At 56.5% G+C, this 56,682-nt stretch carries 57 protein-coding genes (2 of these 57 only partly in view); 30 read left to right on the forward strand and 27 right to left on the reverse strand.

Translation table 11 applies throughout. The features are described from left to right. The 5 genes from dacA to lipA all read left to right on the forward strand — a co-directional run. A protein-coding gene (dacA, locus tag F8561_RS14230) for a D-alanyl-D-alanine carboxypeptidase DacA (protein WP_014169116.1) crosses the window boundary here: on the forward strand, window positions 1–610 show its 3' portion. Its footprint begins 602 nt before the window's first position; only the last 610 of its 1,212 coding nucleotides appear in the window; the start codon falls outside the window, past its left edge; its stop codon occupies window positions 608–610. A 105-nt stretch (window positions 611–715) separates the two neighbouring features. Further along, window positions 716–979 carry a DUF493 family protein YbeD gene (ybeD, locus tag F8561_RS14235; protein ID WP_003858718.1) on the forward strand — a complete coding sequence of 88 codons (264 nt, stop codon included), beginning with the start codon at window positions 716–718 and terminating at the stop codon, window positions 977–979. Window positions 980–1,074: 95 nt separating this feature from the next. Then, window positions 1,075–1,716, forward strand: coding sequence for a lipoyl(octanoyl) transferase LipB (gene lipB, locus F8561_RS14240; RefSeq protein WP_151887608.1), 642 nt, complete (start codon window positions 1,075–1,077; stop codon window positions 1,714–1,716). 291 nt (window positions 1,717–2,007) lie between these two features. Further along, window positions 2,008–2,961 carry a YbeF family transcriptional regulator gene (locus F8561_RS14245; protein ID WP_151887609.1) on the forward strand — a complete coding sequence of 318 codons (954 nt, stop codon included), beginning with the start codon at window positions 2,008–2,010 and terminating at the stop codon, window positions 2,959–2,961. Window positions 2,962–3,168: 207 nt separating this feature from the next. Beyond that, window positions 3,169–4,134 carry a lipoyl synthase gene (lipA, locus tag F8561_RS14255; protein WP_014169113.1) on the forward strand — a complete coding sequence of 322 codons (966 nt, stop codon included), beginning with the start codon at window positions 3,169–3,171 and terminating at the stop codon, window positions 4,132–4,134. 82 nt (window positions 4,135–4,216) lie between these two features. Here lipA and tatE read toward each other — a convergent pair whose 3' ends face one another. Then, entirely contained in the window at window positions 4,217–4,420 is a 204-nt protein-coding gene (tatE, locus tag F8561_RS14260; protein ID WP_014169112.1) for a twin-arginine translocase subunit TatE, read from the reverse strand. A 126-nt stretch (window positions 4,421–4,546) separates the two neighbouring features. Then, window positions 4,547–5,335 carry a deaminated glutathione amidase gene (locus tag F8561_RS14265; protein ID WP_151887610.1) on the reverse strand — a complete coding sequence of 263 codons (789 nt, stop codon included), beginning with the start codon at window positions 5,333–5,335 and terminating at the stop codon, window positions 4,547–4,549. Window positions 5,336–5,402: 67 nt separating this feature from the next. On the opposite strand from F8561_RS14265, the gene crcB reads away from it, so the two are divergent. Continuing rightward, on the forward strand, window positions 5,403–5,786 hold the full coding sequence (gene crcB, locus F8561_RS14270; protein ID WP_014169110.1) for a fluoride efflux transporter CrcB: 384 nt from the start codon (window positions 5,403–5,405) through the stop codon (window positions 5,784–5,786). A gap of 219 nt (window positions 5,787–6,005) precedes the next feature. Here crcB and cspE read toward each other — a convergent pair whose 3' ends face one another. Together cspE and pagP are read right to left on the reverse strand one after the other, a co-directional pair. Further along, entirely contained in the window at window positions 6,006–6,215 is a 210-nt protein-coding gene (gene cspE / locus F8561_RS14275) for a transcription antiterminator/RNA stability regulator CspE (RefSeq protein ID WP_002439184.1), read from the reverse strand. A gap of 190 nt (window positions 6,216–6,405) precedes the next feature. Further along, window positions 6,406–7,023, reverse strand: a complete 618-nt coding sequence (pagP, locus tag F8561_RS14280) for a lipid IV(A) palmitoyltransferase PagP (RefSeq protein ID WP_014169108.1) — start codon at window positions 7,021–7,023, stop codon at window positions 6,406–6,408. 495 nt (window positions 7,024–7,518) lie between these two features. On the opposite strand from pagP, the gene dcuC reads away from it, so the two are divergent. Together dcuC and rna are read left to right on the forward strand one after the other, a co-directional pair. After that, window positions 7,519–8,886, forward strand: coding sequence for an anaerobic C4-dicarboxylate transporter DcuC (dcuC, locus tag F8561_RS14285; RefSeq protein ID WP_020885003.1), 1,368 nt, complete (start codon window positions 7,519–7,521; stop codon window positions 8,884–8,886). 94 nt (window positions 8,887–8,980) lie between these two features. Continuing rightward, window positions 8,981–9,790, forward strand: coding sequence for a ribonuclease I (rna, locus tag F8561_RS14290; RefSeq protein ID WP_020885004.1), 810 nt, complete (start codon window positions 8,981–8,983; stop codon window positions 9,788–9,790). Here the strand turns inward: rna and F8561_RS14295 are convergent. Together F8561_RS14295 and F8561_RS14300 are read right to left on the reverse strand one after the other, a co-directional pair. Then, window positions 9,784–10,401 carry a flavin reductase family protein gene (locus F8561_RS14295; RefSeq protein WP_151887611.1) on the reverse strand — a complete coding sequence of 206 codons (618 nt, stop codon included), beginning with the start codon at window positions 10,399–10,401 and terminating at the stop codon, window positions 9,784–9,786. The two genes, rna and F8561_RS14295, sit on opposite strands and share 7 nt — an antisense overlap. A gap of 89 nt (window positions 10,402–10,490) precedes the next feature. Next, window positions 10,491–11,321, reverse strand: coding sequence for an alpha/beta fold hydrolase (locus F8561_RS14300; protein ID WP_020885006.1), 831 nt, complete (start codon window positions 11,319–11,321; stop codon window positions 10,491–10,493). Window positions 11,322–11,575: 254 nt separating this feature from the next. Between F8561_RS14300 and rnk the strand changes: the two genes are divergently transcribed. Together rnk and yldA are read left to right on the forward strand one after the other, a co-directional pair. Continuing rightward, window positions 11,576–11,986 carry a nucleoside diphosphate kinase regulator gene (rnk, locus tag F8561_RS14305; RefSeq protein ID WP_014169101.1) on the forward strand — a complete coding sequence of 137 codons (411 nt, stop codon included), beginning with the start codon at window positions 11,576–11,578 and terminating at the stop codon, window positions 11,984–11,986. 137 nt (window positions 11,987–12,123) lie between these two features. Then, window positions 12,124–12,213 (forward strand): small membrane protein YldA, encoded by a 90-nt coding sequence (yldA, locus tag F8561_RS24565; protein WP_271661446.1) that lies wholly within the window; start codon window positions 12,124–12,126, stop codon window positions 12,211–12,213. 9 nt (window positions 12,214–12,222) lie between these two features. Here yldA and F8561_RS14310 read toward each other — a convergent pair whose 3' ends face one another. After that, window positions 12,223–13,461, reverse strand: a complete 1,239-nt coding sequence (locus F8561_RS14310) for a zinc-dependent alcohol dehydrogenase (protein ID WP_032681428.1) — start codon at window positions 13,459–13,461, stop codon at window positions 12,223–12,225. A gap of 180 nt (window positions 13,462–13,641) precedes the next feature. Between F8561_RS14310 and uspG the strand changes: the two genes are divergently transcribed. Beyond that, the gene (gene uspG / locus F8561_RS14315; RefSeq protein ID WP_020885008.1) at window positions 13,642–14,070 is read left to right on the forward strand and encodes a universal stress protein UspG; all 429 of its coding nucleotides are present in this window, start codon (window positions 13,642–13,644) and stop codon (window positions 14,068–14,070) included. Window positions 14,071–14,129: 59 nt separating this feature from the next. Here uspG and ahpF read toward each other — a convergent pair whose 3' ends face one another. Then, window positions 14,130–15,695: an alkyl hydroperoxide reductase subunit F gene (gene ahpF / locus F8561_RS14320; protein ID WP_032681429.1), complete on the reverse strand. Its 1,566-nt coding sequence runs from the start codon at window positions 15,693–15,695 to the stop codon at window positions 14,130–14,132. 175 nt (window positions 15,696–15,870) lie between these two features. Continuing rightward, window positions 15,871–16,434 carry an alkyl hydroperoxide reductase subunit C gene (gene ahpC / locus F8561_RS14325; RefSeq protein ID WP_008501015.1) on the reverse strand — a complete coding sequence of 188 codons (564 nt, stop codon included), beginning with the start codon at window positions 16,432–16,434 and terminating at the stop codon, window positions 15,871–15,873. 639 nt (window positions 16,435–17,073) lie between these two features. Between ahpC and citR the strand changes: the two genes are divergently transcribed. Next, on the forward strand, window positions 17,074–17,973 hold the full coding sequence (gene citR / locus F8561_RS14330; RefSeq protein WP_032677673.1) for a DNA-binding transcriptional repressor CitR: 900 nt from the start codon (window positions 17,074–17,076) through the stop codon (window positions 17,971–17,973). A gap of 154 nt (window positions 17,974–18,127) precedes the next feature. Here the strand turns inward: citR and F8561_RS14335 are convergent, their stop codons facing one another. Further along, window positions 18,128–19,288: a pyridoxal phosphate-dependent aminotransferase gene (locus F8561_RS14335; protein ID WP_025204683.1), complete on the reverse strand. Its 1,161-nt coding sequence runs from the start codon at window positions 19,286–19,288 to the stop codon at window positions 18,128–18,130. A 123-nt stretch (window positions 19,289–19,411) separates the two neighbouring features. Here F8561_RS14335 and F8561_RS14340 point away from each other — a divergent pair, with 123 nt between their 5' ends. The 3 genes from F8561_RS14340 to F8561_RS14350 are packed head-to-tail and all read left to right on the forward strand — an operon-like array spanning window position 19,412 to window position 21,251. Continuing rightward, entirely contained in the window at window positions 19,412–20,026 is a 615-nt protein-coding gene (locus tag F8561_RS14340) for a methylthioribulose 1-phosphate dehydratase (protein WP_151887612.1), read from the forward strand. Next, entirely contained in the window at window positions 20,023–20,712 is a 690-nt protein-coding gene (gene mtnC, locus F8561_RS14345) for an acireductone synthase (RefSeq protein ID WP_032681431.1), read from the forward strand. Before F8561_RS14340 ends, mtnC begins: the two co-directional genes overlap by 4 nt. Then, window positions 20,709–21,251 (forward strand): 1,2-dihydroxy-3-keto-5-methylthiopentene dioxygenase, encoded by a 543-nt coding sequence (locus tag F8561_RS14350; protein ID WP_151887613.1) that lies wholly within the window; start codon window positions 20,709–20,711, stop codon window positions 21,249–21,251. The genes mtnC and F8561_RS14350 overlap by 4 nt, the downstream gene beginning before the upstream one ends. Window positions 21,252–21,291: 40 nt before the next feature. Here F8561_RS14350 and F8561_RS14355 read toward each other — a convergent pair whose 3' ends face one another. Further along, window positions 21,292–21,762, reverse strand: a complete 471-nt coding sequence (locus F8561_RS14355; protein WP_014169088.1) for an SRPBCC family protein — start codon at window positions 21,760–21,762, stop codon at window positions 21,292–21,294. Between the two features lie 43 nt (window positions 21,763–21,805). Further along, the gene (mtnA, locus tag F8561_RS14360; protein WP_025204686.1) at window positions 21,806–22,822 is read right to left on the reverse strand and encodes an S-methyl-5-thioribose-1-phosphate isomerase; all 1,017 of its coding nucleotides are present in this window, start codon (window positions 22,820–22,822) and stop codon (window positions 21,806–21,808) included. Between the two features lie 105 nt (window positions 22,823–22,927). On the opposite strand from mtnA, the gene mtnK reads away from it, so the two are divergent. Beyond that, window positions 22,928–24,127 (forward strand): S-methyl-5-thioribose kinase, encoded by a 1,200-nt coding sequence (gene mtnK, locus F8561_RS14365; protein ID WP_151887614.1) that lies wholly within the window; start codon window positions 22,928–22,930, stop codon window positions 24,125–24,127. A 54-nt stretch (window positions 24,128–24,181) separates the two neighbouring features. Here mtnK and F8561_RS14370 read toward each other — a convergent pair whose 3' ends face one another. From F8561_RS14370 to F8561_RS14385, 4 genes are read right to left on the reverse strand one after another with little or no spacing between them, the layout of a single operon-like run. After that, complete coding sequence (locus tag F8561_RS14370) at window positions 24,182–25,423, reverse strand: LVIVD repeat-containing protein (protein WP_025204688.1); 1,242 nt, start codon at window positions 25,421–25,423, stop codon at window positions 24,182–24,184. After that, entirely contained in the window at window positions 25,420–26,484 is a 1,065-nt protein-coding gene (locus F8561_RS14375; RefSeq protein WP_151887615.1) for a sugar ABC transporter substrate-binding protein, read from the reverse strand. Before F8561_RS14375 ends, F8561_RS14370 begins: the two co-directional genes overlap by 4 nt. A gap of 30 nt (window positions 26,485–26,514) precedes the next feature. Next, a complete protein-coding gene (locus F8561_RS14380) occupies window positions 26,515–27,510 on the reverse strand; it encodes an ABC transporter permease (RefSeq protein WP_025204689.1) in 996 nt (331 codons plus the stop codon). After that, window positions 27,507–29,009 carry a sugar ABC transporter ATP-binding protein gene (locus tag F8561_RS14385; protein ID WP_020885019.1) on the reverse strand — a complete coding sequence of 501 codons (1,503 nt, stop codon included), beginning with the start codon at window positions 29,007–29,009 and terminating at the stop codon, window positions 27,507–27,509. Before F8561_RS14385 ends, F8561_RS14380 begins: the two co-directional genes overlap by 4 nt. A gap of 160 nt (window positions 29,010–29,169) precedes the next feature. On the opposite strand from F8561_RS14385, the gene F8561_RS14390 reads away from it, so the two are divergent. Further along, window positions 29,170–30,258: an oxidoreductase gene (locus tag F8561_RS14390; protein ID WP_151887616.1), complete on the forward strand. Its 1,089-nt coding sequence runs from the start codon at window positions 29,170–29,172 to the stop codon at window positions 30,256–30,258. A gap of 57 nt (window positions 30,259–30,315) precedes the next feature. After that, window positions 30,316–31,059 carry an SDR family NAD(P)-dependent oxidoreductase gene (locus tag F8561_RS14395; protein ID WP_014169080.1) on the forward strand — a complete coding sequence of 248 codons (744 nt, stop codon included), beginning with the start codon at window positions 30,316–30,318 and terminating at the stop codon, window positions 31,057–31,059. Between the two features lie 53 nt (window positions 31,060–31,112). Here F8561_RS14395 and F8561_RS14400 read toward each other — a convergent pair whose 3' ends face one another. Together F8561_RS14400 and cstA are read right to left on the reverse strand one after the other, a co-directional pair. Next, window positions 31,113–31,310: a YbdD/YjiX family protein gene (locus tag F8561_RS14400; RefSeq protein WP_014169079.1), complete on the reverse strand. Its 198-nt coding sequence runs from the start codon at window positions 31,308–31,310 to the stop codon at window positions 31,113–31,115. A 58-nt stretch (window positions 31,311–31,368) separates the two neighbouring features. Then, window positions 31,369–33,474, reverse strand: coding sequence for a pyruvate/proton symporter CstA (gene cstA, locus F8561_RS14405; RefSeq protein WP_014169078.1), 2,106 nt, complete (start codon window positions 33,472–33,474; stop codon window positions 31,369–31,371). 281 nt (window positions 33,475–33,755) lie between these two features. On the opposite strand from cstA, the gene F8561_RS14410 reads away from it, so the two are divergent. The 3 genes from F8561_RS14410 to F8561_RS14420 are packed head-to-tail and all read left to right on the forward strand — an operon-like array spanning window position 33,756 to window position 36,065. Beyond that, complete coding sequence (locus tag F8561_RS14410) at window positions 33,756–34,478, forward strand: nucleoside recognition domain-containing protein (RefSeq protein WP_020885022.1); 723 nt, start codon at window positions 33,756–33,758, stop codon at window positions 34,476–34,478. Continuing rightward, a complete protein-coding gene (locus tag F8561_RS14415) occupies window positions 34,475–34,939 on the forward strand; it encodes a YjiG family protein (RefSeq protein WP_014169076.1) in 465 nt (154 codons plus the stop codon). Before F8561_RS14410 ends, F8561_RS14415 begins: the two co-directional genes overlap by 4 nt. Before the next feature lie 13 nt (window positions 34,940–34,952). Then, complete coding sequence (locus F8561_RS14420) at window positions 34,953–36,065, forward strand: M20 family metallopeptidase (protein ID WP_079231288.1); 1,113 nt, start codon at window positions 34,953–34,955, stop codon at window positions 36,063–36,065. Window positions 36,066–36,112: 47 nt separating this feature from the next. Here the strand turns inward: F8561_RS14420 and entH are convergent, their stop codons facing one another. The 5 genes from entH to entC are packed head-to-tail and all read right to left on the reverse strand — an operon-like array spanning window position 36,113 to window position 40,942. Next, a complete protein-coding gene (entH, locus tag F8561_RS14425; protein ID WP_014169074.1) occupies window positions 36,113–36,526 on the reverse strand; it encodes a proofreading thioesterase EntH in 414 nt (137 codons plus the stop codon). Continuing rightward, the gene (gene entA / locus F8561_RS14430) at window positions 36,527–37,282 is read right to left on the reverse strand and encodes a 2,3-dihydro-2,3-dihydroxybenzoate dehydrogenase EntA (protein ID WP_020885024.1); all 756 of its coding nucleotides are present in this window, start codon (window positions 37,280–37,282) and stop codon (window positions 36,527–36,529) included. It abuts the gene before it with no gap. Then, window positions 37,282–38,136 carry an isochorismatase gene (locus tag F8561_RS14435; protein ID WP_014169072.1) on the reverse strand — a complete coding sequence of 285 codons (855 nt, stop codon included), beginning with the start codon at window positions 38,134–38,136 and terminating at the stop codon, window positions 37,282–37,284. Before F8561_RS14435 ends, entA begins: the two co-directional genes overlap by 1 nt. Window positions 38,137–38,146: 10 nt before the next feature. Continuing rightward, complete coding sequence (gene entE, locus F8561_RS14440) at window positions 38,147–39,757, reverse strand: (2,3-dihydroxybenzoyl)adenylate synthase EntE (protein WP_014169071.1); 1,611 nt, start codon at window positions 39,755–39,757, stop codon at window positions 38,147–38,149. A gap of 9 nt (window positions 39,758–39,766) precedes the next feature. Further along, on the reverse strand, window positions 39,767–40,942 hold the full coding sequence (gene entC, locus F8561_RS14445; RefSeq protein WP_025204697.1) for an isochorismate synthase EntC: 1,176 nt from the start codon (window positions 40,940–40,942) through the stop codon (window positions 39,767–39,769). 187 nt (window positions 40,943–41,129) lie between these two features. Between entC and fepB the strand changes: the two genes are divergently transcribed. Beyond that, on the forward strand, window positions 41,130–42,089 hold the full coding sequence (fepB, locus tag F8561_RS14450) for a Fe2+-enterobactin ABC transporter substrate-binding protein (protein WP_151887617.1): 960 nt from the start codon (window positions 41,130–41,132) through the stop codon (window positions 42,087–42,089). A gap of 44 nt (window positions 42,090–42,133) precedes the next feature. Here the strand turns inward: fepB and entS are convergent, their stop codons facing one another. Beyond that, entirely contained in the window at window positions 42,134–43,381 is a 1,248-nt protein-coding gene (gene entS, locus F8561_RS14455) for an enterobactin transporter EntS (RefSeq protein ID WP_151887618.1), read from the reverse strand. A gap of 108 nt (window positions 43,382–43,489) precedes the next feature. On the opposite strand from entS, the gene fepD reads away from it, so the two are divergent. The 3 genes from fepD to fepC are packed head-to-tail and all read left to right on the forward strand — an operon-like array spanning window position 43,490 to window position 46,280. After that, a complete protein-coding gene (gene fepD / locus F8561_RS14460) occupies window positions 43,490–44,494 on the forward strand; it encodes a Fe(3+)-siderophore ABC transporter permease (RefSeq protein ID WP_032677660.1) in 1,005 nt (334 codons plus the stop codon). Then, on the forward strand, window positions 44,494–45,483 hold the full coding sequence (fepG, locus tag F8561_RS14465) for an iron-enterobactin ABC transporter permease (RefSeq protein ID WP_106504357.1): 990 nt from the start codon (window positions 44,494–44,496) through the stop codon (window positions 45,481–45,483). Before fepD ends, fepG begins: the two co-directional genes overlap by 1 nt. Beyond that, a complete protein-coding gene (gene fepC, locus F8561_RS14470; protein ID WP_020885031.1) occupies window positions 45,480–46,280 on the forward strand; it encodes an iron-enterobactin ABC transporter ATP-binding protein in 801 nt (266 codons plus the stop codon). Before fepG ends, fepC begins: the two co-directional genes overlap by 4 nt. 47 nt (window positions 46,281–46,327) lie before the next feature. Here the strand turns inward: fepC and entF are convergent, their stop codons facing one another. The 3 genes from entF to fes are packed head-to-tail and all read right to left on the reverse strand — an operon-like array spanning window position 46,328 to window position 51,604. Next, window positions 46,328–50,185: an enterobactin non-ribosomal peptide synthetase EntF gene (gene entF, locus F8561_RS14475; RefSeq protein ID WP_151887619.1), complete on the reverse strand. Its 3,858-nt coding sequence runs from the start codon at window positions 50,183–50,185 to the stop codon at window positions 46,328–46,330. After that, window positions 50,182–50,394: an MbtH family protein gene (locus F8561_RS14480; protein WP_014169063.1), complete on the reverse strand. Its 213-nt coding sequence runs from the start codon at window positions 50,392–50,394 to the stop codon at window positions 50,182–50,184. Before F8561_RS14480 ends, entF begins: the two co-directional genes overlap by 4 nt. A gap of 10 nt (window positions 50,395–50,404) precedes the next feature. Beyond that, window positions 50,405–51,604, reverse strand: coding sequence for an enterochelin esterase (gene fes / locus F8561_RS14485; protein ID WP_151887620.1), 1,200 nt, complete (start codon window positions 51,602–51,604; stop codon window positions 50,405–50,407). Window positions 51,605–51,855: 251 nt separating this feature from the next. Here fes and F8561_RS14490 point away from each other — a divergent pair, with 251 nt between their 5' ends. The 5 genes from F8561_RS14490 to F8561_RS14510 all read left to right on the forward strand — a co-directional run. Then, window positions 51,856–54,105 carry a TonB-dependent siderophore receptor gene (locus F8561_RS14490; RefSeq protein WP_151887621.1) on the forward strand — a complete coding sequence of 750 codons (2,250 nt, stop codon included), beginning with the start codon at window positions 51,856–51,858 and terminating at the stop codon, window positions 54,103–54,105. Window positions 54,106–54,225: 120 nt separating this feature from the next. Next, window positions 54,226–54,888 (forward strand): enterobactin synthase subunit EntD, encoded by a 663-nt coding sequence (gene entD / locus F8561_RS14495; RefSeq protein WP_151887622.1) that lies wholly within the window; start codon window positions 54,226–54,228, stop codon window positions 54,886–54,888. 505 nt (window positions 54,889–55,393) lie between these two features. After that, complete coding sequence (locus F8561_RS14500) at window positions 55,394–55,564, forward strand: hypothetical protein (RefSeq protein WP_154815901.1); 171 nt, start codon at window positions 55,394–55,396, stop codon at window positions 55,562–55,564. Between the two features lie 102 nt (window positions 55,565–55,666). Further along, window positions 55,667–55,927 (forward strand): hypothetical protein, encoded by a 261-nt coding sequence (locus F8561_RS14505; protein ID WP_160890479.1) that lies wholly within the window; start codon window positions 55,667–55,669, stop codon window positions 55,925–55,927. A 148-nt stretch (window positions 55,928–56,075) separates the two neighbouring features. Then, window positions 56,076–56,682: the 5' end (the start) of an HlyD family secretion protein gene (locus F8561_RS14510; RefSeq protein WP_151887624.1), read on the forward strand. Its footprint extends 668 nt past the window's final position; only the first 607 of its 1,275 coding nucleotides appear in the window; it begins with the start codon at window positions 56,076–56,078; its stop codon lies beyond the right edge, outside the window.

Genomic DNA, 56,682 nt, shown 5'->3' on the forward strand with positions numbered 1-56,682 from the left:
GATCCGTGACGTGCCGAACGAATACTCCATCTATAAAGAGAAAGAGTTCACCTTCAACGGTATCCGTCAGACCAACCGTAACGGCCTGCTGTGGGATAACAGCCTGAACGTTGACGGCATCAAAACTGGCCATACCGATAAAGCTGGCTACAACCTGGTTGCTTCTGCCACCGAAGGCCAGATGCGTCTGATCTCTGCCGTGATGGGCGGTCGTACCTTCAAAGGTCGTGAGACGGAAAGCAAGAAATTGCTGACCTGGGGCTTCCGTTTCTTCGAAACCGTGAACCCGCTGAAAGCCGGTAAAGAGTTTGCTTCTGAGCCAGTCTGGTTCGGTGATAACGACCGTGCTTCCCTTGGTGTGGATAAAGATCTGTACCTGACCATTCCTCGTGGTCGCATGAAAGATCTGAAAGCCAGCTACGTGCTGAACACCACTGAGCTGCACGCGCCACTGCAGAAAAACCAGGTGGTGGGCACCATCAACTTCCAGCTGGATGGTAAAACCATCGATCAGCGTCCGCTGGTTGTTCTGCAAGAAATCCCGGAAGGCAATTTCTTCGGCAAAATCATTGATTACATTAAATTGATGTTCCATCACTGGTTTGGCTAAAAATTGAACACTTGAAAGTGTGATTTTGATCCCCATATACTAGATATCCTGATAACTCCCACCTGTCGTGGGAGTTATTCTTTTTGACGTTACGCCGGAGCTGACATGAAAACCAAACTTAACGAACTGCTTGAATTCCCTACCCCGTTTACCTACAAAGTAATGGGTCTGGCGAAACCTGAGCTGGTTGATCAGGTGGTTGAAGTGGTACAGCGCCATGCGCCGGGTGACTACTCTCCGTCAGTAAAACCAAGCAGCAAGGGCAACTACCACTCGGTATCCATTACCATTACCGCAACCCACATTGAGCAGGTTGAGACGCTGTACGAAGAGCTCGGCAATATCGAAATTGTTCGTATGGTGCTGTAGTCCCTCTGCGGTTACCCGGTTTGCCGGGTAACCCGCCTCCCCGCTTGTGATATACTCTCCCTCACCTTTTGTCCCTCGTCTTCGGAGACGTCCTTTTGTATCAGGATAAAATTCTTGTCCGTCATCTCGGGCTGCAACCTTACGAGCCTGTCTCCCAGGCCATGCATGATTTCACCGATTCACGCGATGACACCACCCCTGATGAGATCTGGCTGGTCGAACACCTGCCGGTATTTACACAGGGACAGGCGGGAAAAGCGGAACATTTATTGATGACGGGTGATATCCCGGTAATTCAAAGCGATCGCGGTGGGCAGGTCACGTACCACGGGCCTGGGCAGCAGGTGATGTACGTTCTGCTGAACCTGAAGCGCAGAAAGCTCGGCGTTCGCGAACTGGTTACCCTGCTGGAAAAAACCGTGGTTAACACGCTGGCGGAATACGGTATTGAAGCCCATCCGCGTGCCGATGCGCCGGGCGTCTATGTGGGAGAAAGTAAGATTTGCTCACTGGGGCTGCGTATCCGCAAGGGCTGCTCCTTCCACGGGCTGGCACTGAATATTAATATGGATCTTACCCCCTTCCAGCGCATAAACCCCTGCGGCTACGCCGGAATGGAGATGACGCAAATGCGCCAGTGGGTTGAAAGCGCAACGCCAGAGAATATTCGTCCTGTGCTTTTGAAGAACGTTTTAGCCCTACTTAACAATCCATCTTACGAATATATCACTGCTTAATATATCATGCATCATGGCTCGATTATTTGACGGGCCACTGTTTATTTACCGCTTTTACGCTTTACAATAATCCGCTTATTCTATATTTTCGAAGCGCCCGAATATTACCGCTACATATTATTTAGCCTCCAGCCAGAACTGCATACAGGGCGTAAGTAACTTGCGTGATAATCACACAACTGTTTGTTTTTGATAAACAAGTGAAACAAAACCAACACTTTACGAATCTCTACAAGCATAATAAATAAATTCAACTATCATTCATAATGTGAATGTATACGGAGTGAAAGCGTGGAGTATAATAATTTACCAGCCAAACGACTGAATGACCCCGGTGGTGAGGACAAGCCACAAATTTTTCGGACTTTACGTAATATTGATCTCAATTTGTTGACTATTTTTGAGGCAGTATATGTCCATAAGGGTATCGTTAATGCTGCGAAAATTCTTAATCTCACGCCTTCAGCAATAAGCCAGTCAATTCAAAAACTGCGCGCTATATTTCCCGACCCGTTATTTATTCGTAAGGGCCAGGGGGTTACGCCCACGGCCTACGCCACCCATCTGCATGAGTACATCAGCCAGGGGCTGGAGTCGATTCTGGGTGCGCTGGATTTAACCGGCAGCTATGACAAACAGAGAACCATCACTATCGGCTGCACCCCGTCTGTCGGCGTGCTGGTGATGCCCGCTATTTTTCAGGCGATAAAAGAGCATGTTCCCCAACTCCTGCTGCGAAATGTGCCGCTCAACGAGCCTGATATTCAGCTTACTCAGTTTCAGACCGACCTGATTATAGAAAGCGGCAGCTTTAGCGCCCGAGCGCTCGGACAACATGTCCTGTATGCGGATAACCTGGTGCTGGTGTGCCGCCAGCAGCATCCCGCCCTGAGCGGGCCGTTGACCATTGAAAATCTGCGCAACTACGATCATTCGTCTTTCATGACCGAAGGGCAGTCCAACCATGCGCTGCGTCAGCGAATCGATGAGATATTCCCGGAACGCCAGATCAGCTTCAGTAGTTACAATATGTTCACCACTGCCTCCCTGATTGGCAGCAGCGACATGCTCTGCATCATGCCTTCGCGTCTGTATACCTTGTTGCGTAAATGTTGGCCGCTGGAGAGCATTCCTCTCAACCAGCTCAATGCGGAATCTATCGAGATTTCACTGCATTACAACAAACTCAGCTTGCGCGATCCGGTGCTGGAAAACGTTATCCGCGTCATCCGCCAGGCCTTCTGACAGGTTGATACAGCACAAGCCCCTGCCCCCTGCCGGGCAAAACGCACAAAACAACAACTATTTTACAAATTGGCGACCTGGCAGGCTGCTTTACCGACCGTTTCAATGATATACTGCCTGTCGTTCGTTCAAAAATAGTTGATAAATACAACATTCCCTTGAATAGAAACGCTTTCCTTCGATATTCGCAACTGGAACACGCACGCTATGAGTAAACCCATTGTGATGGAACGCGGTGTTAAATACCGCGATGCCGATAAAATGGCCCTTATCCCGGTTAAAAACGTGGCTACAGAGCGCGAAGCGCTGTTAAGAAAACCGGAATGGATGAAAATCAAACTTCCGGCTGACTCTTCGCGTATCCAGGGGATCAAAGCGGCGATGCGCAAGAACGGCCTTCACTCCGTCTGTGAAGAAGCCTCTTGCCCGAACCTTGCTGAATGTTTCAATCACGGTACCGCGACGTTTATGATTCTGGGTGCCATCTGTACCCGCCGCTGCCCCTTCTGCGATGTGGCTCATGGCCGCCCGGTAGCACCCGACGCCAACGAACCTCAGAAACTGGCACAGACCATCGCCGATATGGCGCTGCGTTATGTCGTTATTACCTCCGTTGACCGTGACGATCTGCGTGATGGCGGTGCTCAGCACTTCGCTGACTGCATTACCGCTATTCGTGAGAAAAGCCCGAACATCAAAATTGAGACGCTGGTTCCAGACTTCCGCGGCCGTATGGATCGCGCGCTGGACATCCTGACCGCGACGCCACCAGACGTGTTTAACCACAACCTGGAGAACGTGCCACGTCTCTACCGTCAGGTACGTCCTGGTGCGGACTATAACTGGTCTCTGAAGCTGTTGGAGCGTTTTAAAGAAGCGCATCCCCATATTCCCACCAAGTCAGGCCTGATGGTTGGTCTCGGTGAAACGAATGCTGAGATCATCGAAGTGATGCGCGATCTGCGCCGCCACGGTGTGACCATGCTGACGCTGGGACAGTATCTGCAGCCAAGCCGCCACCACCTGCCCGTGCAGCGCTACGTGAGCCCGGATGAGTTTGATGAGATGAAAGCCGAAGCGATGGCGATGGGCTTTACCCACGCAGCCTGCGGCCCATTTGTTCGCTCCTCTTACCATGCCGATATGCAGGCAAAAGGCGAAGAAGTGAAATAAGGCTGTAATATTCACTTACAGTAATGCAAAAAAACCGGCCTCTTGAGCCGGTTTTTTTTTCGCAAGCCCTCAGGCATTGCCGTTACTCTTTGTGAGAAAGCTTCTCTGCCGGGATGTCACCCTCGGCGCTTTTCTTCGCAGCCGCATCATCGTCGTTCATCGCTTTCTTAAAGCCTTTGATGGCGGCACCCAGGTCACCACCCAGCGTGCGTAACTTCTTGGTACCAAACAGCAGGACGACCAGTGCGGCAACCACCAGCAGTTTGGTAATACTAATCTCACCCATAGATACCTTCTTTACATAAACCAGGCTGCATTCAGCGCCAAAAACCTGATTGTATTAACGGTCATTTGACGCGTGCACACAATAGCAATCTGTAACAAGGTGAATCAAGCATTGTTGAAAAAAACATCACAATAATTGCGGTGGCGCAAACCGACGGTTGCGAAGAACCGGTAATTGCTGCCGTGCAAGCGTAATCCTCTCCCGCTGTAACTCTGTCATCAGCAAAACCGGGGCTTCCGCCGCAGCGGCTATCGTAACACCCAGCGGATCCACCACCCTGCTCTGCCCAATGTTCTTATTGCCGCACTCCCCCGAGGCCACAACATAACAGGTAGTATCCAGCGCACGCGCTGTAAGGAGCGTTGCCCAGTGCTGCTCTTTAAGCGGCCCCTTGACCCACGCGGCAGGCACTACCAGCACGTCAGCCCCCTTTAACGCGAGCGTAAGTGCCAGCTCAGGAAAACGCAGGTCGTAGCAGGTCATCAACCCAATCTTAAAGCCATCGACATCAAGCAGCGGTGGGATACTGTCTCCCTGATCCACCCGCCGTGATTCCTGAATGCTGAAGGCATCATAAAGATGGAGTTTGGCATAGCGCGCAACGATCGCGCCGTCACGGATGGCCACGAGCGTATTTACCGCCCGTCCCGTCGTCGAGGGGACATGCACCGTAAAGAGGGTGGTCAAACCATTGCCCACGCTTTCCGCCAGCAGGTGCTGCAAAAATCCGCCGTCCAGAGGCTGGGCAGACTTCACCGACAGGTCCGGGTCGTGGTCATCTCTTGCCAGCAGCGCCTCCGGCAGCACCAGCAAGGATGCTTCTTTCAGGCGGGCCTGCCTCATCAGAGAGACACATCTATCTGCATTCTCTTGCCAGTCAGGCGTAACCGCAAACTGTCCTACCGCAACATACATATTTGTCCCCTCAGCAAAAACCGCGTTAAACTCGCCACTCTTACACATCAAATAGCAGGTATTTACAGTGTTACAACTACTTTTAGCCGTTTTTATTGGTGGGGGTACGGGTAGCGTTGCGCGGTGGTTTTTGAGTATGCGTTTTAATCCCCTGCATCAGGCTATTCCAATGGGTACGCTGGCGGCTAACCTGATAGGTGCTTTCATTATTGGCGTGGGGCTGGCCTGGTTTAACCGTATGACGCATATCGATCCCGTGTGGAAGCTATTAATTACCACCGGCTTTTGCGGCGGTTTAACCACCTTCTCCACGTTCTCGGCGGAAGTGGTTTTCCTGTTTCAGGAAGGGCGTGTCGGCTGGGCGCTGATGAACATTGCGATTAATATGCTCGGCTCCTTTGCGATGACGGGGATCGCATTCTGGCTATTTTCCTCCGCCACGACGCACTAACAGACGCTGCGTTAATGTTGGCTTAATTTTTCTCTGTCACTCTGAACGCAATACTGAACGAGGGTGACAGAATGAAACAGAACCTGATGAGCGCAGGTGTGGTGTTGTTGAGCGTGCTGATCGTTGCCAGCTTCCTCAAAATGTATCTGCTTAGCTGATTCCACGCGAAAAAAACCCGCTCAGTGAGCGGGTTTTGAAATTCTTGCTGACGCGTCTGAATTACAGAGCGATTACGTTAGCAGCAGAAGGGCCTTTGGCACCGTTAGTGATTTCGAACTCTACACGCTGACCTTCAGCCAGAGTTTTGAAACCATTAGACTGGATTGCAGAGAAGTGTACGAACACGTCTTTGCTGCCATCTTCAGGAGTAATGAAACCGAATCCTTTGGACTCATTAAACCACTTAACGTTACCTTTAATCTTAGACATCAAAATTACCTTTACATTAAAAAACGACACAAATGCTGTGTCGGGTACCAGTACATCAATTGTGGGACCTTTTGTCCAGCGGTTCTTTGATAAAAAGTGACTAAAGTCGCGTTAATTTCTGATGACGGTTTTTTATCTCAACGGAATCAACGGCTGCACATTTTTTCACCACCACGTGACGTTTTTTCAGTTAAAACTGAAAACGCATCCAGGCGAAGTAAACGTTACCGTTGTTGTATGTCCCCGGGATATAGGTCATCTGGAACGTTGCCGGACCATAGCCGATAGAGGCCAGAGGCAGCAGCACCGGAATCGGAATGTAGTTCCAGTTGTCGCGTGCGGTCACACCGGCGGTGTAGCCCAGCCCCACATGGAAGTTTTCATCGGCTAACGGACGCCAGGTTTTCTCCCAGCCATAACCCCCGATCGGTTCCCATTTGTTAAAGGAATCTTTAAAGGCCATCAGATAGATGCCATGCCAGTTCCCTTTTTCGTCCCAACGCGACTGACCAAAACCAGCCCCCCACGGGCGCTCGTTATATTTGTCAGTCTTTTCTTTGTCATAGGCAAAACGCGCATGCCACGTTATTGCCGGAACATACAGGTCATAATGCTCTGGCGCAGTCCAGGTCTGCGACACATTATCAGTGAAGGTGGAGAACCAGCCTTTATCGGTTGCATTGCTCTCGGCGTGTGCAACAGACGACAATGCTAACTGCCCAAAAATAAACAACAAAATGAGGAAAAATTTATTACGTACAATCACAATGCAATTACCATTCTTAGTATTCGAGGCAAAGTTTACCATAAAATAGTTTAATCAAAGCTTAACAGCATCAGCGTTATTCCTAATTAATCAACTTCTTCCTGGGAATATTCTGAGAGGAACATGCCTTCACGCCATAATAAGCACAGAAAAAGTAAGTCTTTATTAGACTTTAATACGCTGGACAACCTCACCAACGCCAGCAATGACGGTCTCCAGGGCCCGTTCCGGAGGGCTGCCGGCAGCCATTAAAAACTCAATTCCCAAAGGGTTTTTGCCTTTTCTTTCTGCGGCGAATTTAAACCCACAAAATATTTAACAACCCATTATCATTTAATTGACATATAGTGATATCTCTACCGGTCAATATGCGCATGAGATAAATGCCGGGGCGATGGCAAAAATACCGTTAATATCTTCTTTAGTAGTCTGTTTATTGATTTTAATCAGCAAGGACAGAACATTAATTCGGCACATTTCATCCTTCTTTTTTATTGATTATTTGTGCTCTCGGGCAGCAAGGACACAGGGGAAACCATGCTTACGTTTATCGAGCTCCTTATCGGAGTCGTCGTCATTGTCGGTGTAGCGCGCTACATCATTAAAGGTTACTCGGCCACAGGGGTGTTATTTGTCGGCGGGCTAACCCTGCTCATTATCAGCGCCATCATGGGCCATCAGGTGTTACCGGCCAGCGCAGACAGTACGGGCTACACCGCCACTGACATTGTTGAATACATTAAAATCCTGCTCATGAGCCGCGGTGGCGACCTGGGTATGATGATCATGATGCTGTGCGGTTTTGCGGCGTACATGACCCATATCGGGGCGAATGATATGGTGGTTAAACTGGCGTCCAAACCGCTGCAGTACATTAACTCCCCGTATCTGCTGATGGTCGCGGCCTATTTCCTTGCCTGCCTGATGTCCCTCGCCGTGTCGTCCGCAACCGGTCTGGGCGTACTGTTAATGGCCACCCTGTTCCCGATTATGGTTAACGTCGGTATCAGCCGCGGCGCGGCCGCCGCGATTTGCGCCTCGCCGGCCGCCATTATTCTTTCCCCCACCTCCGGTGATGTCGTGCTCGCAGCCAAAGCCGCTGAGATGTCGCTTATCGACTTTGCGTTCAAAACCACGCTGCCCATTTCTATCGTCGCCATTGTCGGCATGGGCATCGCGCACTTCTTCTGGCAGCGTTATCTCGATAAGAAGGAGAACATCAGCCACGAGATGCTGGACGTGAGTGAAATCACCACCACCGCGCCGGCGTTTTATGCCATTCTGCCGTTCACACCTATTATTGGCGTGCTTATTTTTGACGGTAAATGGGGCCCGCAGCTGCACATCATCACCATTCTGGTGATCTGCATGCTGCTGGCCGCCCTGCTGGAGTTTGTGCGTGGGTTTAACACGCAGAAAGTCTTCTCGGGTCTGGAAGTGGCCTATCGCGGTATGGCGGATGCGTTTGCAGGGGTCGTTATGCTGCTGGTTGCAGCAGGCGTCTTCGCCCAGGGCCTGAGCACCATCGGCTTTATTCAGAGCCTGATTTCCATCGCCACCTCGTTCGGCTCGGCCAGTATTATCCTGATGCTGGTTCTGGTAGTGCTGACCATGCTCGCCGCCATGACCACCGGTTCAGGTAACGCGCCGTTCTACGCCTTCGTTGAGATGATCCCGAAACTGGCTCACTCTTCGGGCATTAACCCGGCCTATCTCTCCATCCCCATGCTGCAGGCGTCAAACCTCGGTCGCACCATTTCGCCGGTATCGGGTGTGGTTGTAGCCGTTGCCGGGATGGCAAAAATCTCGCCTTTTGAAGTGATCAAACGCACCTCCGTCCCCGTGATTGTGGGGCTGATTATCGTGATTATTGCCACGCAGGTGCTGGTACCCGGCGCAGCTTAAGCTAAATTCCTGATATCCAGAAAGCGCCTGCGGGCGCTTTTTGTGCTTTAATAATTTCCAGAAATTATTCATGCTCATTCGATCAGGAAATCACATGTTCAGGAAGGATATCGTTATTCCGTCTGGCGCAATCGCGCTGGCACTCTGTGTATTCTCCGCACAGGCCGACCCACTCAAGGCAACGCAGTATGGCGATTTCGATCGCTACGTTCTGGCTCTTTCCTGGCAAACCGGGTTCTGCCAGAGCATGGCCGACCGTAACCGCAACGAGCCTGAAGAGTGCCGTTTACAAAAAGAGAGTGATAACAAAACCGATTTTCTGACCGTGCACGGATTATGGCCGGGGCTGCCAAAATCTGTTGCCGCACGGGGTGTGGATGAACGTCGCTGGATGCGTTTTGGCTGCGCGACCCGTCCAATCCCGAACATGCCGGAGGTGAAGGCCAGCCGCAAATGCGCTGCCGCCGAAACCGGACTGTCGCTTTCAGGTGCTGCGAAGCTGAACAGCGTTATGCCGGGTGCTGGCGGTAACTCCTGCCTGGAACGCTACGAATATGCCAAACACGGCGTGTGCTTTGGTTTTGATCCTGACGCGTATTTCGGCACGATGGTGCGCATGAATCAGGAGATAAAAAACAGCGCGGTCGGCAAGTTCCTCGCCGATAACTATGGAAAAACCGTAAGCCGCAGCGACTTTGACAGTGCCGTGGCCAAAGGCTGGGGCAAGGAGAATGTCAAAGCGTTCAAGCTTACCTGTAATGGCAACCCGTCCTACCTGACCGAAATGCAGATCTCACTGAAGGCAGACACCATTAATAACCCGCTTTCTGCGACCTCATTTGCTCCGCAGCCACACCCGGGTAACTGCGGAAAACAATTCGTCATTGATAAAGCCGGTCACTGATTGACGATCGGTCGGGTCATGTCAAACCGGTGCTCGTCACTGATGCCATAGTAAGCCGTCGGCCCACCCGCACGCAGGATGGGCTGCGCTTTCGCCGTCTGATAAATCCCCTCTTCCAGCAACGTTTCGGCGATGTGAATACCCACCACTTCGCCGAGCACCAGCCAGGTATCAACCGGTGTGCCGTCGGCCCCGGTAAGCTGAATACACTGCGACAGGCGACACTCAAAGTTAACCGGGCTTTCTGCCACCCGCGGGGCGTTCACCAGCTTGCTGGCCGCTGGGGTTAACCCCGCAAAGGTAAATTCATTTTCATCGTAGGGAAGCATAGCCGAGGTCGCATTCATCGCTTCAGCCAGATCGCGCGTCGCCAGGTTCCAGACAAACTCGCCGGTTTCGGTAATATTACGCACGCTGTCTTTCCAGCCGTTGCTGGAAAAACCGATGATGGGCGGACGATAGTTAAAGCAGTTAAAGAAGCTATACGGCGCGAGATTCAGCTGACCGGCGTTGTCGCACGAGGAGATCCAGCCAATCGGGCGTGGGCCAATAATCGCGTTCAGTGGGTCATGCGGCAGGCCGTGTCCCAGAGAAGGTTGATAGAAATACATAGTGCTCTCTTAATGGTGGGGCAGACACGAATTGCGTTTCGCTCAGTACCCTGGATCAGGACACTCAGCGTAACGCAATCCGCCAGGAATTAAGACTGAATAAATTTCAGCAAATCGTCATTGATCTGGTGCTTATGCGTGGTGCATATGCCGTGAGAACCCCCGGCATAGACCTTCAGCTCAGCGTTCGGCAGGATCTCTGCAGCCACCCGACCACAGGTCTCGATCGGGACTATCTGGTCGTCGTCGCCGTGGATCACCAGCGTCGGGATAGTCATCTTTTTCAGATCTTCACGCAGATCGGTTTCAGAGAACGCTTTGACGCAGTCATACAGCGCCTTGATCGACCCCTGAAGCCCCTGCTCAACGAAGCTCTCCCGCACCGCTTTGGACTCTTTCGCCCCCGGGCGGTTATAGCCATAAAACGCCTCGGTTAGCGCATAGAAGAAAGCTGCGCGATCGTTAATCACGCCTTCCCGAATACCATCAAACACCTCTTTCGGCACACCGTTCGGGTTGAAATCGGTTTTGATCATAATCGGTGTCACGGCACCAATAAGTACCGCTTTCGCCACGCGATCCGTACCGTGGCGACCAATATAGCGCGCCACTTCGCCACCGCCGGTTGAATGCCCCACGTGAACAGCGTCTTTCAGATTCAGACGCGCCGTCAGCTCAGCCAGGTCGTCGGCATACTGATCCATATTGTGCCCATCCCACGGCTGCGCTGAGCGGCCATGTCCGCGGCGGTCATGTGCAATTACGCGAAATCCTTTTGATCCCAGGTATAACATTTGGTCTTCAAAGGCATCCGCCGTCAGCGGCCAGCCGTGGCTAAACACCACGGGTTGCCCGCTTCCCCAGTCTTTAAAATATAAATAACTGCCGTCTTTCAACGTAATTTTGTCGTAATCGCTCATGAGATCTCCTGAGAAGAAACACTGAATGCGGATAGTCGCCCGCAGGGGGCGCTTAAAAAGAATAATCCAAATTGGCAAGGGAGCACGTTTTTCACCGAAAATTCATATGACCCATGAATGTGACCTGTATCACTTCAAAGTTGTGCGCTCAGCCAGTATCATCAGAAGAGTTAAACCCTCGCTGCCAGACGGCGAGGGTTTTCTTTTGGATTGGTTTCTGCGTTACACGCAGCATTAACGACATGGAGTAAAAAATGTCCAGACCCACCATCATCATCAATGAGCTTGACGCAGAACGTATTGACAGACTGCTGGAAAAAGCAGAATTCGCTTCGCTTCCGGTGGCTGACGCCCTGAATGAAGAGCTTGACCGGGCGCAGATGTGCACGCCTGAATCCATGCCTCACGACGTGGTCACCATGAACAGCCGGGTTAAATTCCGTAACCTGGCCACTGGTGAAGAGCTGACCCGAACGCTGGTCTACCCGGCGCAGATGACCGACAGCAGTGCACAGCTTTCGGTCCTTGCCCCTGTGGGTGCCGCGCTTCTTGGTCTGCGTACGGGAGACACCATCAACTGGGCGTTGCCAGGCGGTGCCGCGGCGCATCTGGAAGTGCTGGAGCTGCTCTACCAGCCAGAAGCCGCGGGCGACTACCTGCGTTAACCCCATCTGAACAAACGCTCCCGCGTTGCACAGAGGATGCACCCGCATCCTCTTTCCGCAAATTCACCCGATTATCCTATATCGCCCGAAAACCCCTTAACCCACGCTTAATCTGTTTGGGTGCCGCGGGGACGGTCATGAGTGAGATAGTGGTTATCACACTTATTTTTCTCATTATTCTGGCGATCATCGTCATGGCGGTGCTTTATCTTGAGCGTCATCGGTAAGCGATAATCTCACACCACCCCACCCGGGAAAGCATTGACCAGGCCTTTCACCTGCTGTGCCGCCGCGTCAGGCGTTTCCGCCCCCGGCACCAGAATGACCTTGCGGCACTCCTCCTCCCGTTTTTCGAAAATCTTGTAGGCGCGTTCCGCATCCGCCAGCGGCAGATAGTGGGTCACAATCTCCTCCGGCGTAAGCAGCCCTTTTTCGATAAGCGGCAGCAACTCGCCCAGCCAGGCGTGGACGTGTGTCTGCCCCATCCTGAAACTCAGCCCTTTATCGAAGGCATCGCCAAACAGGAAGCCGTGAATAAACCCGGCGTAAACGCCAGGGACGCTGACAACGCCGCCGCGCCGGACAGCCGCGATACACTGACGCAACGCTTTGCCGCTGCTGCCTTCAATTTTAAGGTTGCTGAGGATTGTTTCCGTGGTGCTGCCTTTGGCTTCGAACCCGACGGCATCAATCACCGCATCGACACCACGCTGGCCGGCAGTTTGCTCAATGATTTTTTCGGCGGCATCGTTCTCATCATCAAAGTTGACAGGGATTGCGCCGTAGCGCGCCTGAGCGAATCGCAGGCGATACGGGTGATGGTCGATGACGAAGATCTGTTCCGCCCCGAGCAGCCGCGCGCAGGCAATGGTCAGCAACCCCACCGGCCCGGCGCCGAAAACGGCCACGCTCGATCCTTTTTCGATCTGCGCATTTTTTGCCGCCTGCCAGGCGGTGGGTAAAATATCTGACAGGAACAGCGCTTTGTCATCGGACAACAGCGGCGGCACCTTGAACGGCCCAACGTTCCCCTTCGGTACGCGAACATATTCCGCCTGGCCTCCCGGCACGCCGCCGTAGAGATGGCTATAGCCAAACAGCGCGGCCGGCGCGGGAATCTGCTTTTTGTTCAGCGCGGCGCCCTGCCCGGCGTTGGTCGTCTCGCAGGCCGCGTATTGCTGCAGACGGCAGAAGAAACAGTCACCACAGGCAATCACAAACGGGATAACCACGCGATCGCCCTTCTGTAAATTCTTCACCTCCCTGCCACACTCAACGATTTCCCCCATAAATTCATGACCAAAAATATCGCCGTGTTGCACCTTCGGGATTTTGCCGCGATAGAGATGCAGATCGGACCCGCAAATCGCCGTAGCCGTGACCCGCAGAATAATATCGTCTGGCTGTTCAATGATGGGATCGGGGACATTCTCGACGCGAACATGATGTGGGCCGTGATACGTGAGTGCTTTCATGCAACCTCCGAAAGGATCCAGGACAGTGTATAAAGGGTAGCTACCCCAGAAGACTTGCCCGTGATGACGGATCTTTTGAGATTTTTCCTGGCGAGATCAAAAAGTGGCGCCGCGCTTACAGAAACCATTCATATTTTGTGGTTGAATGAATTCAGCGTTTATAAACAAGGAGAAACGGGTATGTATCAGACAATCATTATGCCGGTTGATGTTTTCGAGATGGAGCTGAGCGACAAGGCCGTACGCCACGCGGAGTTTCTGGCGCAGCAGGACGGGATCATCCATCTGTTACACGTGTTACCGGGTTCCGCCAGCCTGAGTCTGCACCGCTTTGCCGCCGATGTACGTCGCTTCGAAGAGCATCTTCAGCACGAAGCTGAAAATCGTCTACAAACCATGGTCGGGCATTTCAGCATCGACCCTTCACGTATCAAAACTCACGTCAGGTTCGGCAGCGTGCGGGATGCCGTTAATGAACTGGCCAATGAACTGAAAGCAGACGTCGTGGTGATCGGTTCCCGTAATCCTTCCATTACCACCCACCTGCTGGGCTCTAACGCGTCGAGCGTGATCCGCCACACCCACATTCCGGTGATGGTCGTCAGGTAAAAAAAAGAGGCCACCTTTCGGTGGCCTCTTGCTGTTGCAGGTGTAGTCTTGCTTTCTTTTTATGCCGTTTTGGTGCGAATCAGATAATCGAACGAGCTCAGAGACGCTTTCGCCCCTTCACCGGTGGCAATGATGATCTGTTTGTACGGAACCGTGGTGCAGTCCCCTGCCGCGAACACCCCTTTCACGCTGGTTTCGCATTTCGCATCGATAATAATTTCGCCCATGCGGTTGCGCTCAATCGCGCCGTCCAGCCAGGTGGTGTTTGGCAACAGACCAATCTGTACGAAGATCCCCGCCAGCGCCACGCTATGCACGTCACCGCTCACGCGGTCGCGGTATTCCAGACCGGTCACTTTGCTGCCGTCACCTTTCACTTCCGTGGTCTGCGCATTCAGCACGATATCGACGTTTTTCAGGCTACGCACTTTGTCCTGCAGCACCTGGTCCGCTTTCATTTCTGGGGCGAACTCCAGCAGGGTGACGTGTTCAACGATACCCGCCAGGTCAATCGCCGCTTCTACACCGGAGTTACCGCCGCCGATCACCGCCACGCGTTTACCTTTAAACAGCGGGCCGTCGCAGTGCGGGCAGTAGGTGACGCCTTTGGTGCGATACTGATCTTCACCCGGGACGTTCATGTTGCGCCATTTGGCGCCGGTGGCAATGATAATGCTGCGCGCTTTCAGCACCGCGCCGGAGGCAGTTTCAATCTGGTGTAATCCCCCTTCAACCGCGGCCGGAACCAGCTTGCTGGCGCTCTGGCTGTCGATCACATCCACTTCATAATCGCTGACGTGCGCCTTCAGTGCGCCAGCCAGTTTCTGGCCTTCGGTCTTCGGCACAGAGATGTAGTTTTCGATATCCACGGTGTCGAGCACCTGGCCACCGAAGCGTTCGCCCATCAGGCCGGTACGAATGCCTTTACGGGCGGAGTAAACCGCCGCCGCCGCGCCCGCCGGGCCGGAGCCGACAATCAGAACATCATACGCGTCACGTTTGTTCAGCGCTTCTGCCGCACGTTTTTCGGCGCCCGTGTCCACTTTGGCAACGATTTCGGTCAGCGTCATACGGCCCTGGCCAAACTCCTGACCGTTCATAAAGACCGCCGGAACGCCCATGACGTTACGGTCGGTGATTTCGTTCTGGAACGTACCGCCGTCAATCGCCGTGTGCTTAATGCGCGGGTTCAGCACCGACATCAGGTTCAGCGCCTGCACCACGTCCGGGCAGTTATGGCAGGAGAGTGAGTAATAGGTTTCAAACTCAAAATCGCCGTCAATGTCGCGGATCTGCTCGAGCAGCGCTTGCGCCTCTTTTGACGGATGACCACCGGTCCACAGCAGTGCCAGCACCAGCGAGGTAAATTCGTGGCCCAGTGGAGAACCGGCAAAACGCGGCCCCTGGTCAGAACCCGGATTGGTGATCAGGAAGGAGGGCTTGCGCACCGCCAGACCGTTATCTTCTTTGAAGGTCACGTTCGGTGACAGTTCGGCGATCTCTGCCAGCAGTTCCTTGATCTCTGCCGATTTAGCGCTGTCGTCCAGCGTGGCAATCAGCTCAACAGGTTTGGTCAGTTTCTCAAGGTAGGCCTTGAGCTGGGTTTTCATATTGGTGTCGAGCATTGTTCTTCCCTCTCTAAAAACGTCATCATGCAAGCTGCCTTATTCGGGCGGCCTGAATGCAACTTGCATCATGGTGCTGGAATAAAATGGGCGCGGGCGCGCCCATTACGACTGTCATTTCCGGAGCCTGTCGCGTCAGAGCAGGCGATGCTCTGCGCGAAAGACGGCGGGAAACTTAGATTTTGCCAACCAGGTCTAAAGACGGTGCCAGAGTCGCTTCGCCTTCTTTCCATTTCGCCGGGCAAACTTCGCCTGGGTGAGAAGCAACGTACTGCGCCGCTTTCACTTTACGCAGCAGGTCAGAAGCATCACGGCCGATACCTTCAGCGGTAACTTCGATTGCCTGGATAATGCCCTGCGGGTCAACAACGAAGGTAGCACGGTCAGCCAGGCCTTCATCTTCACGCATGTTGTCGAAGTTACGGGTCAGGGCGCCAGTCGGGTCGCCGATCATCGCATATTTGATTTTCGCGATGGTTTCAGAGCTGCTGTGCCATGCTTTGTGGGTGAAGTGGGTGTCGGTAGAAACAGAGTAAACGTCTACGCCCAGCTTCTGCAGTTCGTCGTAATGGTCTGCAACGTCACCCAGTTCGGTAGGGCAAACGAAGGTGAAGTCAGCCGGATAGAAGAAGAAGACGCTCCAGCGGCCTTCGGTATCTTTCTCGGTCACTTCGATGAATTCACCGTTTTTGAACGCCTGGTTTTTGAAAGGTTTAATTTTGGTATTAATCAAAGACATCTGTACTTCCTCCGTGTTTTCGTTGAGATGTAAGGTAACCAACTTTCGCCGGGTGGGCTAATGCGTTTGCTTTATCAAATCAATCAGCCATACCTAACAACCCGAACAAGACAACGTGATGAACTGAATTAACGAAAAGCCAAAAGTAAAAAGGCCGCCCTGGTGGGCGGCCCTGATACCTGAACTTTCCACAGGAACTTTCAGTGCCAGCAATTGCTGGCGTTGCGTTGCGCTCTACATACCTCATATCAAGGCCGTAACAGCGCCTTGATTACAACACCCGCACAGCGCGAGGGCAATGCACATGAGCGCCAATCGTATCTATGGCTGTGATAGGTTTCATCGAACACGGTTTATCGCGCAGGAGTGAAGACGCGCCTGCGAGGATTAATAAAAATGAATGATAATTATTTGTCTATATATAATTGAGACTATTTTAATGCAAACACCCTCGCAGTTTTAGAGATAAAAATATCTTAATATTCATTGAAGCTCTATTTTATAAATCTGCCATCGTGATATATTAAGTCAACATACAACTCTAATTAAGTAAGTTAATTGCATGGATGGTAAATGATTAACTTCCTTCTATAGTTATCAGTGATGTGTTAACGCAACGCAGTCCACTCAGGATGAAACATGGCTAATCTCTACGATCTGAAAAAATTTGATCTTAATCTGCTGGTAATTTTCGAGTGTATTTATCAGCACTTAAGCATCAGCAAGGCAGCAGAAACGCTCTATATTACGCCCTCGGCGGTCAGCCAGTCGCTGCAAAGGTTGCGTAATCAGCTCAACGATCCCCTGTTCATTCGTTCCGGGAAAGGGATTACGCCCACCACGGTAGGCGTGAACCTGCACCATCATCTTGAGCAAAACCTCAACCAGCTTGAGCAGACGATTAACATCATGCATGGCTCAACGCTAAAAAAGAATTTTGTGGTGTACAGCCCGCAAATCCTGACCACAGAAAACTTGTTGGGCCCGCTTAAATTATTGATGCGAGAGCACAATTACGAGATTGAATTGCATGACATGCTGCTCTCTGCTGACTCCGCAGAGGATCTGCTGGCATACCGTAAAGCAGACTTAATTTTCTCAATGGCCCCGGTTAGTAACCGTTCAATGATTTGTGTGCCATATGCATCCTATTCCGTCCTGCTGGTCTGCAGCCAGGATCATCCGCGGATGAAAGAGGTGGCCACCATGGAAGAGCTTCAGGAAGAGAAGTTTACGATATTCCTCAGTGATGAGCCGGGCGTTAAAACCTATCAATCGATGGCAGAAAAAGTGCATGCGGAAAAGACAATCGGTTTTCGCTGTGACTCTGTATTTACTATTATTTCGATGATAAGTGCCTCTCATTTAATTGGTTACGTACCCGAAATTTTATTTGATAAATACAGTGAAGTGCTAAGACTCAAAAAAATCACTGCACCGTTCACCCTTCCCTCGCTTGACATTTTTATGATTTATAATCGTTCGGCATTGAACAGTACGGCATTCGCGAAATTTATTAACGAAGTAACAGAAAAATAACAGCGACGGGCTGTGTCGCTCACAGCCCGTTCTCTTTGTTAATACATAATCCTGACTTATATTTTATAACGCGCTTTCGCGTTATTTTGACTGATATTCCTCTCACTTATTATGGGCAGACCGCCATTATTCTAACGCGAGAGGGATGACACGCTCAGAGTGTATTCAGCCGCTCCGCCGCCGCGAGAAGCGTCGATTCCTGTTTCGCAAAACAGAGCCGGATCAGCTTATGCGGGAACGGGTCGGCGCAAAATACGGACAGCGGAATGGCAGCAACGCCCACTTCTTTTGTCAGCCACTGGCAAAAACTCACGTCATCCCGATCCGAAATCGCGCTGTAGTCCGCCAGCAGGAAGTAGGTCCCTTCGCAGGGTAAAATCTCCAGACGGCTCTGGCTTAGCGCATTCACAAACAGATCCCGACGCTGACGGTAAAATGCCGGCAGGTCGCGGTAGTGCTCCGGTTCGGCACGCAGCATATCAGCCAGGGCCAGCTGGGCCGGCGTGTTTACGGCAAACGTCAGGTACTGATGCACTTTACGCAACTCAGCGCTGATGGCCGCGGGAGCCACGCAGTACCCCACCTTCCAGCCGGTCATGTGATAGGTTTTACCAAATGACGATACCGCCACGGCACGCTCGCGAAGCTGCGGATGGGCCAGCACGCTGGCATGCCCTTCCTGCGCAAAACAGATGTGCTCATACACTTCATCGCTCAGCACGTAAATTTCACGCCCGGCAATCGCCTGCCACAGCTTTGCGAAATCGGCTTTCTGCCATGCGGTCGCCGACGGGTTGTGCGGGGTATTGATAATAACCAGACGGGTTTTGTCGCTCAGCAAGGCAGCAAACGCCTGCCAGTCCGGACGGAAATGCGGTGGCTGTAGCGCGATACGTTTCACCACGCCGCCGGAGAGTTCAACCGCCGGCGCGTAGCTGTCATAACTCGGGTCAAAGCAGATCACCTCATCACCCGTGCGCACCAGCGCGGTAATTGCGGCATACAACGCTTCGGTCGCCCCTGCCGTCACCGTGATGTCGCTGGTAGCGTCTGGCTTATAGCCATACAGCTCAGCCGTTTTGTCTGCAATGGCGTCCCGCAGTGCCTGCACGCCCGTCATCGGTGCATACTGGTTCGCCCCCTGCGCAACGTGGTACGCCAGACGTTCCTGCAAATAACGCGGGCCATCAAAATCCGGGAACCCTTGCGAGAGATTAATGGCGTTGTGCTGCTGGGCCAGTGCGCTCATTTGCGTAAAGATGGTGGTGCCAAGACTTGGAAGTTTACTCTGAGGAATCAATGCGTTATTGCTCATTGTGTTGTGCCTGCATGTAATACTTATGTTGCTGACACTATAACACGATGTTAGTCTTTGGCAATCAAGACGCTTAGACGTCTAAACAATATGAATATTCCTGACCGAGAGGGAAAAAGGAAGATGACCGACAACCTGCAACTCACACACCTGGTCGACGCCTGCCGCTGGATCGGCGCCAAAGGCTGGGCTCCCGCGACCGGCGGCAACATGTCCGTGCGTCAGGATGCGCATCTGTGCTGGCTCAGTGAATCCGGCAAAGATAAAGGCAGCCTGACCACCGACGATTTTCTGCAGGTGGAGATTGCGACCAACCGTGCACCCTCTGGCCGCACGCCGTCGGCTGAAACCGGGCTTCACACGCTCATCTATCGTCTGTTTCCCGAAGCCAACGCGGTTCTGCACGTCCATACCGTCAATGCCACGGTCTTGTCGCGGCTGGTCAAAGAGCCTGAGCTGAAGATCACCGGCTTTGAGATGCAAAAATCCCTCTCCGGGCAGAGCACGCATCTGGATACGGTCGCCATCCCGGTGTTTGATAACGACCAGGATATCGACGCCCTCGCCGCGCGCATTGCCGAATACGCTCAGAAGTACCCGTTTAATTATGGTTTTCTTCTGCGCGGTCATGGCTTAACCTGCTGGGGACGCGATGTGGCCGAGGCCCGCCGTCATCTGGAAGGACTGGAATTCTTATTTGAATGCGAAATGCGTTTACGACACTGGGAGAGAGTATGATTCGCGCGATTGTGACGGATATTGAAGGGACCACCAGCGATATCCGTTTTGTCCATGATGTTTTGTTCCCCTACGCGCGTGAGCGTCTGGCGGCCTTTGTGTCCGCGCAGCAGTACGCCGAGCCGGTCAAATCGATTCTGGACAACCTGCGTGATGAAATTAACCACCCGCACGCCAGCGTAAGCGACCTTATTGACACACTCTTTACGTTTATGGATGAAGACCGCAAGTCAACCGCGTTAAAGGCGCTGCAGGGGATCATCTGGCACGACGGCTACGTTAACGGCGATTTTACCGGCCACCTCTACCCGGACGTCCTGCCTGCGCTGGAAAAATGGAAAGCGCAGGGTATTGATCTCTATGTTTATTCCTCAGGCTCCGTCGCGGCGCAGAAACTGTTATTTGGCTACAGCGACGAAGGTGATATTACTCATCTGTTCAGCGGCTATTTTGATACCCACATCGGTGCCAAGCGCGACGTCCAGTCTTACCAGAACATTGCGGCACAAACGGGTATCCCCCCGTCGCAGATCCTGTTCCTGTCGGATATACATCAGGAGCTGGACGCCGCTGAGCAGGCAGGTTTTCGCACCCTGCAGCTGATTCGCGGCGATGATGACGGTGCAAGCCATCACCATCAGGTACACCAGTTCGACGAGATTAACCCGGAGCAGATCCCTTCATGAGCGCATTGACCATTTATTCCGATAAAGACCCCAGTCAACCTCGCTGGCACAGCACCGACGCTGCCGACATCGCCCAACAGCTCAACGCCAGAGGGGTGCGTTTTGAACGCTGGGCCGCAGACCGCGACTTAGGCCGCGATCCTGCCCCCGATGCGGTTATCGCGGCTTATCAGCATGCGATCGACACGTTAGTGGCAGAGAAAGGTTATCAGAGCTGGGATGTCATCAGCCTGCGTGCCGACAACCCTCAAAAAGAGGCGCTGCGCGCAAAGTTCCTTAACGAGCATACCCACGGGGAAGATGAAGTGCGTTTCTTTGTTGAGGGTGCGGGGCTGTTTTGCCTGCACATTGGCGACGAGGTGTGTCAGGTATTGTGTGAGAAAAACGACCTGATTTCCGTCCCTGCCGGAACGCCGCACTGGTTTGATATGGGCTCAGAGCCGAACTTTACCGCCATTCGTATTTTTGATAACCCCGAGGGGTGGGTTGCGCAGTTCACCGGCGATGCGATTGCAGATGCGTATCCGCGTCTGGCATGATTTTTCCCCTCTCCCTTCAGGGAGAGGGGGCGAAAAAACGTCAGTGTTTCAACCCCTTCGTATACGCCACCAGCTGGTCCAGCACAATCCCCCACCCTTCGTGGAAGCCCATCTGTTCATGCTGCTCGCGGATTTCCGCCGTTGGGTGGCGAGCAATGGCGGTATAACGCGTTTTGCCCTCCCCCACATCATCCAGCAGTAGAATGGCGGTCATAAACGGCTTTTCGGCGGGCTTCCAGCCTTCCGTGTAACCGTCGGTAAAGACCAGCTTCCTGCCGGGATCGATTTCGAGAAACACCCCCCGGTTATCCATCCGTTGCCCGTCTACCTCAAACACCGTGTTAAACCGCCCGCCAACGCGCAGGTCAAGATCACACTCGGTCACTTTGTGCGGAACCGGAATGAAGAAATTTTTGATGTGCTCGGGTGTCGTCCAGCAGAGCCACAGCAGATCGCGCGGGGCATCCACCACGCGTTCCAGTTTTAAGTCTGTATCAGGATCAAGCGTCACGTGACTGTCCTCCTAAAGGGAACCCCTTAAAGGATAGTCGTCCTCAGGCGAATTTCCCTTTTGCCACCTCTTCCGGCGTGACGATGCCCGTATCCAGCACCCAACCGCTTATCAATGCCGCTGGCGTGACGTCAAAGGCCGGGTTGTAGACCTGCGCGTTTTCAGGAGCCCACTGCACCGCGCCAAAGCTCCCGGCCACGCCCGTCACTTCGCTGGCCGCACGTTGTTCAATGGGGATTGCCTCACCGTTCGGGCACGCCGGGTCAAGCGTGGTATGCGGGGCAGCGACATAGAACGGAATACCGTGGAACGTTGCCAGAACCGCCAGAGAATAGGTGCCAATTTTATTCGCCACGTCGCCGTTAGCCGCAATACGGTCTGCGCCCACCCACACCGCGTCAACCAGCCCTTTTGCCATCAGGCTGGCGGCCATGGAATCGGCGATCAGCTGGTACGGCACGCCCAGTTCGCCGAGTTCCCATGCGGTCAGTCTTCCACCCTGCAACAGGGGGCGGGTTTCATCCACCCAGACAGAGCTGACGCGTCCTTCCTGATGCGCGCGGGCAATCACGCCGAGCGCGGTGCCAACCCCTGCCGTCGCCAGCCCGCCGGTATTGCAGTGGGTCAACAGACGGCTGCCGGGTTTCACCAGCGTACTGCCGGCATTCGCGATGGCCTCGCACAGCTGCTTGTCTTCATCAATCAGACGCAGCGCTTCCGCCACCAGCGCAGGCACAAAATCCTCCTGCCAGAGAGCCAGCTTCATGCGGTCGAGGTTGTTCATCAGGTTCACCGCCGTCGGGCGGGATGCCCGCAGGGTCTCCAGCGCCACAGCCAGTTCATCACGGCTTTTGCCGTTTTCCGCCAGAAGGGCCAGCAGCAGGCTTGCAGAGAGACCAATCAGCGGTGCCCCGCGTACGCGCAGGGCGTGAATATGGCCGACCAGCGCCTCTACCGTCGAGGCGTCAAGCCAGCGTTTCTCCTGAGGAAGCGCCTGCTGATCGAGAATAAATAACTGATTCTCCGCCACTCGCAGGCTGGTCGTCTGTAATGTCTGCATGTCGTTAATTCCCTGTTGCGTTGTTGTAGCACATTGTGTCAGGATGAAATCCAGATGTATAGACGTCTAAATGTCTTTATTAGCTAAACCAGTGAGGAACAGGCAATGTCGCAATACCGTACCTTTACCGCCCAGGATGCCGTGGAGTATGCAAAGCAGTTCGGCGGCCTTGATGATCCCTCATCGCTGGTGGAGGCGCAGGAAGTGGGCGACGGTAACCTCAATCTGGTGTTCAAAATTTTCGATATCGAGGGCGTGAGCCGCATCGTTGTTAAGCAGGCGCTGCCGTATGTGCGCTGCGTCGGCGAATCCTGGCCACTGACCCTGGATCGCGCCCGCCTGGAGGCGCAAACGCTGGTCGAACACTACCAGCACAGCCCGCAGCACACGGTGAAAATCCACCACTTCGACCCTGAACTGGCGGTGATGGTGATGGAAGATCTCTCCAGCCATGCCATCTGGCGCGGGGAGCTGATCAAAAATACCTACTACCCGCAGGCGGCGCGTCAGTTGGGTGAATACCTCGCGCACACGCTGTTCCATACCAGCGACTTTTACCTGCACCCGCATGAAAAGAAAGCGCAGGTCGCGAAATTCCTTAATCCGGAGATGTGCGAGATCACCGAAGATCTATTCTTCAACGATCCGTACCAGGTCCACGAACGTAACAACTACCCTGCTGAACTGGAAAAAGACGTTGCCGCCCTGCGCGATGACGCTCAGTTAAAAATTGCCGTGGCCTCGCTGAAGCACCGCTTCTTCTCACACGCTGAAGCCCTGCTGCATGGCGATATTCATAGTGGCTCGATTTTCGTGGCAGACGGCAGTCTGAAAGCCATCGACGCAGAGTTCGGCTACTTCGGTCCCATCGGTTTTGACGTCGGCACCGCCATCGGCAACCTGCTGCTCAATTTCTGCGGCCTGCCGGGGCATCTGGGTATTCGCGATGCCGCCGCGGCCCGTGAACAGCGTCTGACCGACATTCAGACGCTGTGGAACACCTTCGCGGAGCGCTTCCAGATCCTGGCCAGTGAGAAAACGCGCGATGCGGCACTTGCTGCCCCGGGCTACGCCTCTGAATTCCTGAAAAAGGTTTGGAAAGACGCGATCGGATTCTGCGGCACGGAGCTGATTCGCCGCAGTGTCGGTCTGTCGCACGTGGCGGATATCGAGACCATTCAGGATGAAGCAATGCGCCACGAATGCCTGCGCCACGCGATTACGCTTGGCAAGGCGCTGATTGTGATTTCCGACCGTATCGACACCGCTGAAGATCTGGTGGCGCGGGTGCGTCAGTACAGTTAAACGCCTCGGCCCTCTCCCGATGAAGAGGGCCGTCAGAAAGACACCAGCGCGCCGTTACCCCAGATACTCAATCACCGACAATCCACCGTTATAATCCGTGCTGTAGATAATGCCCTGCGCATCGACAAACACATCGCATGACTGGATCACCTGCGGTCGATTCGGCCGCGTATCCATCATCCTCTCAGGCGCCGCCGGCACCAGCGCACCGGTTTCAACCGGACGGTAAGGATTGGAAATATCAAACGCGCGCACGCCCGCATTCTGCCAGGTCGCAAAAATCAGCGTAGAGCTGACAAAGCTTCCCGGCCGGTTCTCGTGCAGGTTGTGTGGTCCAAAATGCGCCCCTTTCGCCACATAATCCCGCTCCTGCGGCTGCGGGAATGTGGAAATACTTACCGGGTTCGACGGCTCGCGAATATCAAACAGCCAGATGAACTTCTCACCGTCCTCCTGGTTATCCAGTACCGCTTCATCCAGCACCACCAGCAGGTCACGATCCGGCAATGGCAGCGCGGTATGCGTGCCACCTCCAAACGGTGGGCTCCAGTTGCGATGGCTAATCAGCTTCGGCTGCGTGCGATCCTTCACGTCCAGCAGCGTCAGTCCCCCGTCGCGCCAGCTCCCGTAAGCGGTATCCCCGGCGATAATCGCGTGGTGCAGCGCGTAGCGTTTACCCTCCGGCCAATTGGGTTGCTCACCGTCGGCCTGGTTCATCCCCGGCAACCACCAGCGCCCGGCCACCTCAGGCTTTTTCGGGTCGGCCAGGTCGATCGTCAGGAAAATATAGTCGGTAAAGCCGTCGATCAGCGCCGAAACATACGCCCAGCGCCCGCCGACGTACCAGATACGGTGAATGCCGATGCCACTCAGGGATAAAAAACCGATCTCACGCGGTTTGTCAGGGGTGGAGATATCAAACACCCGCAACCCGGCGCTCCAGCCCTTATCCTGCACGTCGCGTACGGTTTCCCCTACCTGACGGGTGTAGTAGACCTTTTCGTCAGCGAAACGGGCATCCGCGAACAAGTCTCGCGCATTAATGACCAGCAGGAGATCGTCGTGCGCCTGGAGATGAACGTTCCAGGTGCCGGGCGGCGCGGGCATATAGCCTGCCGGTTTGGGATGTTTCGGGTCGCGCACGTCCACAATGGAAAAGCCCTGCGAGACCATATGCCCGATGTACGCGAAACCGCGATGCACCATCAGTTGCACGCCGTCCGGGCGACCGCCCTGGTCGCTATGGCCAATCAGCCGCATATTGCGGCTGTATTCAGGCGTGGGAAGCACACTCATTGATGTTTCGCTTCAAGCGACGCAAACCACGGGGCGATAAAATCTTCGGTCTGACCCCAGCCTGGAATGATTTTCCCCAGCGACGCCACGTTCACCGCGCCTGGCTGTGCGGTCAGCAGCGCCTGCGGGATCGCCGCCGCTTTGAAATCATACGTGGCGGGTGTGGTTTCACCGGCAATCTTGTTGGCAATCAGACGTACGTTGGTTGCACCAATCAGCTTCGGATCCACCGCCACGCTCACTTTCCACGGGCTGCCTGGCTCGCGCATCAGCTGAAGATCCTGGTTTGAGATATCGATGCTGTAGAGTTTGATTTCGGTGCGACCGTTCTCTTTCAGGGCTTTGTAGGCCCCCTGGCTGAAGGCATCCCAGGTTCCCCAGATGGCGTCAATTTTTCCTTTCGGGTATTTCGCCAGAATAGCGCCCACTTTATTCGCGGTATCTCCCTGCACGTCAGACGAAACGGCACCGATAGACTCCAGCTCTTTAATGTCCGGATACTGCTTCTGCAGCGCTTTATAGGCTGCCTGACGACGTTCCATCGGCGGGAAACCGGCAACCCACAGCTTCACGATGTTGGCTTTGCCGTTGAAATCTTTCGCCAGCTGGCCGAAAGAGAGATGGGTCAGGGAAGCATCATCCTGCTGGGTCACGGTCACCCCGGGAATGTCGCCCTGAACGGCGGTATCAAACACCGACACTTTAATGCCGGCATCGACGGCTTTTTTCACCAGCGCGGTCGCATAGGGGTCGCGCCCCTGAGAGAGGATAATCCCGTCATATTTCTGGCTGATCGCCTGATTGACGAAGTCCTGGAATTTGGCATCGTCGCCATTGCTCAAAAAGGTGCTGACCTTAAAGCCGAGCTTTTTGCCTTCCTGAATGGCACCGGCGACAAACTGCGTGGTGTTGTCGTCAGAGCCGAGGTTACGGATCACCGCAATGCGGATGGGGCCGTCATGATTTGCAATGGTGGGCGGAAGCGGTGCGGGGGTTGCCGCAAGGCCTGGCAGCGACGTCAGTAACCCTAATGCCACCAGAGAGAGGGTGATTTTTTTCATTCTGTTTTCCCGTTGTGTTGTGATCAATCGTTAGCGTTTTTGTATGTAGGTAATCGCCAGCGCCACGGCGAGCACCAGCCCTTTTATAATGTCCATCGCGTAATAGGGTACGGAAAGCATCACCAGACCGTTCGACAGCACGCCAAGAATGACTGCCCCGACGAGCGTACCCAGCGCGTTCGGTTTTCCGGACCCGGCAAGCGAGAAGCCAATCCACGCCGCCGCAACCGCATCCATCAGATAGCCGCCGCCCGCATTCACCTGTGACGATCCAATCCGCGAGGCCAGTAAAATGCCGCCTAATCCGGCGAGCAGAGAGGCAATCACGTAGGCCGCCACCTTGTAGCGCGTGGTGCGAATGCCGGAGAGACGTGCCGCCTCCGGATTACCGCCGATGGCATACATGCGTCGTCCGTGGGTGGTCAGTGACAGCCCCAACTGTGCGAGGATCGTTACCACCAGCATGATGATCACGATAGTCGGCACCTGTCCCAGCAGGCTGAACGCCGCCGGAATGGTCCCCTCAGCCATGTCGCCGCTCGGCAGCACCATGTTTTCGGTAATTGACCCGCCGTAGCTGTAGGTCATCGCCACGCCCTGGATAACAAACAGGCTGGCAAGCGTGGCAAGCATGTCCGGGATCCGCAGGATGACAATCAGAAACGCGTTAAACAGGCCAACCAGGGTACAGAGCGCCAGGGTAATCAGTATCGATTCGGTAGTGCCGAAGCCGTACCAGACGAACAGTGACACCACCAGCGCGTTAGCCAGCGATGCCGTTGAACCAACCGACAGGTCAAACCCGCCGATGGTCAGCGAAATTGACACCCCGATAGCAATCACCGTCACGATGGCAATGGAGCGCAGGATATTGATAATGTTGTTCGGATCGAGGAAGTTGTCCGACGCCAGGCCAAAGATGGCCACCAGCGCCACCACGGTCAGCAACATGCCCCACTTGTAGAGAAAATCAAAAATTTGCTGACGGCCAGACGCCGCCGCCGTCACTGAAAGGGCCTTGCTCACGACGCCGTTCCTCCGGTTGAATAATAAAGTAGTGTCTCTTCGTGGGCCTCGGCCCCGGCGATTTCCGCCACGATACGTCCGTCCCACAGCACGCAAATGCGATCGCACAGCCCCACCAGTTCAGCGAATTCACCGGAGGCGTAAATCACCCCTTTGCCCTCGCGCGCCAGGCCGTCAATTAACTGGAACAGATCGGTTTTCGCTTTGACATCGACGCCTTTGGTCGGCTCATCGAAAATCAACACGCTGGCGTCGTTGCGCAGCCACTTGCCGATGGCAATCTTCTGCTGGTTGCCCCCCGACAGACGACGCAGCACCTGCCCCGGCCCACGCGCACGCACGCCGACGCGGGCAATCACCTCTTCCGCCCAGCGCCACGCCTGACGGTGGCCGAACAGGCTCCAGCGCGAGAAGCTGTTATCCGCGGTGACCGCCAGGTTCATGCTCACCGGTTCATCAATAAAAATGCCCTCTTTGCGCCGCTCCTCCGGTACCAGCGCCAGACCGCGCAATACCGAATCCGCCGGATCGCGCGGCTGCCAGGGCTGATGATTTAGCTCACCGCGCGCTACACGGCTTTTGCTGGCCCCAAACAGCGCCTTGCAGAGTTCCGTTTTGCCCGCTCCCGCCAGCCCGGCAATGCCCAGAATTTCGCCTTTTCGCAGGTGCAGGGAGATATCTTTCAACAGCGCGTCATCGTGCAGCCCTTCCACGCGCAGTAACGTCTCGTCACTGTGCGCAGGACGGGCCGGCGGATAGATATCGTTAAGCTCATGGCCAAGCATCTTCTCAACGATTGCGTCACCGCTGAGGTTCGCCATCGGGCCGGATTCAATCAGCTTGCCGTCGCGCAGCACGGTTAAGGTGTCGCAAATAGCGTTCAGTTCGTGAATACGGTGAGAGATAAACACCACGCCAATCCCCTGCTTTTGCAGACGTCTCACTACGGCGAAAAGCCGTTCGCTTTCATGGCTATCCAGCGGCGCGGTCGGTTCATCCAGAATCAGAAAACGGCAGTGGTGTGAGAGCGCCCGCGCCAGCAAAATCTGCTGCTTTTCTGCCAGCGTGCAGGTGTCGACGATGCGTCGCACATCCAGAGCGATACCCAGCTGCGCCAGCGCCTGTTTCGCCTGCTGGCGGATTGCGCGCCAGCGATAGCGATGCCCCGGCTGTGCGAGCTGATCGAGCATGATGTTTTCGGCAATGCTCAGCCCTGGTATCAGCGCGACGTCCACTTCCTGCTGCACCAGGTGGATACCCAGCCGTTTGGCATCAAGCGGCTCGCGGATCGTCACCGGCTGGTTATTAATGCAGATCTCACCTTCGTAGCGATCGTAAGTGCCGCACAGCACCGCCATCAGCGTCGATTTCCCCGCGCCGTTTGCGCCGGTCAGCGCATGCACGGAGCCGCCCATTAACGTCAAATCCACGCGCGACAACGCCTGAAAGCCGGAAAAGGCCAGGCTGATACCGCGCATCTCAAGGCGACTGGAAACCATCCGCGTTAAATCCTTCTTTCATATTGTGATTTATCGAATTTTTCACAGCTCCGGTTGACTGACAACGACGGAAAAGGCATAAGATAAAGCGAAATATTATTAGCCATCCGGATGTCCAGACATAACATCGGGTTAGCGCTTGCTAAACAAAGGACAACACATGAGCAACACCGATATCCGCGTCGTGCCGGGCCCGGCGAACTATTTCTCGCATCCGGGAAGCCTTGCGCACCTGAATGATTTCTTTACGCCGGAACAGCTCTCCCGCGCGGTGTGGATTTATGGCGAACGCGCCATTGAAGGCGCGCGCGCTTTCCTGCCGGAAAGCTTTCACACACCGGGGGCGAAACATCTGCTCTTTAAAGGGCACTGCAGCGAACGTGACGTCACCGATCTGGTGACGGCGTCTGGCAATAACGCCAGCGTGGTGATTGGTGTCGGCGGTGGCGCACTGCTTGATACCACCAAAGCGGTGGCGCGCCGTCTCGGCGTGCCGGTGGTGGCTATTCCCACCATCGCCGCCACCTGCGCCGCCTGGACGCCGCTCTCCGTCTGGTATAACGATGCCGGTCAGGCGCTGCAGTTTGAGGTGTTCGACGATGCTAACTTCCTGGTGCTGGTGGAACCGCACATTATCCTCAATGCCCCAGCGGAGTACCTGCTGGCAGGCATCGGCGATACGCTGGCGAAATGGTATGAAGCGGTGGTCCTGGCCCCACAACCCGAACACCTGCCTCTGACCGTACGCCTGGGGATCAACGGCGCGCTGGCGATCTGCGACGTGCTGCTTTCCCGTAGCGAAGAGGCGCTGGCCGACCAGCAGCGTGGCGAAGCGACGCAGGCGTTCAGGGACGTTGTGGATGCCATTATTGCCGGGGGCGGAATGGTGGGTGGTCTGGGCGAGCGCTATACCCGCGTGGCGGCCGCGCATGCGGTGCACAATGGTTTAACCGTTTTGCCGCAAACGGAAAAATACCTGCACGGTATCAAAGTGGCCTACGGCATCCTGGTGCAAAGTGCGCTGCTCGGCCAGGATGACGTGCTGGCCGAGCTGGTGGCGGCCTATCAGCGCTTTACCCTGCCCACCACGCTTCGCGAACTGGAGGTGGATATCAACAACCGCGACGAGCTGGACAAGGTCATTGCCCATACGCTGCGCCCGGTGGAATCTATCCACTATTTGCCGGTCGCGCTCACCCCAGCGGTTCTGCGCGCCGCGTTTGAGAAAGTGGAATCCTTCAGCCGTTAATCGTTCCGACCGACTATACCTAATGATGATTCTCATCACTCTCGCAACGAGGTCATCATGCAGATCGATTTAACAGGTAAGAAGGCGCTGGTTACCGGCGCCAGCCGTGGGTTGGGTCGTGCCATCGCACTTTCACTGGCACGCGCCGGTGCCGATGTGGTTATTACGTATGAAAAATCCGCCGACAAAGCCCAGGCGGTCACCGAAGAGATAAAGGCGCTTGGGCGCCACAGCGAGGCGATTCAGGCCGACAGCGCCAGCGCACAGGCCATTCAGGATGCGGTTACCCATGCGGCGCGCTCCCTGGGCGGGCTGGATATTCTGGTCAACAACGCCGGGATCGCACGCGGCGGTCCGCTGGAGTCCATGACGCTGGCGGATATTGACGCCCTGATTAACGTCAATATCCGGGGCGTGGTGATCGCCATTCAGGAAGCGCTGGTGCATATGTCTGACGGCGGTCGCATTATCAACATCGGCAGTTGTCTGGCAAACCGTGTGGCGATGCCCGGTATTGCCGTCTATTCGATGACCAAATCTGCACTCAACTCCCTTACCCGGGGTCTGGCTCGCGATCTCGGCCCGCGCGGCATTACCGTGAACCTTGTGCATCCTGGCCCGACAAACAGCGATATGAACCCGGAGGATGGAGAACAGGCTGAATCTCAGCGCCAGATGATTGCGGTGGGACATTACGGCCAGCCGGAAGACATCGCCGCCGCGGTCACCTTCCTGGCCAGTCCTGCCGCCGGACAAATATCCGGCACGGGACTGGATGTCGATGGCGGGTTAAACGCCTGATCGCATGTTGAATGTAAACAAAAGCAGATTAGCCTTTGTTTACCGAAAGAGGGTTAACAGCACTTCGCGCCGCCCTTGCCGCCGTAACGGGCGTCCTGGCGGTCGCGGAAGAAAGCTTCATAGGTCATTGGCGTCTGGTCAGGGTGGTTGACGCGCATATGCTCGACATAGTTGTCGTAATCCGGTACGCCGATCATCATTTTGGCGGCCTGGCCCAGGTATTTTCCTGCTTTGGAGAGGGTGTCGAACATAGTGGATATCTCGTCTTTTATCCCCTCTCCCCGGCGGGGAGAGGGTGAGGTTGAGCGATTAATGCGCCCCTTTCGCCTGGGTCACAATCTCTTCCAGGTTCTCAGGCATTGGCTCATACGGTGTCTCTTTTGCCGTCGGCTTGTCTTCTTTCAGCGCCGCCAGTGCAGTCTTCAGAGAATACAACGCCAGCACCACAACCACCACCATAAAGAAGATGGTCAGTCCGGCGTCCAGACGGTTGTTAAACACCAGCTGCGACAGCTGTGACTCCGTATATTGCGCCGGGATCTTACCGCTGTCGATCATCGCCTGGAACTTGTTGGCGATAGCCAGGAAGCCCACCTTGTTGTCCGGGCTGAAGGCTTTCTGCCAGCCTGCCGTCAGGGTACAAATCAGCAGCCATGCGGTCGGCAGTAACGCCACCCACGCATAACGCTGACGCTTCATCTTGAACAGCACTACCGCACAGAGCATCAGCGCCATGCCCGCCAGCATCTGGTTGGCAATACCAAACAGCGGCCACAGGGTGTTAATCCCCCCCAGCGGATCGACGACGCCCTGATGGAGGAAATATCCCCACGCCAGTACGCACAGCGCCGTTGCCAGCAGGTTCGCCGGTAATGAATCGGTACGTTTCAGGTTCGGTGAGATCACCCCCAGCAGATCCTGTAGCATGAAGCGTGCCGCACGCGTTCCTGCATCCACCGCCGTCAGAATAAACAGCGCTTCAAACAGAATGGCGAAGTGATACCAGAACGACACGTCCATCAGCCCGCCCAGCGCGCCGTGCAGAATATACGCCATGCCCACCGCCAGCGTTGGCGCGCCCCCCGCACGGGAAATAATTGACTGCTCGCCCACTTCACTGGCGATATGGGTCAACGTGTCAGGGGTAATGGCAAAGCCCCAGCCGCTTACCACCTGCGCGGCAGAGGCCACCACGTCAACGGTGCCGGCCGGTGCCAGCAGCGCCATTGGGCTGTTCATCGCGAAGTAAACGCCCGGGTCGATAATACAGGCCGAGACCAGCGCCATTATCGCCACGAACGATTCCATCAGCATGCCGCCGTAGCCAATCAGGCAGGCCTGATTCTCATTGGCGAGCATTTTCGGCGTGGTACCGGAGGCAATCAGCGCGTGGAAGCCAGACACCGCGCCACAGGCGATGGTGATAAACAGGAACGGGAACAGGTTGCCGGTCCAGACCGGGCCGGTGCCATCAATAAATTTGGTCAGCGCAGGCATGGTCAGCGTCGGGCGCATAATCAAAATGCCGATTGCCAGCCCCACAATCGTGCCAATTTTCAGGAAGGTGGAGAGGTAATCGCGCGGGGCCAGCAGCAGCCACACCGGCAGCACCGCCGCCACAAATCCGTACCCTACCAGCATCCACGTCAGCTGTACGCCGGTGAAATCGAAGAACGGCGCCCACGTCGGGCTCTCAGCCACCCAGCCGCCTGAGATAATGGCAAACACCAGAAAGACCAGGCCGATGACCGACACTTCGCCAATGCGTCCCGGACGCAGGTAGCGAATGTAGATCCCCATAAACAGCGCCAGCGGAATGGTAAAGGCCACGGTATAGGTTCCCCACGGACTGTGGGTCAGCGCTTTCACCACGATCATCGCCAGCACCGCGAGGATGATCACCATGATCATAAAGGTCGCGATCAGGGCGATCACCCCGGCCGTGGCTCCCATCTCCTCTTTCACCAGCTCACCAAGCGAACGTCCGTCGCGGCGGGTGGAGACGAACAGCACCATAAAGTCCTGCACCGCACCGGCCAGTACGACGCCCGCGAGGATCCAGATCATCCCCGGCAGATAACCCATCTGCGCCGCCAGGACCGGCCCCACCAGCGGGCCCGCGCCGGCAATCGCCGCAAAATGGTGACCGAACAGCACTTTCTTGTCGGTAGGCACATAGTCCAGACCGTCGTTATGACGAACCGCAGGCGTCATGCGCGTGCCGTCGACCCCTAACACCGTCTTCGCGATATAGCGGCCATAAAAACGGTACGCGATCAGATAAATACAGACCGAGGCGACAACGATCCACAGCGCGTTGATCTGTTCCCCCCGGTTGAGGGCGATATAGCCCAGGGCAAATGCTCCCACAACGGAGAGCCCTGCCCACGTAAGGTATTTCCCTGAGTTGTTCATAGTTGTTGTCCGTTGTTGTGAAACAGTGAGATGTTACATTTTGTTTCTAGAACAACGCTCAAAATTTAACAACTTTGAAACGCAATAATGCGTGGTCAAACCAGACATTTACACCACATTGTTAAGCCGATCACCTTCCACTGAAACACCCCTGCCGCCACGGGTCACACTTTTGCTTTTTCCGTCCCGACACCGCCTTACGAAATGATTTGTATCATTTTTTTTGCTCAAAACCTCGCCAGAATGACCCTGCGCAATCGCGTGCATACAAGGAAAAGGATATGAACAGTTCAGTACCTCAGGATCTCAAGGTCGGGCCCGGCGCGTACGTTGCGCTGGCATTCGCAGCCGTTTTCTTCTCTGGCCTGCTGGGCGGAAAAGAGTGGTACGGCGTGTTTGATTTCACCACCCTCAACGGTGCGTTTGGCAAGGTGGTCAGCAAGGCTAGCCTTGAAGACGGCACCCTGACCACCGCCACCAGCGCCTTTCGCGGTACCGGCGGCAGTGGCGCAATGGACGGGTTTCTCTTTGCGCTCGGTTTAATTCCGGCCGTGATGTTTGCGCTCGGGATGATCAACGTGCTGGAGCACTATGGTGCGCTGCGTGCAGCACGTAAGCTGTTAACGCCGCTGCTGCGCCCGCTGCTGGGTATTCCGGGCACCACCGGGCTGGCGCTGATTGGCAGCCTGCAGAGCACCGATGTGGGTGCATCCCTCACCCGCAACCTGTCCGATGAAGGGCAGATTAGCGAAAAAGAGAAAGACGTTTTCGCCATGTTCCAGTTCTCCGCCGGGGCGATGATCACCAACTTTTTCTCCTCTGGTGCCATCCTCTTTACCCTGGTCGCCGTTGACGGGACGGCCGCGGTGCCAACCTCCATTGGTGCCTGCATCGCCGTGATGTTCATCATGAAGATTGTCGGCGCGAATCTGCTGCGCCTGATCCTGACCGTCATCGGCAAAGATGCCCCTGAGCAACAACCGACACAAGGAGAGACCGTATGAGTGCCCCACAATCTCATCCCGTGATTACCGATGTGTTTGTCGAAGGCGCACGCAAGGGCTGGAGTATTGCCACCGGCAGCACCCTGCCCAACGTGGTCATGGCTTTTATCATCATCAAGGCGCTGGAAATTACCGGGGCACTGAAAGGGCTGGGGATGATCTTCTCCCCGCTGATGGGCCTGTTTGGCCTGCCGGGTGAAGCGGCTGCCGTGCTGATTGGCGGCTGGATGTCGATGGGCGGTGGGATCGGCGTGGCGATCGGCCTGTTTGATAAAGGGATTATTACCGGCGAGCACCTGGCGATTCTGGCACCTGCTATCTATCTGATGGGCTCACAGGTGCAGTATCTCGGCCGCATTCTGGGTGTGATCGGCACCCGCGCCAAACGTATTCCGCTGATGATTGCCATTTCGGTCATCAACGCCTTCTTAGCCATGCTGCTGATGCGCATTATTCTCTGAACAGGACGTTATTATGAACCTTGACCATTATATTGAAGAGCTGAAAACCCTGGTGAACGTGGACTGCGGCACCCGTACTGTCGCAGGCGTCGAAACCGTGGCTGGCATTATTGAAACGCTCTGGCAACGCGAAGGCTGGCACACCGAACGGGTCAATCTGGGCGACAAGGTCGGCCCGGGCGTATTCGTCAGTAATAAGCCACAGGCGGCACAGTTCGACGTTCTGCTGGTCGGCCATCTTGATACGGTATTTGCCCCCGGCACCGTCGCCGAGCGTCCGCTGAGCGAGGACGCCACCCGTCTTTATGGCCCTGGCGTATCGGATATGAAAAGCGGCTTGCTGAATATCTTGTGGGCGATGCGTGAGCTGGACGCAGCCGACCACGATCGTCTGGCCATTGCGATCGCCATGAATCCCGACGAGGAGACCGGTTCCGTCTATTCACACGAATGGATTGGCGAACTGGCAAAACGCGCCCGCTGCGTGCTGGTATGCGAAGCCGCGCGCGCCGACGGTTCGCTGGTGAAGGCTCGCAAAGGGATGGCGGGCTATCACCTGACGTTCAGCGGCGTGGCGGCACACGCGGGTAACGAACCGGAGAAAGGCCGCTCGGCGATAACCGCCCTGGCAAACAGCATTATTGCCATTAATGCCCTGACCGACCAGGAACGTGGCACCACGCTCAACGTCGGCGTGATCCACGGCGGCAGCGCGGCAAACGTGGTGGCCGATAAAGCCGTTGCCGAGCTGGACGTGCGTTTCTGGGAAAACGATGAGTACAGCCGGGTGAACCAGGCGCTGGAGGCATTGTGTGAAAAAGGCTTTTTAGAGGGCGTCACGACCTCGCTGACGCGCGTGAACCACAAACCGGCGATGGCAGCGAGTAAAGCCACGCAGGCGCTGATGCAGCAGGTTGAAGCGGCAGGTCAGGCGGAAGGAATAGCCATTACCTGGCAGGCGGTCGGTGGTGGCAGTGATGCCAACCACACCGCCGCGCTGGGCATTCCGACCCTGGACGGGCTGGGGCCGATCGGTGCCGGGTTCCACAGCCCGGCGGAGTGGCTGGATAAAGCGTCGATTGCGCCGAGAATACGCTTGTTGAAGCGGGTGATTTCGATGCTGTAAGTCTTACCCCTCTCCCCAACGGGGAGAGGGGTATTGACCGTGCAACGCTAGCCCAAAATTTGGGTACTCAACCGGCAGGTACAGCACCGCCGTCCCTGCTCGTCGAACACCACAATCTCCCAGCTCTGGCTGGTTCGCCCAAGATGCAACGGCTGACACACTCCGCGCACCTTCCCATGCGATACCGCGCGATGGTGCGTTGCGTTCAGTTCCGTTCCCACCACGCTTTGTCCGTCGCGGGTCATCAGAAACCCGGCCATCGACCCCAGCGTTTCCGCCAGCGCCGCCGACGCCCCGCCGTGCAACAGACCGAACGGCTGATGGGTACGCGCATCCACGGGCATTTCGGCCTCAAGCGTATCGTCACCGATGCGGGTATAGACAATGCCCAGATGCGCCACCATGGAGTTCAGACTGGTGGCGTTCATTTCTTCACGCGATAAGTGACGTTTCCAGATCATCTACGCTCCCAGCGTGGAGCCGCCGTCCACCACGATATCCTGCAACGTGATATGGCTGGCAGCATCGGAGGCGAGGAACAGCACCGTGCTGGCAATCTCCTGCGGACGGGCGATTTTGCCCAGCGGAATACCGAGCTTGAACTGCTCGCCAAAGCCGCGAATACGCTGCTGCTCAGCATCGTCGCTTTTCCACAGGGTGCGCTGCATATCGGTATCCGTTGACCCAGGTGACACCAGATTACAGCGCACGCCACTGCCCGCCAGCTCAAGCCCGACGGTCAGCGCCAGGCTTTTTAGCGCCGCTTTCGACGCACCGTAGGCGCTCATGCCGATACGCGGCGTGTGGGCCGCGTCAGACGCCACGGTGACAATCGCCCCGCTTTGCTGGCGACGGAACTGGCCCATCGTCTGCTGGAACAGGTTAAATGCCCCGCCGACATTAACCGCGAAGGTCTGCTGCCAGTCCTCCTGCGCAATCTGGTCGGTCGCGCCCATACGCAGTATTCCCGCCGCGTTCACCAGCACGTCCAGACGCTCAAGTCTTGCCAGCGCGCGCCCGCACACCTCGCGGACCTGTGCGGCATCCGCGATGTCCAGCGTTTCGGTGGCAAAGGGATACGCTTCCTGCGGGAAGGCCAGGTCAAATCCGGTGACCTGCGCGCCCGCTTCAACAAACGCCCGCGCCGTCGCGTAACCGATGCCCTTACCCGCGCCCGTTACCCAGACGGTTTTGCCGGTAAAATCGAACCCCGCCATCACTTCACCTCGCGGGAGAGCAGCGCCCACCAGGCGTCGAGGGTGGGATTTTTCGCCAGCATCACGAAGTCGATATCGCCGTGCACTTTGCGCCAGCGGGCGGCCAGCGCCATCATGCGCACCGAGTCCAGACCGTAGTCGATCAGGTTTTCGTCATCCATCGGCTCATCTGATTCATCCAGCAGCGGCAGGATGATGTCACGCAGTGCCGCTTTCGTGGCCGGAATAGACGGCAGCAGGTCGTCCGTCATAACCACCCGGCCGGCGCGCCCTGCGACGTAGTTCAGGGACATCAGGTGCTCATCGCGGGTAAAATCGGCCAGCGCATCGGCGATAAAGAACGGTTTGATATCCCGCATAAAGGCGTCTGTAGCGGTCGTCATGCAGCCAATATGGGCGTAAACCCCGGTGATCAGCAGCTGGTTGCGCCCCGTCTCTTTCAGCATCAACTCCAGCGGCGAGCGGTGGAACGCGCTGTAGCGCCACTTCACCAGTACCGTATCGGCTTCATCCGGCGTCAGCTGAGACACAATGCGCTGCTGCTCTGGTGAGCGGGTCAGCCCCGGTCCCCACATATCGTTCAGCAGGGCGCGGTCTTCATCGCTCTGCGCTTTCGGCTGCGCGGTGTAGTAAACCGGAATATTGTGTTGCTTGCAGTAATCGCGAAGTCTGGCGATATTCGCGACCACCTGGGCCATCATCGGGCTGTTTTCGCCCCAGAAGTTTAGGAAATACTCCTGCATATCATGGATCAACAGCGCGGCACGTTCTGGCTCAAACGCCCAGTTCACTTTGTTGTCTGGCAGATCTGCGGCCGTCGGCAGCGCATAAGCGGTTAATTGTGGAATGGCCATACTCTGTTCCTTAGCCCCGGGCGCGTTCAGCTAGCCACAGGCGCAACTGTTTCTTATCGACTTTGCCGACGGGCGTTAACGGAAGCGCATCAACGCTCTCCACGCGGTCCGGCAGTTTAAATTCTGCAACGCCCTGCTCACGCAGGAAGCGGCGCACCTCCACCGCACGCAGTGGCTCTTTCACCACCAGATACGCGCAGCTCTTTTCACCCAGCAGGCTGTCCTCCATGCTCACCAGGGCCGCGTGGATCACCGCGTCGTGGCGCAGCAGCAGGTTTTCAATCTCTTCTGCGGCAATCTTTTCGCCGCCGCGGTTGATCTGATCTTTCTCCCGTCCCTGAACGGTGATGTAGCCCTGTTCGTCAATGGCGATCAGATCGCCGGAGCAGTAAAAGCCGTCTGCATCAAAGGCGCTGGCGTTGTGCTCCGGACTGTTGAAATAGCCGCGGAAGGTATACGGCCCGCGGGTCATCAGACGCCCGACTTCACCGCGCGGGAGCGGATTACCGTGCTCGTCCGCCACCCACACTTCGTCATCCGGGCACATCGGGCGCCCCTGCGTATTGATAATGCGTTCCGGCGTATCATCGAGCGCGGTGTAGTTCACCAGCCCTTCCGCCATACCAAACACCTGCTGCAGCTGGCAGCCAATTTCTGCCGGAATACGCGCCGCGAGCGTCGCGGACAGGCGCGCCCCACCGACCTGCAGCAGCGTCAGCGATGAGAGCGGGGCATTCCCTGCACCGTCGGCAATCGCCTGCAGCCACAGGCTGACCGCCGGGGGCACCAGCGAGGTAACCGTGATCTGATGTTTTTCTATCAGCGGGAAGCAGATCGTGGCGCTCGGATCGTTTGCCAGCACCACGCAGCCCCCCGCCGTAAAGACGCCTAACGAGCCGGGTGAGCTCATGGCGTAGTTATGGGCCGCTGGCAGCGCATTCAGATAACGCGTGTCCGCGGTAATCCCGCAGATCGCATTGCTGCGACGGATGCTGTAGTCATAGTCGTTATGCGTACGCGGGATCAGCTTCGGCGTGCCGGTGCTCCCGCCCGAGAGCTGGAAGAACGCCACTTCGTCGGCAGGAGTCGGGTTCGGAATGAAATTTTCTGCCGGATGCGCAATCGCCGCGTCCAGTGCATGTTCACCCTTGTCGCCGCGCAGCAGCACGACGCGCACCGAACGGTGCTCATCGACAAAAGTATTGAGGAAGTCATCCCCTGCAAACAGGGCGTGCTCGCGATCGGCTATCAGCAGCGCAGGTTTGATCTGCGTGGCGTAGGCGTTCAGCTCCGAGCGCTGATGGCTAAAGAGCGCATTGACCGGCGCCACGCCCATCTGCAGCAGGGCGAAAAAGGTCATGTAAAACTCGCACACGTTGCCAAGCTGCACCAGCGCCGTTTCACCGCGATGAAGCCCCAACGCCTGCAGCCGCGATGCCAGGTTATTCACGGCCTGGTTAAACTCGCGGTACGTTATGCGACGGTCACCGTCGACGATCGCCACCGCATCGTTATTCGCCTGATCCGTCAGGATGTGGGTCAGCGGCAGATCCTGCCAGTAGCCTTTTTCACGGTAGCGCCGGGCAAAATCCTCGGGCCAACGGGTAAAGGGAAGGGTCATGAGTGTTCCTTAATGCAAACCGAAAACATTGAGCATGGTGGAGAGTTTTACGCCGGTTTCACGCCACTCGCCCACGGGTGAAGAGGCCGGGACAATGCCCGCGCCGGCAAACAGGCGAACGGTATTCTGCTGCAGACGTGCGCAGCGGATGGTGACCACCCATTCGCCATTGCCTTCACTGTCACACCAGCCGACGATGCCGCCGAACAGCTCGCGATCGAACGGCTCCAGCCCGGCGATCAATGCCTTAGCAGCCTGATGCGGGAAACCGCTCAGGGCTGGCGTCGGGTGCAGCAGGCAGGCCAGCGTCAGCGCGTTTTCGTTTTCACGCGCCTCACCTTCCACCGGCGTGGCCAGATGCCAGAGCGTGGGAGTGGTGATCAACTGTGGGGAGGACGGCATGCTGAGGTGATGGCTGCGCGGTTTGAGAATGGCTTTCATCGCCTGGGTCACCAGGTCATGCTCGTGACGATCTTTTTCAGACGCCAGCAGCTTGTTGCCCGCCTCGCGATCCAGCACGTCATCCGGCTGACGACGCGCGGAGCCTGCCAGCGGCAGAGAGCTAAAATGCGCCCCTTCTTTACGCAGCAGCAGTTCCGGGCTTGCGCCGAGCAGCACGCCACCGTCTTCCAGCGGTACGTGGAAGTTGTAGCTGGCCGGGTTCTGGGCGATCAGCCGCTCCATGAGCGCACCGCTATCAATCGGTTTGTCGGTGACGATATCAATCAGGCGCGACAGCACCACTTTGTTCACCTGCGGCGTGGCGGTGAGGGCAGCCGCGCGGGCGACCATCTCTTCAAATACCGGCTGCGGCGGGATCTCGGTGCGTTTTTCCACCTTCAACGCCTGTGAGCCGGCAACATAGCGGGCGGACTGCTGACGCGCCGGGCGAGAAAAGGTCTGCCAGCGTTGCGGAATAAACAGAGACGACGGCTTGCGGGTATCAAACGGAATGGCACCCACCATCACAGGATGGGCAATGCCGCTGGCTTTTGCGTTGCGGAAAGCGTGGGCTAATTTCTGCTGAAACTGTCCTGCCGGATCGTCACCCCCGACGGCGGATTCAGAGAAGCGGGAAAAACAGCCGGACGTGGTAAAACTGCGGTAAGGCGACATAAAGAAAAAGCTGTCTGATTGCAGCGTGCTGGCGGTGTGCTGAACTTCCTCAGCCAGGGACGTATCCATTTCATCCTCCTAAAATGATAAAGGCAGTAATAATGATTATCATTTATATTTGCGCTCGCTAACCTAATCTCACATCGCGTCGCTGTCAACCGCAGAGCAAACATCTTCTTCGGGTAACGCTTGCATCCCGTCGTCGCAGACATGAAAATGAGAAGCATTAACTTCAACAGAAACAGGATGCCACGTTGTGAAATGTCTTGCCGTCTGCCGTAATCCCCTGCTTTTCATCGGACTTTTTGTTTTAGGACTTACCTCAGCGCTTGCCGCCGACTGGCCGCGTCAGGTGAAAGACAGCCGCGGCGTGCATACGCTTGAGCACAAACCGACGCGCATCGTCTCCACCAGCGTGACCCTGACCGGCTCCCTGCTGGCGATTGACGCGCCGGTTATTGCCAGCGGCGCCACCACGCCCAACAACCGCGTGGCGGATGGGCAGGGATTCTTGCGCCAGTGGGGCGATATTGCGAAACAGCGTCAGCTTGCGCGTCTGTACATTGGCGAGCCGAGCGCCGAAGCGGTGGCCGCCCAGATGCCGGACCTGATTTTGATCAGTGCCACCGGCGGGGATTCGGCGCTGGCGTTGTATGACCAGCTTTCAGCTATCGCGCCGACGCTTGTTATTAACTACGACGACAAAAGCTGGCAGGCGCTGCTAAAACAGCTCGGCACAATCACGGGTCAGGAAAAACAGGCCGCCGAGCGCATCGCCGCGTTTGATAAGCAGCTTGCCCAGGTGAAACAGCAGATGACATTACCGCCGCAGCCGGTGAACGCCATCGTCTACACCGCCGCCGCGCACTCGGCAAACCTGTGGACGGCGGAATCCGCTCAGGGCCAGTTATTGCAGCAGCTGGGCTTTACGCTGGCTGAACTGCCTGCCGGATTGCACACCTCAAAAAGTCAGGGTCAGCGTCATGATATTATTCAGTTAGGCGGGGAAAATCTGGCGACCGGGCTGAACGGCGAAGGGCTGTTCCTGTTTGCCGGTGATCAGAAAGATGTGGATGCGATTTACGCCAATCCGCTGCTGGCGCACCTTCCAGCCGTGCAGAACAAGCGCGTCTGGGCACTGGGAACAGAGACGTTCCGCCTGGATTATTACAGTGCAATGCGGGTACTGCAGCGTTTAGACGCACAGTTCAGGTAAGAGGCTAACCCGGCCCTCTCGGTGAGAGGGCCGGTGTGAACGCATCAGGCCGCACTGTCGTTCAACACAATCTCCTGCCTGAACCGACGCAGCTCAACCAGGACCACCAGCAATATCACTCCCAGCATAGCCAGGACAAAGCCGCTGCTGCTCGCTGAAGCCACCGGGGTCATTATCGCCCCCAGCCCGCCGAGGATAGCCGCGCCAATGGCATCGCCCGTCACGTTCTGTGCGGTCCACAGACCGTTGATACGCCCCAGCATCCCTTCCGGCGTCTGGGTCTGAATCAGGGTGTACTGCAACAATGAACTGATGGCGCTTAGCCAGCCAAAAATCACCAGACACATTACGCCCAGCGCCCATACCGGCATCAGACTGAAGAAACCAATCGCAATAAACGACGCCAGGGTAGCCAGCAGCATGATCAGCCCGGGACGCGCACTCTGCGCCAGGTTACCGCTGGTCAACGCGCCGCATGCCGCGCCGAGCGGAATAGCCGCGTACAGCACGCCGATTTCCGACGCGCTCATCTGCCACACGCCCGCCAGCGCCGGGTAAAGCACGCGTACGGCGCTGGCCATCGTCAGCAGACCGCCGAGCAGCGCAATGCCACCTATCAACGGATTGCTGAACAGAAAACGGATCGCGGCCATCAGTGATGTCAGCGGATGTTCGCGCGGCTGTGGCGGAGGCGGCAGGCGCGGCAAACGCAGGAGCGTGAGCGTAGTGATAAAGGTGCCCGCCGCCGCCAGCCCGTAGTTCCACGCCACGTTGCCGGTCGCCAGCAGCAGGCCACCGACCATCGGTGAAATTACCGACCCGAGGCGCACGGTCAGCATGGTGATTGCCCCCGCCTGCATCAGGTTTTCGCGCCCGACCAGCGCGGGCGTGGCTGCCAGCAGCGCCGTGACGCCGAGTGACGCAAAAAAACCGTCCCACAGACCGAGGGCGTAAATGGCAATCAGTGACGGCTCCGGCAGCATGGCGTTCAGACACAGCCCGATAAAGCCTAAGCCGCAGGTGCCGCGTGCCAGCAGGATCAGTTTTTTACGCTCATACCGGTCCGCCAGCACGCCGCCCACCATCAGGCCGATAAACATCGCCCCACCGGTTAAGGTGACCGAAAGCCCCACCAGCCAGCTGGAGTGGGTCATGGACTGGATCTGCACCGGCACGGCAACACCAAGCAGGCCGAGGGAGAGGATGGAGATAAAACGGGCGATAAAGACAGCGCGGTATGCGGGGTGCGTCTTCAGCAGGCTGAGGTTGAGCAGCCAGGATTTTTGATTCATGACAAGGCCTTGAGTGTATTTCTACCAATTCCATTGGCGCACATGCTAACATAGCCAAATAAGATAGATAACGATAATCACTATCATTATCAAATCATGGATGTTGCTATGTCGTTTTCCTCTTCCGCGGTGCGCGCCGTTGCCGTGCCCGTGTTATTGCTACTGTTAATCCTTGCGATTGCACTCAGTTTGCTGGTCGGCGCGAAGCCGCTGCCCGCGTCCGTTATTGTCGATGCGCTCACTGGCAGCTGTCAGAGCGCCGACTGCACCATCGTGCTCGATGCCCGCCTTCCCCGTACCCTTGCCGGACTGCTGGCCGGGGGTGCGCTGGGTCTTGCCGGTGCCTTAATGCAAACGCTCACCCGTAACCCGCTGGCCGACCCCGGTATTCTTGGGGTAAACAGCGGTGCCAGCTTTGCGATTGTGCTTGGCGCGGCGCTCTTCGGTTTTACCTCTCCGTCTGAACAACTGGTGATGGCCTTCTGCGGCGCGCTGGCGGCGTCGCTGGTGGTGGCGTTTACCGGTAGCCAGGGTGGCGGACAGCTGAGTCCGGTACGCCTGACGCTGGCGGGCGTGGCGCTTGCCGCCGTGCTGGAAGGGTTATCCAACGGCATCGCCCTGCTTAACCCGGATGTTTACGACCAGCTGCGCTTCTGGCAGGCCGGTTCGCTGGATATTCGCACCCTGGCAACCTTAAAAGTGGTGGTGATCCCGGTCGTCATCGCCGCCGCCGTCGCGCTGTGTTTAAGCCGGGCGCTCAACAGCCTGAGCCTCGGGAGCGACACCGCAACCGCGCTCGGCAACCGCGTGGCGCGCACGCAGCTAACGGGTCTTGTCGCGATCACCGTACTGTGCGGCAGCGCAACTGCAGTTGTCGGCCCCATTGCTTTTATCGGCCTGATGATGCCCCACATGGCACGCTGGCTGGTGGGTGCCGATCACCGTTGGTCGCTGCCGGTCACGCTGCTGGCTACCCCTGCCCTGCTGCTGTTCGCGGATGTTGTGGGTCGCCTGCTGGTGCCTGGTGAACTGCGCGTCTCGGTGGTAAGCGCGTTTATCGGTGCACCGGTGCTGATCTTCCTCGTGCGACGTAAACGCGGAGGTGGCGCATGATGGCCCCGTCCCGACGTTTAGTCACCAGCGTGTCGTTGCTGGCCGTCGTCATTCTGATGCTGGCGGTCTGGAGCCTGCGCAGCGGCGCGGTCACGCTCGATTTCGCGCAGATTTTTAACGCGCTGCTTGGCAGTGCGCCGCGCAATGTCACCCTGGTGGTCACCGAGTGGCGACTGCCGCGCGTGGCGATGGCGATTCTGGTGGGCGCGGCGCTCGGCGTCAGCGGTGCCATTTTTCAGTCGTTGATGCGCAACCCGCTTGGCAGCCCGGACGTAATGGGGCTGAACACCGGCGCCTGGAGCGGCGTGCTGGTGGCGATGGTGCTGTTTGGTCAGCACCTGACGGCCATCACGTTCACCGCGATGACCGGCGGGATAGTCACCGCGCTCATTATCTGGGCGCTGGCCTGGCGCAACGGTATCGACACCTTCCGCCTGATCATTATCGGTATCGGCATTCGCGCCATGTTAATGGCTTTCAACACCTGGCTATTGCTGCAGGCTTCGCTCGACACCGCGCTCTCTGCCGGTCTGTGGTATGCCGGTTCACTCAATGGCCTGACGTGGGGCAAAACCTGGCCCGCTGCCCCGCTGATCCTGGTGATGTTTATTGGCGCGGTGTTGCTGGTACGCCGGATGCGCCTGCTGGAGATGGGTGATGACAGCGCCTGCGCGCTGGGCGTGGGCGTTGAGCGCTCGCGCCTGATGCTGATGCTGGTGGCGGTGTTACTGACCGCTGCCGCCACCGCCATCGCCGGGCCGATCTCGTTTATCGCGCTGGTTGCACCGCACATTGCCCGGCGCATCAGCGGCACGGCGCGCTGGGGATTAACCCAGGCGGCGCTGTGTGGCGCAGCGTTACTGCTGGCCGCCGACCTCTGCGCCCAGCGGTTATTTATGCCTTATCAACTTCCGGTAGGCGTCGTGACCGTCAGCCTCGGCGGGATTTACCTCATCGTCTTGTTAGTTCAGGAGTCACGCAAGAAATGACAAACAGCACAACCCGCTTGCGCGGCGAACACTTAACCCTCGGCTATGGCAAAAAAATCATTGCCCGTGACCTGACGGTGGCTATCCCGGACGGCCATTTTACGGCGATTATCGGCCCGAACGGCTGCGGTAAATCGACCCTGCTGCGCACCCTCAGCCGCCTGATGACGCCGGTTGAGGGCTGCGTGTATCTCGACGGCGAGCAGATCCAGCGCTTTGCCAGCAAAGAGGTGGCGCGCCGTATCGGCCTGCTGGCGCAAAACGCCACCACGCCCGGGGATATCACGGTGCAGGAACTGGTCTCGCGCGGGCGCTATCCGCATCAGCCGCTGTTTACTCGCTGGCGTAAAGAGGATGATGAGGCGGTGAAGCGGGCAATGCAGGCGACGGGCATTACCGACCTGGCCCGGCAAAGCGTGGATACGCTCTCCGGCGGGCAGCGCCAGCGGGCGTGGATTGCGATGGTGCTGGCACAGGAAACCGCCATCATGCTGCTGGACGAGCCTACCACGTGGCTGGATATCAGCCATCAGATCGATCTGCTGGAGTTGTTGAGCGAGCTGAACCGCACGCAGGGCTATACGCTGGCAGCCGTGCTGCATGATTTAAATCAGGCATGCCGCTATGCCACACATTTGATTGCGTTACGCGATGGCGAAATTGTGGCGCAGGGTGCGCCAAAAGAGATTGTGACGCCGGATCTGATCGCGCAGATCTACGGCATGCGCTGCATGATTATCGACGATCCCGTGGCCGGTACGCCGCTGGTGGTGCCGTTGGGCAAGCATGCAGTCTGATGCCCTCACCCTCTCCTGGAAAAGAGGGTGAGAGTGAGGGGAAACCGCTACCCCAATATCGCCTTCAGCACCGGTCCTATCGTCTCAAACGCCTGCGGTGAAATGATATCCACGTGGGCGCAATCCTGGCTGTAAACCTCCAGTTCCCCCACCCACGGCGCCCAGGCCTGCTGCGGATCCAGCGTTTGCGTGCGCCCGGCAACAAACAACGTCGCTTTACCGTCGAACCGTGAACTGTGCGCCGTTGTCAGGAGGCGGACGGCATCGGCGTAATTCCCTTCGATGGCGTTAAAGAGCTCGCCAGAGCCTTGCCCCTGCTGCGCGGCGATAAACGCCTGGCGCTCGCGTTCGATTTCTGCCAGTACGTCCGGATCGAGACCATGGGCCTCTTTCTCTGCCCAGTTCTGGGTTTCCGGCGGCCAGGTATCCAGCAAGCCGAGAAACGCCACCGCGTCACCCTGCTCGCGCAGACGGGCCGCAATGCCCTGCGCCAGCGTGCCGCCAAGCGAGTAGCCGAACAGATAATACGGCCCCTGCGGCTGTTGCGCGCGCAGCGTCTGCAGATGCTGTTCGATCACCTCGTCCAGCGTAGCGCACTGCTGCATCGGCCCTTCCGGACGCGGCGACTGAATGCCGGTGATTGACCAGCGCGGGCTGAGATAGCGCGCCAGCACGCTAAACTGCCAGGCAAAACCGGATGCCGGATGGAAGCAGAACAGTGTCGGACCGTGGCTTTCACGCAGCGGCAGAAGGGTCTCGTAGCCCAGACGCTGCGCCTGCTCGTCATTCATCGATGAATCCAGCAGCGCGCTGAGCATGCTGACCGTCGAGGCCACCATAATCTGCCCCGGCGTGACCCTGCGGGCAAACGTACGGCTGAGCTGCGCAGCCAGGCGCATCGCCAGCAGGGAATGACCGCCGAGGGCGAAGAAATCGGCATCGATGTCGTTCACCTCACAACCGAGCAGGGCAGAAAATGCCTGCGCGACGGCCACTTCAGCGTCTGTTTCTGGCGCCCGCCCGGACGTCTTGCGGGTCAATTCCGGCAACGGAAGCGCCTTGCGGTCAAGCTTTCCGTTGGCAGAGAGCGGCAGCGCGCTGATTTGCAGCAGCACCACCGGCACCATATGGGGCGGCAATTGAGCTTTAAGCGAGTGCAGCAGCGCATCGCGGTCCAGCGGCAAGCCGGACCCGGAGACGACATACCCTACCAGCTGTCGGGCATCGCCCCCGGTTGCCGCCGCCTGATTAAAGACGCACGCGTGCGCTACGGCCTGCGCCACGTCAGGCAGCGAAAGCATCGCACGATCGATTTCGCCGAGCTCGATACGCTGACCACGAATTTTGAGCTGATCGTCGCTTCGGCCCAGATATTCCACCGCGCCGTTATCCAGCCAGCGCGCCACGTCCCCGGTGCGGTACATCCGCTCGCCAGGTGCAAAGGGATCGGCAATGAAGCGGCTGGCGGTCAGGTCCGGACGACCGAGATACCCCTGCGCAAGCTGGATCCCGGTAATATAGAGGTCACCGGCCACGCCGAACGGCACCGGACGCATCATCGCATCCAGAATGCGCAGCCCCGTATTCCACACCGGGAAGCCAATCGGCACGCTGTTGCCCGCTACCGCTGCCAGTTCCGGACCCGACGCCGGATACCAGCTCACGTCCACCGCCGCTTCTGTTGGACCATAGAGGTTATGCAACGGGACATGAGTAAGGTGCTCCCACTCCCGACACAGTTCTGTCGGCAGCGCTTCCCCGCTGCAAAACACCTGCTTCAGGGTCTGACAGCAGTCGGCATTTTCCGGCGTCAGCGAGGCAACGAACGCCGCCAGCATCGACGGCACAAAGTGTGTCGTGGTCACGCCATAATGCGCGAAGAAGTTCTGCATCGCCTGCGGATCGCGGTGCGCGTCCGGCTCGGCCATCACCAGCTTCGCGCCGGCGATAAAGGGCCACCAGAACTCCCAGACCGAGACGTCAAAACTGCACGGCGTCTTCTGCGCCACCACGTCATGCGCGTCCAGCGGATAGTGATCCTGCATCCACATCAGGCGGTTAACGATGGCGGTATGCCCTACCATCACGCCTTTTGGCCGTCCCGTTGAGCCTGAGGTAAAGATGATGTACGCCGTGTGCGCCGGCTTTGCCAGCCGCAGCGGTTCACTGCCCGCAGGGGGTAACAGTGTGTTGTAACTCAATACAGGGACCGGCAGATCGCGAAAGCGCGAAAGCTGATCGTCAGAGGCGATCAGCAGGGACGGTTTCGCGTCCTCCAGCATCATGCGCAGACGATCGTCCGGGTAACCGGTATCCAGCGGCAACCACGCGGCGCCCGCCTCCACGATGCCGTGCAGCGCCAGGGTAAGAAACACCGAGCGCGGCAGGGCTACCGCCACGCTGTCGCCAGGCTTAACGCCGCGTTCCCGCAGTAATGTCGCAAGAGCCACCACCTGCTCGCGCATCTGGCGGTAATTCAGTTCGATGTGCGCATCAGCAAGCGCGGGGGCATCCGGCGTTTTATCCGCCTGGTCTGCCACCAACTGAGCCAGCGTGGTTGACGGTAGCGCCAGCCCGGTATCATTGATACGCGCCAGCTGCTGGTATTCCTGCTCTGAAACGGTTTCTGCTTCGCCGCAGCGCAAATCCGGGTTGGCAGCAAACTGCATCAGCATGGCGTTCAGGCGTGCAACGTGGCGCGTTAGCGTCGCTTCATCGTAGCGCTGCTTATTGGCAAGGATTTCAATACTCAGGCCGCCCTGCTCGTCCGGGAACAGCGCCAGTTCAAGGTCATTGACCGGGCCAGTGGCCAGCGTATGGGTGATGGCGTCCACGCCATCCATATCCAGCTGATAATCAAACACCTTGACGTTCAGTACCGGGCCAAACAGCGCGTCATCGCCCGCGGCACGGCCGCTGTCGCGCACGATCTGCTCGGCGTCATAACGCTGATGGCGACGCATTTTTTTCAGCTGGTGTGCCAGACGATGCGCCAGCGCAGGCAGGCTTTCATGCGGGGCGATGTTCACCGCCAGCGGCAGCACGTTCAGCACCGGACCGGTTGCCGTTAAGGCCGCCGACCCCATTCGGCGCATAAAGATAAACCCGGCGGCGTAGTCCAGCCGTCCGGTCAGACGCCCGATCCACAGCGCCACCAGCGCAAGCGCCAGATCGGTACGCTGAACCGGCCCCGCCGCCTGAGCAAGCCGGGTAAAGGCGCGGCGGTCAGCCGTGACCTTCAGACGCAGAATATCGGTGGTCGCCGCACGGCCCGGCAGCGGTGCCGACGACAGCGAGACCGGGGAAGGAAGCTGCTTACGCTGCTCCGCCCAGAACGCCCCGTCGCGCTGATACGCTTCGCTGTCGCGATAGCGCTGGTACTCCTCTACCACCTCGGCGAAAGGGGTAAACGGCGACGCGGGCGTGGGCTCGCCGTTTTGCCATGCGCGATAAATGGCGGCGATCTGGCGGGTAATCGCCGGAAAACTGAAGCCATCCACCACCAGATGATGATATCGCTGATACCAGTACCAGTGCCCTTCGCCTACCTGAATCAGCTGATGGAACGCCAGCGGCTGACCGCTGTCCACGCGCAGGTTCTGGTTTAAATCCGCTGCCATCAGGGCCATCGCCGCGTCATGGGATTCGGCGCGAACCACGGACGGTTCAGGCAGTGACATAGCGTCATCCACCCACTGCCACACCTCGCCATTCTCTTGCACAAAACGCATGCGCAGGGTGTCGGCCTGCCGCATCCCTTCAACAATGGCTTTTGCCAGCAGCGGTGCGTCAATATTGCCCTTCAGCTCGGTGTAGTGCGCCACGCTCCAGGCGTTTGGCAGGGAGGTAAGCTGCTCCGCCATCCAGATACCCGGCTGGGCGGCGACAAGGGGAAGACGGTTCATGCTTTCTCTCCCGCAAAATACGACGGTTGCAGGGTTTGCCAGTGGTCGGCGAGCCACTGCTGACAGGCTTCCTGAGATTGTGCTTCACAGACCACGCGCCAGCCCGCCGGCAGCTGGCACTGCTGCGGCCACAGACTGTACTGTCCCTGGTCGTTACGCAAAATCGCAAACTGACCCTGCGGATTATCGAAAGGGTTGCTGAATTCCATACAGACTCCGTTAGTGAATAAGCGGCTGCCAGAGGATCATCAGCCCCTGCGTCAGCCCACCGCGCCAGCAAAGCGCGTCGTGTCCGCCGTCAACCTGACGCCAGATAACCGGTTGCTGCGGGTGCAGTTCGGCGTAGATCGCCTGATTCGCGCGGAAGATGAGCGGCTCATTGCGCCCGGCTTCAAGAACGATACGCAGCCCGCGCGCGGTGAGGTCGCCCGCTTTAAGTTGTTCGATGAGCAACCCGTCCTGCTGACCGCCACGGTGCGGCCACCAGCAGGAGCCGGACTGGCTTAATACGCAGCCAAAGCGCTCGGGCCAGTTAAGCCCGGCATAAAGTGAAGAGAGGCCGCCAAAGCTTTGACCCGCGACGACCGTTCGGTCGGCGCGGTCGCTGAACGGAGTGCGGCTGTTCACCCGCGGGAGAAGTTCCTCCTGCACCGCCCGCCAGAAATCAGGGTTGCAGGGCAACTCGTGATTGCGGTGCGCCATGTCGATCACATCGATTAAGACGTAGACGGCAGGCGGCAATTTGCCCGCGTTTGTCAGCGCGGTCAGCGGAGACCACACGGGCATGCTTTCGGCCCAGAACTGGCCGTCGAGCAGTACGGCAAGCGGCCGCTCCGGGCTGTCTTCACCGGTGGTGAAAACCCACACCCGGCGGCGGTTATTCAGACGCACGCTTTCCCATTCAAAGCAGACGGGCGCGTTGCCGGGCGTTGCGGGCGTGTTCCAGCCAGGCTGAACCGGGGCCTCGGGCATTTCGAGCGCCGAGACGGGATGCCCGCGTCCGCCGCGCCAGCTTTGCGGATTTAGCGGATCGGCCATCGCCGCAGGGAGCAACTTTCGCCAGCCTTCACGCAGCGCCAAACGATCGGGTTGCTCGCCGTGGAAGACCGCGTCGGCAAAATCATCTTCGTTCACTGAGGGGATAAAACAGTAGCTGCCGCGCCATTGCGGGGTGAACGCGCCCTGCCACTGCCAGACGTCAGTATCAGGAATGCGCTCGAGGGATTGCGGACGGGCATTTTGATGGTGATCGGTCACGCCGGTGATGTAGAGCCAGACGCGTTTTAGCGGCGAGGTTTTTTGCGTTCCTGCCGGGTCACGCCACCAGAAAGTGACGCGATAGTGCCCCTTCTCGCGGGTCCATTCGGGTCCGTTTTTCGACTGCCACCAGGCTTCACTTCCCGTTTTTAACCCCGTCACCCGTATAACCTCATGTTTATCAGTCTTTTTTGTTTCAGGACAAATTTTATTGATAATATTATTGATAACTATTTGCATTTGCAATAGCGTAGTGGCCGCGCTGTGGGAAGCGCGCTCATAAAACAACCATGCCACGCGTTGTGTGCGCTCGAGGACGGGGCTGCTTACGCAAACTGCGGGTGACACCATGCCGCCTCCTCTCCCTTTCGGGAATGGAGCCCGGGGATGCGGCGCGAAAAGCAGGACGTACAATGAATAAGAAGATTCACTCCCTGGCCTTGCTGGTCAACTTAGGGATTTACGGCGTTGCGATGCCAGCGCTGGCAGACGACAACACCGCCAACACGCAGCACGAAGACACCATGGTGATCACCGCCGCAGAGCAGAACCTGCAGGCACCAGGGGTATCGACCATCACCGCCGATGAAATCCGTAAAAACCCGCCCGCACGTGACGTGGCCGAAATCATCCGCACCATGCCAGGCGTTAACCTGACCGGGAACTCCACCAGCGGACAGCGCGGCAATAACCGTCAGATTGATATTCGTGGTATGGGTCCGGAAAACACCCTGATCCTGATTGACGGCAAGCCGGTCACCAGCCGCAACTCCATCCGTCTGGGCTGGCGCGGCGAGCGAGATACCCGCGGTGACACCGGCTGGGTACCGCCAGAGATGATTGAACGCATTGAAGTCATTCGTGGCCCGGCCGCAGCTCGCTACGGTAACGGTGCGGCAGGCGGCGTGGTGAACATCATCACCAAAAAATTCGACAACCAGTGGCATGGCTCCTGGAACACCTACCTGAATGCTCCAGAACATAAGGATGAGGGTTCCACTAAGCGCACCAACTTCAGCCTGAGCGGCCCGCTGGGCGGCGACTTCAGCTTCCGCATGTTTGGTAACCTGGACAAAACCCAGGCCGATGCGTGGGACATCAACCAGGGCCACCAGTCCGATCGTACCGGTACCTATGCCGACACCCTGCCTGCCGGCCGTGAAGGGGTCGAGAACAAAGACATTAACGGCGTGGTCCGCTGGGACTTCGCGCCCATGCAGTCCCTGGAGTTTGAAGCGGGTTACAGCCGCCAGAACAACCTCTACGCGGGTGATACCCAGAACACCAACAACGACAACAGCTCCAGCGGTCTGGTGAAGAAAAACTACGGTAAAGAGACTAACCGTATCTATCGCCAGAACTTTGCGGTGACCTGGAACGGCGGCTGGGATAATGGCATCACCACCAGCAACTGGGCGCAGTACGAGCACACCCGCAATTCGCGTCTCGGCGAAGGCCTGGCAGGCGGTACGGAAGGATTGTTCAACAGCAATAAATTCACCGACACCGACCTGGCTGATGTGATGCTGCACAGCGAAATCAACCTGCCGATTGATTTCCTCGTCAACCAGAACCTGACGCTGGGCACCGAGTGGAACCAGCAGCGCATGAAGGACTCGACCTCCTTCTCGCAAACCCAGCAGGGCGGGACCATTCCGGGGCTCAGCAACGATCGTAGCCCGTATACCTCGGCGGAGATCTTCTCCCTGTTCGCTGAAAACAACATGGAGCTGACGGACAGCACCATGCTGACCCCGGCGCTGCGCTTCGATCACCATACGATCGTCGGTAACAACTGGAGCCCGTCCCTGAACCTGTCGCAAGGCCTGGGTGACGACTTTACGCTGAAGATGGGTATCGCCCGCGCCTATAAAGCGCCGAGCCTGTACCAGACCAACCCGAACTATCTGTTGTACAGCAAAGGCCAGGGCTGCTACGCCAGCTCCGACGGCGTGGGTTGCTACATGATGGGTAATGACGACCTGAAAGCCGAAACCAGCATCAACAAAGAGATTGGTCTGGAGTGGAAACACGACGGCTGGCTGGCGGGTGTGACCTGGTTCCGTAACGACTACCGCAACAAGATTGAAGCGGGGTATGCGCCAGTCGGCCAGACCTCCACCAGTAAAGTGACCACCGATATTTACCAGTGGGAAAACGTGCCTAAAGCGGTGGTTGAAGGTCTGGAAGGCTCCCTGAACGTGCCAGTCAGCGACACGATCAACTGGACCAACAACATCACCTATATGCTGCAAAGTAAGAACAAGGAGACCGGCGACCGTCTGTCGATCATCCCGGAGTACACGCTGAACTCAACCCTGAGCTGGCAGGTACATCAGGATGTGTCGCTGCAGTCGACCTTCACCTGGTACGGCAAGCAGCAGCCGAAGAAGTACAACTACAAAGGCCAGCCGGTGACCGGGTCTGAGAAAGACGAAGTCAGCCCGTACAGCATCGTTGGCCTGAGTGCGACCTGGGACGTGACCAAAAACGTCAGCCTGACCGGCGGCGTGGATAACGTCTTTGATAAACGCCAGTGGCGCGCAGGTAATGCCCAGACCACCGGCAACGCCACAACCGGTGCGTATATGTACGGCGCGGGTGCATACACCTATAATGAGCCGGGCCGAACCTGGTTTATGAGCGTGAACACGCACTTCTAAGACAGGCTGTGTCTCCCCTCTCCTGCCGGGAGAGGGGCTGAATGTCTCCCTCTTCCGGCAGGAGAGGATCGGGGTGAAGGCATCAGGCCGCACTATTCCTCAACGTCAGGACGAGAAAACATGCGCACCACCCACTCCACATTTCGTCTTGCCGGAACCACGGTCCACCAAATGACCTTCGATCCCACCACCTTTACCGACGCCGACCTCCTCTGGCTTCCTCACCAGGCCCAGCTAACCGACGCCGGGCGAAAACGAAAAACCGAACACCTTGCCGGTCGCATCGCCGCCGTCCACGCACTCAGAGCGATTAACGAATGCGCCGTTCCCGGCATCGGTCCCAGCGGGGAACCCCTCTGGCCGGAAGGCATCACTGGCAGCATTACCCACAGCGGTACACAGGCGATGGCGGTGGTTGCGCGCTATCCGCATGCGCTAATCGGCATTGATCTGGAAGCCATTCTTTCCGAAAACGAAGCTCACGAAATAAAGGAAGGTGTCATCGACGCACAGGAAGAAACACGCCTTTTGCAGTCGGGCAAGCCTTTCGCGCTTACATTGACGCTCGCATTCAGCGCCAAAGAGAGCCTGTTTAAAGCGCTTTTTCCTGTAGTGAGGGAATACATGGGATTTGAATGCGCACGGGTCAGTGCATTGAATGAGAACACGCTGGTATTAAAACTTGCCCAACCCATAGGGTGTTATTACGAGGGATTGTGTTTTAACCTGGCATGGCAGATTATGGACGAAAGCGTATGCACGTTACTCGTCGTTCAGGAATAGTTTTGACTTTTTATCCGAAAAATTCAACACCCTACTCTTTTGATAAAATATCATTACTGAAAATAAAACAATTATTAATATAAAACCCAACCACAAAGAAATATCCTTGCAGCTTTATCACGCCTAAAATCATGCATAAAAAATATAGCATCTCACAACCTATCTCGATGTGGGAAACATACACCCCTTGAGTGCAAATGTTAAGAGAATCTATTCCTTCCTACTACTTTTAATAGTTAGATAAAACCAATTTAATTTTAGAACATAATCCACAACTCGCCACCATGCTTTCCATAACAGAATTACGCAACGAAACTTAGAGGTAGATCAAAAACCCAAAGATAAAAAAACCGTGAAAGATGAAATAAGTCATTTCCATTTTCTTTATTTCAGGAACATTATGTTAAGGCTGTTTTACTTTAACTTCATATAACTAAGGAAAGTCTAATGCGTGAATTAAATCAAAATGAAATGAGTATTGTGACCGGCGGTATTGGTGCCGGTAATGGGAACGGTAATCACAGTGGCAACGGCAATGGCAATAGTGGTGGTAATGGTGGTACCTGTAATGGCGGCAATGGCGGTAATGGTGGCCGCGGCGGTAATGGCGGTAATGGGGGTAACGGCGGAAGCTGCGGCGGTGGCAATAATGGCGGTCGTCGATAGCCATCATTAAAAGCCAAAACGACGACCCGCTGTAAGTTTGTCATGGCGGGTCGTTGTGCGTGATGCATTATTTTATCAGGAGTAAAAATGCGAGAACTACTGAAATCAGAGAGTGAAGGTATTTCTGGGGGTTCGCAATGCGATGGTGGAAGTGGAGGTAACGGGGGCGCAGGCGGTAATGGCGGCCGCGGAGGTAATGGAGGAACCTGTGGTTCTGGAAATGGTGGTAATGGCGGGAACGGGGGACGAGGCGGGAACGGGGGTGATGGTGGAAATGGTGGCCCTGGAGGGAAAGGGGGCAAAGGCGGTAAAGGTGGTCCCGGTGGACACGATGGCCGTAACGGTAGGGATGGTTGAGTCGTCGAAGAAATAGTATTACCGAAGCGCAGCAAAGCAAATTACATATGCAGGAAAAAACACGATACCCCTGGATATGCAGAATAACCAGGTGCAATTGACTTAAAATTGTCACCTGGTGAACCACACAAAATCACGAAATCTTTTAAAAAAGGAAAAAGTGCGTGTATCGCCAAAAAGCGGTTGATCACAAAAAATTGAGATGGCAAGGAAGAGCCATATTACTGCCTGGGATCCCTGTTTGGTTGGTTGCAGGGCTATCTGTTTTTTTTGTTATTGCTTTTCTAACCTTCGTCCTAACGTTCACCTATACGAGAAGAATAACTGTAGTGGGAGAAATAACCACCTATCCTCGTTCATCTAACGTTTACGCCAGTGTTCAGGGGGTGGTAGTTAAACAATTTGTCAAAGAAGGTCAACTGCTCAAAGTAGGTGATGCTATTTACATGATCGATGTTAGTAAAAGCACACGTAGCGGTGTTGTCAGCGATAATCAGCGTATGGATGTTGACAACCAGCTGACACGTATATCTCAAATCATGTCTCTTCTCCAGGAAAATAAAAAAAACACTCTTGAGATGCTCAAAAAACAAAAAGAACAATATAGCGCTGCTCTCAAACGTTCCTCAGATATTATCACCCAAGCCCAGGAAGGCCTCCATGTAATGAAAACTAACATGGAGAACTACCGGCATTATCAGGCGCGTGGTCTTATTACTCAGGATCAGCTGATTAATCAGATAGCCTTATACTACGAACGACAGAATAACA

The organism is Enterobacter sp. 198 (assembly GCF_009025585.1).
Classification (GTDB): domain Bacteria; phylum Pseudomonadota; class Gammaproteobacteria; order Enterobacterales; family Enterobacteriaceae; genus Enterobacter; species Enterobacter ludwigii.

Bases quoted from the DNA above. Each gene is read 5' to 3' on its own strand.
- mtnA (WP_025204686.1), bottom strand. From the start codon at position 22,822: ATGCAGACATTACAGACGACCAGCCTGCGAGTGGCGGAGAATCAGTTA.
- entH (WP_014169074.1), bottom strand. From the start codon at position 36,526: ATGATCTGGAAACGTCACTTATCGCGTGAAGAAATGAACGCCACCAGT.
- entE (WP_014169071.1), bottom strand. From the start codon at position 39,757: ATGACCCTTCCCTTTACCCGTTGGCCCGAGGATTTTGCCCGGCGCTAC.
- citR (WP_032677673.1), top strand. From the start codon at position 17,074: ATGGCTAATCTCTACGATCTGAAAAAATTTGATCTTAATCTGCTGGTA.
- F8561_RS14350 (WP_151887613.1), top strand. From the start codon at position 20,709: ATGAGCGCATTGACCATTTATTCCGATAAAGACCCCAGTCAACCTCGC.
- rna (WP_020885004.1), top strand. From the start codon at position 8,981: ATGTTCAGGAAGGATATCGTTATTCCGTCTGGCGCAATCGCGCTGGCA.
- F8561_RS14400 (WP_014169079.1), bottom strand. From the start codon at position 31,310: ATGTTCGACACCCTCTCCAAAGCAGGAAAATACCTGGGCCAGGCCGCC.
- ahpC (WP_008501015.1), bottom strand. From the start codon at position 16,434: ATGTCTTTGATTAATACCAAAATTAAACCTTTCAAAAACCAGGCGTTC.
- F8561_RS14310 (WP_032681428.1), bottom strand. From the start codon at position 13,461: ATGAAAGCACTCACGTATCACGGCCCACATCATGTTCGCGTCGAGAAT.
- cstA (WP_014169078.1), bottom strand. From the start codon at position 33,474: ATGAACAACTCAGGGAAATACCTTACGTGGGCAGGGCTCTCCGTTGTG.
- cspE (WP_002439184.1), bottom strand. From the start codon at position 6,215: ATGTCTAAGATTAAAGGTAACGTTAAGTGGTTTAATGAGTCCAAAGGA.
- F8561_RS14435 (WP_014169072.1), bottom strand. From the start codon at position 38,136: ATGGCCATTCCACAATTAACCGCTTATGCGCTGCCGACGGCCGCAGAT.
- F8561_RS14395 (WP_014169080.1), top strand. From the start codon at position 30,316: ATGCAGATCGATTTAACAGGTAAGAAGGCGCTGGTTACCGGCGCCAGC.
- F8561_RS14390 (WP_151887616.1), top strand. From the start codon at position 29,170: ATGAGCAACACCGATATCCGCGTCGTGCCGGGCCCGGCGAACTATTTC.
- F8561_RS14500 (WP_154815901.1), top strand. From the start codon at position 55,394: ATGGGAACGGTAATCACAGTGGCAACGGCAATGGCAATAGTGGTGGTA.
- F8561_RS14410 (WP_020885022.1), top strand. From the start codon at position 33,756: ATGAACAGTTCAGTACCTCAGGATCTCAAGGTCGGGCCCGGCGCGTAC.
- pagP (WP_014169108.1), bottom strand. From the start codon at position 7,023: ATGGTAAACTTTGCCTCGAATACTAAGAATGGTAATTGCATTGTGATT.
- lipA (WP_014169113.1), top strand. From the start codon at position 3,169: ATGAGTAAACCCATTGTGATGGAACGCGGTGTTAAATACCGCGATGCC.
- entS (WP_151887618.1), bottom strand. From the start codon at position 43,381: ATGAATCAAAAATCCTGGCTGCTCAACCTCAGCCTGCTGAAGACGCAC.
- mtnC (WP_032681431.1), top strand. From the start codon at position 20,023: ATGATTCGCGCGATTGTGACGGATATTGAAGGGACCACCAGCGATATC.
- yldA (WP_271661446.1), top strand. From the start codon at position 12,124: ATGAGTGAGATAGTGGTTATCACACTTATTTTTCTCATTATTCTGGCG.
- tatE (WP_014169112.1), bottom strand. From the start codon at position 4,420: ATGGGTGAGATTAGTATTACCAAACTGCTGGTGGTTGCCGCACTGGTC.
- F8561_RS14335 (WP_025204683.1), bottom strand. From the start codon at position 19,288: ATGAGCAATAACGCATTGATTCCTCAGAGTAAACTTCCAAGTCTTGGC.
- entC (WP_025204697.1), bottom strand. From the start codon at position 40,942: ATGGATACGTCCCTGGCTGAGGAAGTTCAGCACACCGCCAGCACGCTG.
- mtnK (WP_151887614.1), top strand. From the start codon at position 22,928: ATGTCGCAATACCGTACCTTTACCGCCCAGGATGCCGTGGAGTATGCA.
- fepD (WP_032677660.1), top strand. From the start codon at position 43,490: ATGTCGTTTTCCTCTTCCGCGGTGCGCGCCGTTGCCGTGCCCGTGTTA.
- F8561_RS14375 (WP_151887615.1), bottom strand. From the start codon at position 26,484: ATGAAAAAAATCACCCTCTCTCTGGTGGCATTAGGGTTACTGACGTCG.
- F8561_RS14340 (WP_151887612.1), top strand. From the start codon at position 19,412: ATGACCGACAACCTGCAACTCACACACCTGGTCGACGCCTGCCGCTGG.
- F8561_RS14300 (WP_020885006.1), bottom strand. From the start codon at position 11,321: ATGAGCGATTACGACAAAATTACGTTGAAAGACGGCAGTTATTTATAT.
- F8561_RS14420 (WP_079231288.1), top strand. From the start codon at position 34,953: ATGAACCTTGACCATTATATTGAAGAGCTGAAAACCCTGGTGAACGTG.
- ahpF (WP_032681429.1), bottom strand. From the start codon at position 15,695: ATGCTCGACACCAATATGAAAACCCAGCTCAAGGCCTACCTTGAGAAA.
- F8561_RS14295 (WP_151887611.1), bottom strand. From the start codon at position 10,401: ATGTATTTCTATCAACCTTCTCTGGGACACGGCCTGCCGCATGACCCA.
- entF (WP_151887619.1), bottom strand. From the start codon at position 50,185: ATGAACCGTCTTCCCCTTGTCGCCGCCCAGCCGGGTATCTGGATGGCG.
- F8561_RS14415 (WP_014169076.1), top strand. From the start codon at position 34,475: ATGAGTGCCCCACAATCTCATCCCGTGATTACCGATGTGTTTGTCGAA.
- fepC (WP_020885031.1), top strand. From the start codon at position 45,480: ATGACAAACAGCACAACCCGCTTGCGCGGCGAACACTTAACCCTCGGC.
- F8561_RS14385 (WP_020885019.1), bottom strand. From the start codon at position 29,009: ATGGTTTCCAGTCGCCTTGAGATGCGCGGTATCAGCCTGGCCTTTTCC.
- F8561_RS14490 (WP_151887621.1), top strand. From the start codon at position 51,856: ATGAATAAGAAGATTCACTCCCTGGCCTTGCTGGTCAACTTAGGGATT.
- rnk (WP_014169101.1), top strand. From the start codon at position 11,576: ATGTCCAGACCCACCATCATCATCAATGAGCTTGACGCAGAACGTATT.
- fepG (WP_106504357.1), top strand. From the start codon at position 44,494: ATGGCCCCGTCCCGACGTTTAGTCACCAGCGTGTCGTTGCTGGCCGTC.
- F8561_RS14370 (WP_025204688.1), bottom strand. From the start codon at position 25,423: ATGAGTGTGCTTCCCACGCCTGAATACAGCCGCAATATGCGGCTGATT.
- ybeD (WP_003858718.1), top strand. From the start codon at position 716: ATGAAAACCAAACTTAACGAACTGCTTGAATTCCCTACCCCGTTTACC.
- F8561_RS14265 (WP_151887610.1), bottom strand. From the start codon at position 5,335: ATGTATGTTGCGGTAGGACAGTTTGCGGTTACGCCTGACTGGCAAGAG.
- uspG (WP_020885008.1), top strand. From the start codon at position 13,642: ATGTATCAGACAATCATTATGCCGGTTGATGTTTTCGAGATGGAGCTG.
- dcuC (WP_020885003.1), top strand. From the start codon at position 7,519: ATGCTTACGTTTATCGAGCTCCTTATCGGAGTCGTCGTCATTGTCGGT.
- entD (WP_151887622.1), top strand. From the start codon at position 54,226: ATGCGCACCACCCACTCCACATTTCGTCTTGCCGGAACCACGGTCCAC.
- F8561_RS14480 (WP_014169063.1), bottom strand. From the start codon at position 50,394: ATGGAATTCAGCAACCCTTTCGATAATCCGCAGGGTCAGTTTGCGATT.
- entA (WP_020885024.1), bottom strand. From the start codon at position 37,282: ATGGCGGGGTTCGATTTTACCGGCAAAACCGTCTGGGTAACGGGCGCG.